This is a genomic window from Clostridium acetobutylicum ATCC 824 (assembly GCF_000008765.1).
GTDB lineage: Bacteria > Bacillota > Clostridia > Clostridiales > Clostridiaceae > Clostridium_S > Clostridium_S acetobutylicum.
This window is the reverse complement of sequence record NC_003030.1, coordinates 2,361,003-2,418,673: the sequence shown is the minus strand read 5'-3', so window position 1 is coordinate 2,418,673 and position 57,671 is coordinate 2,361,003. Positions and strand designations below refer to the sequence as shown.

At 30.6% G+C, this 57,671-nt stretch carries 51 protein-coding genes (2 of these 51 cut by a window edge); 46 read left to right on the top strand and 5 right to left on the bottom strand.

Going from position 1 to position 57,671, the window contains the following annotated elements; translation table 11 throughout:
• The 14 genes from rfbD to CA_RS11810 form a co-directional block, all read left to right on the top strand.
• Positions 1 to 350: the final stretch of a dTDP-4-dehydrorhamnose reductase gene (gene rfbD / locus CA_RS11875; protein ID WP_010965612.1), read on the top strand. The gene continues 493 nt to the left of window position 1, outside the view; 350 of the gene's 843 nt are visible here — the last part of the coding sequence; its start codon lies off the left edge, out of view; the stop codon is at positions 348 to 350.
• 103 nt (positions 351 to 453) lie between these two features.
• The gene (locus tag CA_RS11870; RefSeq protein ID WP_010965611.1) at positions 454 to 1,872 is read left to right on the top strand and encodes a flippase; all 1,419 of its coding nucleotides are present in this window, start codon (positions 454 to 456) and stop codon (positions 1,870 to 1,872) included.
• Positions 1,873 to 1,876: 4 nt separating this feature from the next.
• Positions 1,877 to 3,010: a glycosyltransferase gene (locus CA_RS11865; RefSeq protein WP_010965610.1), complete on the top strand. Its 1,134-nt coding sequence runs from the start codon at positions 1,877 to 1,879 to the stop codon at positions 3,008 to 3,010.
• Complete coding sequence (locus tag CA_RS11860; protein ID WP_010965609.1) at positions 3,003 to 3,914, top strand: glycosyltransferase family 2 protein; 912 nt, start codon at positions 3,003 to 3,005, stop codon at positions 3,912 to 3,914. Before CA_RS11865 ends, CA_RS11860 begins: the two co-directional genes overlap by 8 nt.
• Positions 3,915 to 4,041: 127 nt before the next feature.
• Positions 4,042 to 4,605, top strand: a complete 564-nt coding sequence (locus tag CA_RS11855; protein ID WP_010965608.1) for a nitroreductase family protein — start codon at positions 4,042 to 4,044, stop codon at positions 4,603 to 4,605.
• 161 nt (positions 4,606 to 4,766) lie between these two features.
• Positions 4,767 to 5,402 carry a cyclodeaminase/cyclohydrolase family protein gene (locus CA_RS11850; RefSeq protein ID WP_010965607.1) on the top strand — a complete coding sequence of 212 codons (636 nt, stop codon included), beginning with the start codon at positions 4,767 to 4,769 and terminating at the stop codon, positions 5,400 to 5,402.
• Between the two features lie 29 nt (positions 5,403 to 5,431).
• Positions 5,432 to 7,177, top strand: a complete 1,746-nt coding sequence (locus CA_RS11845; RefSeq protein WP_010965606.1) for a class I SAM-dependent DNA methyltransferase — start codon at positions 5,432 to 5,434, stop codon at positions 7,175 to 7,177.
• A 171-nt stretch (positions 7,178 to 7,348) separates the two neighbouring features.
• On the top strand, positions 7,349 to 7,684 hold the full coding sequence (gene spoIIAA, locus CA_RS11840; protein WP_010965605.1) for an anti-sigma F factor antagonist: 336 nt from the start codon (positions 7,349 to 7,351) through the stop codon (positions 7,682 to 7,684).
• Between the two features lie 13 nt (positions 7,685 to 7,697).
• Entirely contained in the window at positions 7,698 to 8,129 is a 432-nt protein-coding gene (gene spoIIAB, locus CA_RS11835) for an anti-sigma F factor (RefSeq protein ID WP_010965604.1), read from the top strand.
• Positions 8,130 to 8,162: 33 nt separating this feature from the next.
• Positions 8,163 to 8,921 carry an RNA polymerase sporulation sigma factor SigF gene (gene sigF / locus CA_RS11830; RefSeq protein ID WP_010965603.1) on the top strand — a complete coding sequence of 253 codons (759 nt, stop codon included), beginning with the start codon at positions 8,163 to 8,165 and terminating at the stop codon, positions 8,919 to 8,921.
• Positions 8,922 to 9,015: 94 nt separating this feature from the next.
• Entirely contained in the window at positions 9,016 to 9,474 is a 459-nt protein-coding gene (spoVAC, locus tag CA_RS11825) for a stage V sporulation protein AC (RefSeq protein WP_010965602.1), read from the top strand.
• A gap of 10 nt (positions 9,475 to 9,484) precedes the next feature.
• Positions 9,485 to 10,513 carry a stage V sporulation protein AD gene (spoVAD, locus tag CA_RS11820; RefSeq protein ID WP_010965601.1) on the top strand — a complete coding sequence of 343 codons (1,029 nt, stop codon included), beginning with the start codon at positions 9,485 to 9,487 and terminating at the stop codon, positions 10,511 to 10,513.
• A complete protein-coding gene (spoVAE, locus tag CA_RS11815) occupies positions 10,506 to 10,865 on the top strand; it encodes a stage V sporulation protein AE (RefSeq protein ID WP_010965600.1) in 360 nt (119 codons plus the stop codon). The genes spoVAD and spoVAE overlap by 8 nt, the downstream gene beginning before the upstream one ends.
• Before the next feature lies 1 nt (position 10,866).
• Positions 10,867 to 11,436 carry a stage V sporulation protein AE gene (locus CA_RS11810; RefSeq protein WP_010965599.1) on the top strand — a complete coding sequence of 190 codons (570 nt, stop codon included), beginning with the start codon at positions 10,867 to 10,869 and terminating at the stop codon, positions 11,434 to 11,436.
• A gap of 50 nt (positions 11,437 to 11,486) precedes the next feature.
• Here the strand turns inward: CA_RS11810 and CA_RS11805 are convergent, their stop codons facing one another.
• Positions 11,487 to 13,916 carry a penicillin-binding protein 1A gene (locus tag CA_RS11805; RefSeq protein ID WP_010965598.1) on the bottom strand — a complete coding sequence of 810 codons (2,430 nt, stop codon included), beginning with the start codon at positions 13,914 to 13,916 and terminating at the stop codon, positions 11,487 to 11,489.
• A gap of 247 nt (positions 13,917 to 14,163) precedes the next feature.
• Between CA_RS11805 and yunB the strand changes: the two genes are divergently transcribed.
• The 6 genes from yunB to CA_RS11775 all read left to right on the top strand — a co-directional run bounded on the left by yunB (position 14,164) and on the right by CA_RS11775 (position 20,594).
• Entirely contained in the window at positions 14,164 to 14,823 is a 660-nt protein-coding gene (gene yunB / locus CA_RS11800; RefSeq protein WP_010965597.1) for a sporulation protein YunB, read from the top strand.
• A gap of 97 nt (positions 14,824 to 14,920) precedes the next feature.
• Positions 14,921 to 16,702: a GTPase HflX gene (gene hflX / locus CA_RS11795; RefSeq protein ID WP_010965596.1), complete on the top strand. Its 1,782-nt coding sequence runs from the start codon at positions 14,921 to 14,923 to the stop codon at positions 16,700 to 16,702.
• Between the two features lie 23 nt (positions 16,703 to 16,725).
• Entirely contained in the window at positions 16,726 to 17,622 is an 897-nt protein-coding gene (locus CA_RS11790) for a nucleotidyltransferase domain-containing protein (RefSeq protein ID WP_010965595.1), read from the top strand.
• Between the two features lie 12 nt (positions 17,623 to 17,634).
• Entirely contained in the window at positions 17,635 to 19,038 is a 1,404-nt protein-coding gene (locus CA_RS11785; RefSeq protein WP_010965594.1) for a PLP-dependent aminotransferase family protein, read from the top strand.
• A gap of 34 nt (positions 19,039 to 19,072) precedes the next feature.
• Positions 19,073 to 19,717 carry a YigZ family protein gene (locus CA_RS11780; protein WP_010965593.1) on the top strand — a complete coding sequence of 215 codons (645 nt, stop codon included), beginning with the start codon at positions 19,073 to 19,075 and terminating at the stop codon, positions 19,715 to 19,717.
• Between the two features lie 136 nt (positions 19,718 to 19,853).
• Positions 19,854 to 20,594 (top strand): YebC/PmpR family DNA-binding transcriptional regulator, encoded by a 741-nt coding sequence (locus tag CA_RS11775; protein WP_010965592.1) that lies wholly within the window; start codon positions 19,854 to 19,856, stop codon positions 20,592 to 20,594.
• A 937-nt stretch (positions 20,595 to 21,531) separates the two neighbouring features.
• Here the strand turns inward: CA_RS11775 and CA_RS11770 are convergent.
• Positions 21,532 to 22,086 (bottom strand): hypothetical protein, encoded by a 555-nt coding sequence (locus tag CA_RS11770; RefSeq protein WP_010965591.1) that lies wholly within the window; start codon positions 22,084 to 22,086, stop codon positions 21,532 to 21,534.
• Positions 22,087 to 22,458: 372 nt separating this feature from the next.
• On the opposite strand from CA_RS11770, the gene CA_RS11760 reads away from it, so the two are divergent.
• Both CA_RS11760 and CA_RS11755 read left to right on the top strand, forming a co-directional pair.
• Positions 22,459 to 22,635: a hypothetical protein gene (locus CA_RS11760; RefSeq protein ID WP_014518973.1), complete on the top strand. Its 177-nt coding sequence runs from the start codon at positions 22,459 to 22,461 to the stop codon at positions 22,633 to 22,635.
• 280 nt (positions 22,636 to 22,915) lie between these two features.
• Complete coding sequence (locus tag CA_RS11755) at positions 22,916 to 25,426, top strand: M4 family metallopeptidase (RefSeq protein WP_010965588.1); 2,511 nt, start codon at positions 22,916 to 22,918, stop codon at positions 25,424 to 25,426.
• 78 nt (positions 25,427 to 25,504) lie between these two features.
• Here the strand turns inward: CA_RS11755 and CA_RS11750 are convergent, their stop codons facing one another.
• Positions 25,505 to 25,858: an acetyl-CoA carboxylase biotin carboxyl carrier protein subunit gene (locus tag CA_RS11750; RefSeq protein ID WP_241428628.1), complete on the bottom strand. Its 354-nt coding sequence runs from the start codon at positions 25,856 to 25,858 to the stop codon at positions 25,505 to 25,507.
• 407 nt (positions 25,859 to 26,265) lie between these two features.
• Between CA_RS11750 and CA_RS11745 the strand changes: the two genes are divergently transcribed.
• From CA_RS11745 to CA_RS11640, 21 genes are all read left to right on the top strand, one after another.
• Positions 26,266 to 27,411: an acyl-protein synthetase gene (locus CA_RS11745; protein WP_010965586.1), complete on the top strand. Its 1,146-nt coding sequence runs from the start codon at positions 26,266 to 26,268 to the stop codon at positions 27,409 to 27,411.
• On the top strand, positions 27,408 to 28,763 hold the full coding sequence (locus CA_RS11740) for an acyl-CoA reductase (protein ID WP_010965585.1): 1,356 nt from the start codon (positions 27,408 to 27,410) through the stop codon (positions 28,761 to 28,763). Before CA_RS11745 ends, CA_RS11740 begins: the two co-directional genes overlap by 4 nt.
• 204 nt (positions 28,764 to 28,967) lie before the next feature.
• On the top strand, positions 28,968 to 29,615 hold the full coding sequence (locus CA_RS11735) for a hypothetical protein (RefSeq protein ID WP_010965584.1): 648 nt from the start codon (positions 28,968 to 28,970) through the stop codon (positions 29,613 to 29,615).
• 55 nt (positions 29,616 to 29,670) lie between these two features.
• The gene (gene ruvA, locus CA_RS11730; protein ID WP_010965583.1) at positions 29,671 to 30,276 is read left to right on the top strand and encodes a Holliday junction branch migration protein RuvA; all 606 of its coding nucleotides are present in this window, start codon (positions 29,671 to 29,673) and stop codon (positions 30,274 to 30,276) included.
• Between the two features lie 12 nt (positions 30,277 to 30,288).
• A complete protein-coding gene (ruvB, locus tag CA_RS11725) occupies positions 30,289 to 31,338 on the top strand; it encodes a Holliday junction branch migration DNA helicase RuvB (protein WP_010965582.1) in 1,050 nt (349 codons plus the stop codon).
• A 36-nt stretch (positions 31,339 to 31,374) separates the two neighbouring features.
• The gene (gene queA / locus CA_RS11720; protein ID WP_010965581.1) at positions 31,375 to 32,400 is read left to right on the top strand and encodes a tRNA preQ1(34) S-adenosylmethionine ribosyltransferase-isomerase QueA; all 1,026 of its coding nucleotides are present in this window, start codon (positions 31,375 to 31,377) and stop codon (positions 32,398 to 32,400) included.
• A gap of 17 nt (positions 32,401 to 32,417) precedes the next feature.
• Positions 32,418 to 33,548 (top strand): tRNA guanosine(34) transglycosylase Tgt, encoded by a 1,131-nt coding sequence (tgt, locus tag CA_RS11715; RefSeq protein WP_010965580.1) that lies wholly within the window; start codon positions 32,418 to 32,420, stop codon positions 33,546 to 33,548.
• A 32-nt stretch (positions 33,549 to 33,580) separates the two neighbouring features.
• Positions 33,581 to 33,865 (top strand): preprotein translocase subunit YajC, encoded by a 285-nt coding sequence (gene yajC / locus CA_RS11710; protein ID WP_010965579.1) that lies wholly within the window; start codon positions 33,581 to 33,583, stop codon positions 33,863 to 33,865.
• Positions 33,866 to 33,954: 89 nt separating this feature from the next.
• Complete coding sequence (locus tag CA_RS11705) at positions 33,955 to 34,326, top strand: TIGR04086 family membrane protein (protein ID WP_010965578.1); 372 nt, start codon at positions 33,955 to 33,957, stop codon at positions 34,324 to 34,326.
• A gap of 67 nt (positions 34,327 to 34,393) precedes the next feature.
• Positions 34,394 to 34,534, top strand: coding sequence for a six-cysteine ranthipeptide SCIFF (gene scfA, locus CA_RS11700; RefSeq protein WP_013913578.1), 141 nt, complete (start codon positions 34,394 to 34,396; stop codon positions 34,532 to 34,534).
• Positions 34,535 to 34,785: 251 nt separating this feature from the next.
• Positions 34,786 to 36,150: a thioether cross-link-forming SCIFF peptide maturase gene (gene scfB, locus CA_RS11695; protein WP_010965577.1), complete on the top strand. Its 1,365-nt coding sequence runs from the start codon at positions 34,786 to 34,788 to the stop codon at positions 36,148 to 36,150.
• Between the two features lie 254 nt (positions 36,151 to 36,404).
• Positions 36,405 to 37,658: a protein translocase subunit SecD gene (gene secD, locus CA_RS11690; protein ID WP_010965576.1), complete on the top strand. Its 1,254-nt coding sequence runs from the start codon at positions 36,405 to 36,407 to the stop codon at positions 37,656 to 37,658.
• Positions 37,658 to 38,560, top strand: coding sequence for a protein translocase subunit SecF (gene secF / locus CA_RS11685; RefSeq protein WP_010965575.1), 903 nt, complete (start codon positions 37,658 to 37,660; stop codon positions 38,558 to 38,560). The genes secD and secF overlap by 1 nt, the downstream gene beginning before the upstream one ends.
• Positions 38,561 to 38,664: 104 nt before the next feature.
• Positions 38,665 to 39,534 (top strand): DHH family phosphoesterase, encoded by an 870-nt coding sequence (locus CA_RS11680; protein ID WP_010965574.1) that lies wholly within the window; start codon positions 38,665 to 38,667, stop codon positions 39,532 to 39,534.
• A gap of 108 nt (positions 39,535 to 39,642) precedes the next feature.
• Positions 39,643 to 40,161 (top strand): adenine phosphoribosyltransferase, encoded by a 519-nt coding sequence (locus tag CA_RS11675; RefSeq protein WP_010965573.1) that lies wholly within the window; start codon positions 39,643 to 39,645, stop codon positions 40,159 to 40,161.
• A 134-nt stretch (positions 40,162 to 40,295) separates the two neighbouring features.
• The gene (locus CA_RS11670; protein WP_010965572.1) at positions 40,296 to 42,518 is read left to right on the top strand and encodes a RelA/SpoT family protein; all 2,223 of its coding nucleotides are present in this window, start codon (positions 40,296 to 40,298) and stop codon (positions 42,516 to 42,518) included.
• Between the two features lie 10 nt (positions 42,519 to 42,528).
• The gene (gene dtd / locus CA_RS11665) at positions 42,529 to 42,978 is read left to right on the top strand and encodes a D-aminoacyl-tRNA deacylase (RefSeq protein WP_010965571.1); all 450 of its coding nucleotides are present in this window, start codon (positions 42,529 to 42,531) and stop codon (positions 42,976 to 42,978) included.
• A gap of 10 nt (positions 42,979 to 42,988) precedes the next feature.
• Positions 42,989 to 43,588 carry an MBL fold metallo-hydrolase gene (locus CA_RS11660; RefSeq protein ID WP_010965570.1) on the top strand — a complete coding sequence of 200 codons (600 nt, stop codon included), beginning with the start codon at positions 42,989 to 42,991 and terminating at the stop codon, positions 43,586 to 43,588.
• A 20-nt stretch (positions 43,589 to 43,608) separates the two neighbouring features.
• On the top strand, positions 43,609 to 45,039 hold the full coding sequence (locus CA_RS11655) for a coproporphyrinogen III oxidase (RefSeq protein ID WP_010965569.1): 1,431 nt from the start codon (positions 43,609 to 43,611) through the stop codon (positions 45,037 to 45,039).
• Between the two features lie 115 nt (positions 45,040 to 45,154).
• Entirely contained in the window at positions 45,155 to 46,942 is a 1,788-nt protein-coding gene (aspS, locus tag CA_RS11645; protein ID WP_010965567.1) for an aspartate--tRNA ligase, read from the top strand.
• A gap of 217 nt (positions 46,943 to 47,159) precedes the next feature.
• Positions 47,160 to 47,447 carry a metal-sensitive transcriptional regulator gene (locus tag CA_RS11640; protein ID WP_010965566.1) on the top strand — a complete coding sequence of 96 codons (288 nt, stop codon included), beginning with the start codon at positions 47,160 to 47,162 and terminating at the stop codon, positions 47,445 to 47,447.
• A 419-nt stretch (positions 47,448 to 47,866) separates the two neighbouring features.
• Here the strand turns inward: CA_RS11640 and CA_RS11635 are convergent, their stop codons facing one another.
• Together CA_RS11635 and CA_RS11630 are read right to left on the bottom strand one after the other, a co-directional pair.
• Positions 47,867 to 48,325, bottom strand: coding sequence for a threonine/serine exporter family protein (locus CA_RS11635; protein WP_010965564.1), 459 nt, complete (start codon positions 48,323 to 48,325; stop codon positions 47,867 to 47,869).
• Positions 48,322 to 49,095, bottom strand: coding sequence for a threonine/serine exporter family protein (locus CA_RS11630; RefSeq protein WP_010965563.1), 774 nt, complete (start codon positions 49,093 to 49,095; stop codon positions 48,322 to 48,324). The genes CA_RS11635 and CA_RS11630 overlap by 4 nt, the downstream gene beginning before the upstream one ends.
• A 181-nt stretch (positions 49,096 to 49,276) precedes the next feature.
• Between CA_RS11630 and glyA the strand changes: the two genes are divergently transcribed.
• The 3 genes from glyA to addA form a co-directional block, all read left to right on the top strand.
• Complete coding sequence (gene glyA, locus CA_RS11625; protein ID WP_010965562.1) at positions 49,277 to 50,512, top strand: serine hydroxymethyltransferase; 1,236 nt, start codon at positions 49,277 to 49,279, stop codon at positions 50,510 to 50,512.
• Positions 50,513 to 50,693: 181 nt separating this feature from the next.
• Positions 50,694 to 54,155: a helicase-exonuclease AddAB subunit AddB gene (addB, locus tag CA_RS11620; RefSeq protein WP_010965561.1), complete on the top strand. Its 3,462-nt coding sequence runs from the start codon at positions 50,694 to 50,696 to the stop codon at positions 54,153 to 54,155.
• Positions 54,136 to 57,671: the 5' portion of a helicase-exonuclease AddAB subunit AddA gene (gene addA, locus CA_RS11615; RefSeq protein WP_010965560.1), read on the top strand. It continues 223 nt past the right edge of the window; the window shows 3,536 of its 3,759 coding nt (coding positions 1–3,536); the start codon lies at positions 54,136 to 54,138; the stop codon falls past the right edge of the window. The genes addB and addA overlap by 20 nt, the downstream gene beginning before the upstream one ends.

The following is a 57,671-nucleotide window of genomic DNA, read 5'->3' as shown; positions in this document are numbered from 1 at the left end:
TAGGCAAAACTCATGATGAATTAAAAGTTGTGCATGACCAGGTTGGAACACCTACAAGTACAGTTGATTTAGCTAGAGTAGTTCTCAAAGTAATAGACGAAAAAAATTATGGAACATTTCATTGTACATGTAAAGGAATATGTTCTTGGTATGATTTTGCTGTAGAGATATTCAGACTTACAGGAATTGATGTAAAGGTAACTCCATGTACTACTGAAGAATTTCCAAGACCAGCTAAAAGACCAAAATATTCAGTACTTAGAAACTATATGTTAGAACTTACAACAGGTGATATTACAAGAGAGTGGAAAGAGTCTCTAAAAGAATATATAGACTTACTTCAAATGTAGTCTAATAAAATAGTAAAAAGTATATAAAATATAAAACCACTTAACTCCCTTATATATTAAGTGAGAAGGTTAAGTGGTTTCATCATACATAAGGATGGTTTTTATGAATAAAGTAGCAAAAAATTTCTTTTCAATGGGATTTTCTACACTTGTATCACAATTTTTAACCTTTTTTACAGGAACATATGCTGCTCATGTTTTAGGTAAATCTGGTTTCGGAGATATAACAACTGTTCAGGCAATCACATTATATTTTTCTATTGTGGTGCTTTTTGGACTTCAAACCTATGGTACAAGAGAGATTTCTAAAAATAAGGAAAATATTAAAGATATAGTTGGTGAGATAACGCTTTTTAGAATAATTGTTTTTGGCTTTAGTTTCATTGTTATATTAATATTGGCTTTAGTGCTGTCATTTAACTCAAGAAGTATAGCTTGGCTTCTAGTTTTGTATAGCTTAACTTTGCTGACGAATGCATTGTGTATAGACTGGGTGTATAATGGACTTCAGGAGATGAAATATAATGCTTTATACAACATTATTAAAAGTCTAATACCGTTTGTTTTAATAGTATTATTCTTGAAAAATCCATCACAGGTTAACTATTATGCTGTTTTTACAGTTTTAGGACTTGCAGTTGCAACAATTTATCAGTTTTATATATATTTCTTTCGTGAAAAATTAAAAATCAACTTTAAAATAAGCTTTGATGAAATAAAAAAATACTCTTTATACGGGTGGCCATTTTTACTGGCAGGAGTTCTTGCTACAATAAATGTTAATGTTGATAGAATTGTAATAAGATTTTCCTGGGGAAGTTCAATGGCAGGTATATATGCCTCTGCATATTACGTCATATCCTTTTTAACCAATATAGTTACTATAATATTTGGAGTTGTATTTCCTCTTATGATAAGTTACTTTAATGAAAAAAATATGGCTTCTCTGCATGGACTAATTAAAAATGTTTCCAAGGTAATTATAGCTGTAATTGTTCCTATAGTTTTAGGTGGAATTATTCTATCTAAAGAGATAATAATACTCCTATTTGGAAAAGCATATGAAAGTGCATATATGCCTTTTTCAATACTTTTAATATATAGTTTAATATTATTCATTAGAGAGATATATGCATATGGTTTAAATGCATGGAACATGGAAAAAAAATATTTAAGAGCAGTAGTAATTTCTTCCTTGTTTAACTTAATTATAAATTTGCTTCTTACACCCAAGTTTGGTATGAATGTAGCGGCCATTATTACAGTGTTATCTGAAGTTATTACAATTTTGATTATGAAATACTATTCGGACAAAATAATTAAAGTTTCAAAGTATACTCTGTTTTTAAAAATATCAATTCCGTGTATTGGCATGGGAATAATAACGTGTACTTTAAAATATTATAACGTAAATATTATTTTTAATATAGTTCTAAGTGCACTTTGCTATGTAACTTTTGTGATTTTATTTAAATATTTTACTATAGAGGATATAAAAAAATTTGCTGTGAGAAAGAGTTGATTTTATGAAATATTGTGTGCTTTATCCTGAGGCTAAGAATGTACATTTAGTAAAGGATGTGGGTATGATCGCCTACAAACTTAACAGACTTCACAATGTGGATTCATTCATAGCATGCTATAATAATGACAAGTATGATTATCTTGAAAGTGAAGTAAAGGGATTAAAGATAAATTTTATAGAGAAAAAGCATAGTCATTTTGTAAATGTATTTAAATATTTAAAAAAGGAAGCTAAAAATATAGATGTACTTCAAATATTTCATGTTACACTTAAGTCTGTAGTGTATGCCTTCTTATATAAGTTTTTTAATAGAAGAGGTACTATATTTTTAAAGCTAGACTGCTCTAATGCTTTAGTTTTAAAGCTTGAAAATCTAAAGTTAATTGAAAAGATTATTTTGAATTCATATTTGAAAAGGGTAGATATAATAGGAGTAGAACAGGAAGAAATATTTAAAAAGTTAAAAAAAAGTCTTTTTAAATACAAAGATAAGCTTTTAAACGTATCTAATGGACTTGATTTTGATAATCCTATATTTAAGGAAGATATAAACTATAAAGATAAAGAAAATGTAGTTATAACAGTAGGGAGAATAGGAAGTCCTGAAAAGTCAATGAATACTTTAATGGAGGCATTTGAAAACATTGATAAAAACATTAGAGCTAATTGGAAGTTAGTTTTTATAGGACCTATTGAGGAAAGTTTTAAGAATTATATAACTGAATTTTTTTCTAAGTATACTGATGCAAAGAAGTATATAGAATTTAAAGGCCCTATATATGACAGAACATTATTATTTAATGAGTATAAAAAGGCTAAAATATTTTGTTTGACATCTGAGTATGAAAGCTTCGGCTTTTCTTTAATCGAAGCTGGAGCCTTTGGAGATGTTATTGTTTCTACTGATGTGGGAATAGCATCTGAAATAATAAAGAATAGTAATGGAAAAATAATTCCTTTTAAAGATTCAAAGGCCCTTACTGATGTTCTCTGCGGAATAATGCAAGGCAATAATCTTGAGAACAAAGGAAAAGAAACTGAAAAAATTGTTAAAGGGAAATACAGTTGGAATAAAATTACGGAAATTTTGTATACAAAGATAATTGAAATAAGAGGTAAGGAAATAGATGATTAGAAATCCTAAAATATATATAATAATCCTTAATTATAATGCTTATGAGGACACTTTGGAGTGCGTTAAGAGTATTGGAAATATAGATTATGATAATTACGAGTTAGTTTTAGTGGACAATTCTTCTACTGATGATTCATATGTTAAATTAAAAGAAAGCTTGCCTTCATACAATATAATAAAGTCTAAGGAAAATTTAGGTTATGCAAATGGAAATAACATAGGTATAAAGTATGCTCTTGAAAATGGTGCGGATTACATATGTATATTGAATAATGATGTTGTTGTAGAAAAAGATTTTTTAAATAAATTAGTTGATAAGATAATTGAAAAAGAGGATGTCGGAATAGTAGGGTCTTGTATATGTGATTATTATAGAAGAGAAATTATTCAGGGAATGGGAGCACATATAAATTTATACTTTGCAGCTGCAAGAAGATACTTTAAGGGGAAAAATTACAACGAAATTGAAAAAAAAGATATTTTTGTAGATTATCTTGAAGGGGCTTGTTTTTTAGTAAAATCAGAAGTATTTGAGAAAATAGGCTTAATCCCTGAAAATTACTTTCTTTTCTTTGAAGAAACGGAGTTTTGCACTAGAGCTATAAATGCTGGCTATAAAATTATGTGTATATATGAAAGCAAAGTATATCACAAAGGATCAGCCACTATAAATAAATTTGGAAGTCTTTCCTATGCTTACTTAAATAGAAATAGAGTTATATTTGTTAGAAGAAATTCTAAATGGTATCAAAAAATTATTTTTGCAATTTATATATTTATAGAAGCCTTTGGAAGAATTGTTATACGAAAAGAGCCTTTAACTTTATTTAAATATATACTTGGTGGCTTTAAAAGTAATAAGGAATCAATAGATGTTATAGATGTTAAAAGTTATGTAAAGTAAAAATTATTTAGGGATTTCTAAGTTAATAGGAGCTTAGAAATCTTATTTTATATTAAAAATAAATTAAATAAAAAAATACATAAAGATATTTCTTTTACACAAAATATACTGAAAGGAGTGTGATTTTATGGATTTCTATCAAGTAATAAAAACAAGAACAAGTACAAAAAAGTTTAAAAACACACCAATAGCGGCTCCAAAGCTTGATAATATGCTTAATGCTGCTATGATGTCACCATCATGGAAAAACAAAACATCATATAGTTTTGTTATTGTGGATGACGAAAGAAAAAAAGATGCAATTGCGAATTTCATTATAAATAGTGATGAGGATGCTAAAAATTCTGTAAAGGATGCTCCTATGGTAGTTGCTATTGTGGGAGATACAACTGAATCTGGTCATATAAATGGAAAAGAATATTATTTAGTTGATAGTGCAATTGCTATGGAACATTTTGTTTTAGCAGCTGCAAATGAAGGCTATGGAACCTGCTGGATTGCTTCCTTTGATGAGAAACGTATGAAAGATGAGCTTAGAATACCAGATAAATATTCAGTTGTTGCAATAACACCTGTAGGCGAAGTAGGAGAATCTAAAGCACATTATGAACCAAAGGATATTGAAAATCATATATACAGAAATTACTGGAGTATGCCATACTCTGAAAAAAAGCATCTTGTTATGAAATAATTAATATGAGAGCAAGAACTTAGGTTAAATTCTTGCTCTCATACATAATTTATGCTTTTATTATTTAGAAAACATGATAAAATATAAGTTAAAATAAAAATTATAGTTTTCTAATAAGTGCAAAGAATTATAGAAATGCTATAAACTATTGGAGGGAATTTATGTTACAGGATATATCTATAGAGGAATTTATAAAAGAACTTGCATCGGAAAAACCAACTCCTGGCGGCGGTGGAGCGGCAGCACTTTCAGCAGCACTTTCAGCAGCGCTTAATTGTATGGTGTTTAACTTTACCGTAGGAAAAAAAGTTTATGAAAATTATGATAAAGAAACTAAAAAATTAATCAATAGCAGTCTAGAAAAATCAGACAAGCTTAAGGATTATTTCTTATGTGGTATAGATAAAGATGCGGAGGCTTTCTCAAAAATAATAAATAGTTACAAACTTCCCCAAAGTACAGAAGAAGAAAAAGCATATAGGCATAAATGTATACAAGAAGCTTCAAAATTTGCAGCAAAAGTACCAGAAGATGTAGCCAATAATGCACGTGAACTTTTTGAATTGATTTGGATTTCAGCAAAGTTAGGAAATAAAAATCTTATAACAGATGCTGGGGCAGCTGCAATAATGGCTGAAGCAGCTATTGAAACATCAATATTGAATATAAAGATAAACATAGGATCTATAGAGGATAAGGAGTTAAAAGCAAGACTTGAAAAAACTTGCAGAGATTTACTTTTAGATAGTAAAGAATGGAAAGATAAAATATTAAGTGAAGTATATTCGAATATATAGAGCTATTTATAATTAGAATTGGAGAAAATATGTTAGCGGATTTTTTTAAAAAAATAGATGATATATACAATGAAATAAAAAAATCAGGGGATATAGAAACAAAATTAAAATATATAAATAAGTTCAGAAAAGATTTGGATGTGAATTATAGTTTTTCCGAGAAATACTATAATTTTGTATCGATGAAAAAAGAAAGAGGAGTGGTATATACTCCTCTTAAAATATCAAACTACATAATAGATAGTACTATTAGTGAAGAAGATATAATAAAGAATCCATTTTTAAAAATAGTAGATCCTGCATGTGGATGTGGGAATATAATAATACCATGCTTTATTTATTTAAGAAATATATATATAAAAAATTTAGATAAGATAAATAATATAAATAAATTAGAACTTAGAGAAGAAAATATAAACTACCATATAATTAAAAATAACTTATTTGGGTATGATGTGGATTTAAATGCAATAAAAGTGCTTACTATAGATTTGTTTTGTGAATCAAAGTGTTTTTCAAGTAATTTTTTGTGTAAAGATTTCTTACTGGATGAGATAGGAATTAAGTATGATATATTTTTAAGCAATCCACCATATGTTGGACTAAAGTCAATAAATAAGGAATATTCAGCAATACTAAAGACAATGTACCCATCTTACAAGGATAAAGCGGATATATCATATTGCTTTTTTGAAAAATCTATACTTTGTTTAAAGATTGATGGAAAACTTGGATTCATAACTTCAAGATATTTTTTGGAGTCCCAGAGCGGAGAGGAACTTAGAAGAATTTTAGTTGAAAAGTGTTCTTTATATAAAATTGTTGATTTTTATGGTATAAGGCCATTTAAAAAGGCAGGAATAGATACTGTAATGATTTTTCTTGAAAGGGGAATTGGGGATAGGAAAAGTATAGAGATAATAAAACCCAAGATTATGAAAAATAATAGAAAAGATGAGTTCTATTATTCACTTTTTAATGGAACAAATGAAGGAATTGATAAGTTTTACATTAATATAAAAGCTTTAGACAGTAAGCGATGGATATTAAGAAAAGATGAAGAAATAGATATAATTAATAAAATTGAGAAAAATAGCATGGCTACATTGGGAAGCATTTGTAAAAGCTATCAAGGTATTATTACTGGCTGCGATAAAGCATTTATAGTAGACAAAGAAACAGCTTTAAGAAAAAATTTAGAAAAAGAAATACTAAGAACTTGGATTAAGAATAAAAATGTAACAAAGTATAATGTTAATAAAAATGATTTGTACATAATTTATTCGGATTTTATTGATGAACCATCTAAGTATCCTAATGCCATAAATTACATTAATGAATATAAATATAAGCTTCAAATGAGGCGTGAATGTTTAAAGGGAATAAGGAAATGGTATCAGCTTCAATGGGGAAGAAAAAGTCAGGTATTTGAAGGAAAAAAAATTATTTTCCCATATAAAGCCTCCAAAAACAGATTTGCTATAGATAAAGGAAGTTATTTTAGTGCGGATGTTTATTGTATTGTAATTAATGATGAATCAATATTTACTTATGATTATTTAACAGATATTTTAAATAGTAAAACTTATGAATTTTACTTTAAAACCTTTGCCAAGAAGCTTGGAGAGAACATATATGAGTATTATCCTAACACACTTATGAAATTATGTATTCCAGCCCCTTTAAATTATGAACATGAATTTAAGGAAGAGATGCTTTATGAAAAGTTCGGTTTTACAGAAAGAGAAATCAAGATAATAAATAATATAATATAAAAATTTCCGGGAAATTCTAGATAAAATCCCGGTTTTTTTATAATTACATGTATAAAAATATATAAAATGGAAAAAATACAAATATAAAGTATTGTATAAAAAAGGAAATTGGATAAGTTTATAGAATAAATACTTAGTGCATTTGATTTATAATTTCAGGGGGAATTAATTATGAATTTAGATTTTAAGGATATCAATGGTAAGCTTGTGGTTTCTATAATTGGAGAACTTGATCATCATAGTTCAGAAGAGATAAGAAATAAAATAGATGATCATATAAAATTTAAAGGATATAAAAATGTAATCTTAGACTTTTCTAATGTTACATTTATGGACAGCTCAGGAATTGGAGTAGTAATTGGAAGGTATAAAAAACTTAATTCTTCTGGCGGTAGTATATGTGTAGTAGGACCAAAAGAGTCAGTTAGAAGAATTTTTGAGTTGTCTGGAATGCTTAAGATAATAAACATTTATGGCAGTTTAGATAAAGCTGTCACAAGTATTTAATGGGGGGATTTCAATGTTAGAAAATAAAATGGAACTAAAGTTTTTAGCAAAATCTGAAAATGAAAGTTTTGCAAGGGTCACTGTAGCATCTTTTGCGTCAGAGCTTGATCCCACTTTAGAGGAAATTGATGACGTTAAAATGGCAGTATCAGAAGCAGTTACAAATGCTATTATCCATGGATATGAAAATAAAGGAGGAGTAGTTACAATATGTGCAGTGATAGAAGATAGGGAACTGACAATAGAGGTTATGGACGAAGGAATAGGGATAGAGAACATAGAAAAGGCAATGGAACCCCTTTATACATCAAGACCTGATTTAGAAAGATCTGGTATGGGATTCACGGTTATGGAAAGCTTTATGGATAATATAAAAGTTGAATCTGAAAAAGGAAAGGGAACTAAAATAATAATGAAAAAAAAGTTCGCTCTCATTGAAGATTAATATGAGGAGGGAAACAGCGGGGAAGCTAATGTTATGGGAAAAGAAAATACTTTAAAAAAAGAAGAGCCTAATTATAACGATAACGAGAAATTGATAAAAAGTGTTCATGAAGGTAATAAGGAAGCTTTAAACAAAATTATTGAGAATAATCTTCCGCTAGTATCAGCAATAAGTAGAAAATTTTTAAATAGGGGTTATGAATATGACGATATTTTTCAAATAGGTTGTATGGGACTCGTAAAGGCTGTTAATAATTTTAATTCTGACTATAAAGTTAAATTCTCTACCTATGCTGTTCCTATGATTATGGGGGAGATAAAAAGATTTTTGAGAGATGACGGAATAATAAAAGTTAGTAGAAGTGTAAAAAGTACGGCAAGACAACTTCACTATGATAGAGAAAAGTTAGTCAAAGAATTAAATAGAGAGCCTACAATAGATGAGTTATCTAAGTTTTCAGGAATAGATAAAGAGGAAATAATAATGGCTACAGAATCTACTACTAGTATGCAGTACTTATATGACGTTGTTCATCAAGATGATGGGTCTCCTGTTCTTTTAATAGATAAATTAAGTGACCCATATTCTGAAGATTCAGACGTTATAGATAAAATAGTGCTTAAACAAATTATAAAAAGTTTAGATAACAAGTCAAAACAAATAATAATGCTTAGATATTTCAAGGATAAAACTCAAACTCAGGTCGCAAATATGCTGGGAATAAGTCAGGTACAAGTTTCAAGAATAGAGAAAAGAATACTGAAGGCTATAAGGGAAAAACTAACCAAATAGTATGCACAATTAAGTGTATACTATTTTTTTGTTTAAAAAATAGGTTAAATGTAAACACTAATTTTGTAATAAAAATATCTAGGGAGGGAACTACATGGACGTTCCAGAGGAAAAAATAAAAACTGATTTTAATAACCTGGCTAAGGCTGCAAAACCTAAACCCAATACAGTGAAAAATTGTTTGAGCGCATTTATAGTAGGAGGAATAATATGTGATGTGGGTCAGCTCGTTTCAGATATTTTTTCTAGGTATGGTGTTGCAAAATCAGATTTAAGTATGTATACATCTACAATGCTTATATTTATAGGAGCATTTTTAACTGGCATAGGAATATATGACAAAATTGCAAATATTGCAGGTGCAGGAAGTATAGTACCGATAACAGGTTTTGCAAATTCTATAGTTGCTCCTGCAATTGAATTTAAAAAAGAAGGATTTGTTTTTGGTGTAAGTGCCAAGATGTTTACAATAGCAGGTCCTGTATTAGTATACGGTTTGAGCTCTTCAGTAATTGTGGGAGTAATATATTATTTAATTAATCTAATGAAATAGGGTGATTAATTTGAAAAAAAGATTAGGTTCTCAAACGGCGAGAATTGATAGTAAACCAAGAATAGTTTCAGCAGTATCAATGGTTGGTCCAAAAGAAGGTAGAGGACCGCTTAAAGATTACTTCGATATTATATTAAGCGATGATATGAATGGAGAAGAAAGTTTTGAAAAGGCAGAAAGCAATATGCTTTACACAGTGATAACAGAAGTAATAAAAAAATCTAATCTAACTGAAAATGATATAGATTATTTATTTGCAGGTGATCTTTTGAATCAAATTACTTCTTCAAGTTTTGCGGCAAGAGATGCTAAAATACCGTTTTATGGATTATATGGAGCATGTTCTACAATGACTGAGTCTTTAAGTATTGCAGCAATGATTATGGATGGTGGTTTTGCAGACTATACAATAGCAGCTACCTCATCACATTTTTCTGCGGCTGAGAGACAATTTAGATACCCACTTGAATATGGAAGTCAGAGAAAGCCTGATGCACAGTGGACTGTTACGGGAGCAGGTGCGATGCTTCTTGCAAGACAAGGTGATTTTCCCTACATAACGTTTGTAACTGCTGGTAAGGTTAAAGATTATGGAATAACAAGTCCTGATAGTATGGGAGAAGCAATGGCACCTGCAGCGGTAGATACCATAAAACAGCATTTTAAGGATACAGGTAGAACTCCTCAGGATTATGATGTTATAGCTACGGGGGATCTTGGAAGAGTAGGAAAGAAAATAACCGAAGATCTCTTAAAAAAAGAATATGGCTATGACATGAGTAATATTTATATGGATTGCGGAGAGAAAATCTTTAACTGTGATGAACAGGATACAAATTCAGGAGGAAGTGGATGTGGATGTTCGGCAGTTGTGGATTGTGGATATATATATAAGAATATGTTAAGTGGGAAAATTAAGAAAGCATTACTTATTTCTACAGGAGCCCTTATGAGCACAACTTCAAATCTTCAAGGTGAATCAATACCAGGAATTGCACATGCTGTTTCTATAGAGTTTGGAGGAATGAAAAATGAGTAGTTATATAGCATCTTTTTTAGTTGGAGGAGCCATGTGTGTTATTGTGCAAATACTTATGGATAAGTTTTCAATTACACCAGCTATGATACTAGTTTCCCTTGTTACGCTTGGAGTAATTCTCGGTGCGCTTGATATATATGATATTCTTGTTAAGTATGGTAAAGCTGGAGCAACAGTACCACTTCCGGGTTTTGGATATTCACTTGCAAAATCAACCATAGCGGAAGTTGATAAGAAAGGACTTATAGGAGCGTTTACAGGGGGAATAAAGGGAACAGCAGCTGGAATTACCGGGGCAGTTTTCTTTGGATATCTAATGGCTTTATTATTTAATTCTAAGACGAAAAATTAATATGAAATATAGAGTTATAATTATAACTGACGGAGATAAAATTGCTAAAAAAGCGGCGGAGAAGGCTGCAGGTAATATAAATGGGAGATGCATTTCCATTTCTAGTGGAAATCCAAGTAAAATTACAGGAGATGAGGTGCTGAGACTTATTAAATGTGCAAAAAAAGATCCTGTAATTGTAATGGTAGATGATAAAGGGGATATAGGCAGAGGAAAGGGAGAGGAAATAGTACAATATATTGTTAAGTCTCAAGAAATAAAAGTAATTGGCATGATAGCCGTAGCCTCTAACACATTAGGAAGTGGCATAAAGGTTGATTATTCTATAGATAAATGTGGAAATAAGATAGAATGTGCTGTTGATAAATATGGAAATGCAAGACATAATAAAGTAATAATAGGTGACACTGTAAACACAATAAACCCAAATCAAATACCTGTAATTATTGGAATAGGTGATCCTGGAAAAATGGATGGATGTGATGATTTTAATAAAGGGTGTCCTATACTAACTAATGCAATAAAATTACTTATCAATGTTTATAATGAGAGAAGTGTATATAAAAATTAAAATAAAAAACAGTATGTGCAACCTTATCTTTGGTTGCACATACTGTTTTTTTATTTATTAGTATTTGTTGTGTTATTATTTGGTGGATTGTTATTTCCAGAACTTGAGTTATTTGTGTTATTGTTATTAGTATTAGTATTTGTATTCGTGTTATTGTTAGTATTGGTATTAGTGTTTGTATTACCAGGCGTATTATTGGTAGAAGGTGTTGGTGTAGGAGTAGGTTGCTGAGTATTTTGTGCTGGTGTCTCTGTTGAGTTACTGGTATTACTATTAGTTGTATTGTTACTATTTGGATTAGCAACATTATTGTTCGTATTATTTTGAGTGTTAGTAGTTGGTGTTTGAGGTTTACTAGCAGTTGAAGATGAAGAATCATCCCCAGATAAATTAGATGGACTAGTACCATCTATATAATATGAATCTCCAATTTTTGTTACCCCACCAGGAGCATCGATATCTTTAACAGTTAAATTTACATTTGCCATTTTCATAATTTCGCCCCATATTTCAGCAACATCATTACTTCCTAAACTGAGTTTAGTTGGCTGGTCATTTCCGACCCATACTGCAGCAGAATAATATGGAGTCAAACCGCAAAACCACAAATTTTTAGAATCAGATGCAGTACCTGTTTTACCAGCGACCGGCATGTCACCAAATCTAGCATAACTACCAGTACCTCCTGCACTTACAGGACCTTTTAATAAATCATACATTATGTAAGCAGATTGTGGTGAAATAACCTTTCTAGTTGAATAGTTGTTCTCCAGAAGTACCTTACCAGTTTTATCTACTACCTTTCTATATAGCCTAGGTTCTGAATATAATCCGTTATTTCCAAATACACCGTAAGCGGCAGCCATAGTAGTTGTATTTGAACCTCTAATTTCACCAAGAGATAATGCAGCAATACTACTCTTATCATCATTGTTAAGAGTAAGACCAAATTTTTGAGCATAAGCTGCTCCTGTTGAAAGTCCTAATTTATCCTCTAACTTTATTGCTACAAGATTTATTGACTTGGTTAATGCTGTCTTTAAATTTACTGGACCTGAATAACCACCATCATCGTTATGAGGATTATATGGAACCCCATTTGACCCATACTTTTCTGCAACATCCGATGAAAGTGGGGAATCATTAACTATAGTATCTTCTGTCGCAAGTTTAGTATCTATTGCTGGTGCATAAACTGTAAGAGGTTTTATACTAGAACCTACAGAACGTAAATAGTTACTTGAATCCGCTCTATTATACGATGAAGGTGGTTGTTGGCCTCTTCCACCTACAATAGCCTTTATTTCTCCTGTGTGATAATCAAATAAAGTTGCAGCAGCTTCAGGTTGAATAATACCGTTTTTATCTGCATAGCTATAGCTTTTTAATGTGCTGTTGTTGTCTAATATGTTTTGTACATTTGATTCCATTGATGTGTTCATAGTAGTATATATTTTTAGTCCACCATCTCTAAGAAGTGAATCTATTTCTTCATCAGTATAATGATATTGAGATTTTAAATCTTGCTTTACTTGGTTTACAACAGGTATAGAAAACCACTCATAGGTATACTTGTTAGAAATCTTTTGCTGAGAAAAAGCTAATTTATTATTGTTAAGGTCATTTATAGCATTTTGATAAGTTGAAAAATCTATATAGTTATTTTGTCTCATTTTATACAAAACTAGCTTTGTTCTATCTAAATATATATTTGGATTTTTAGCTACATTTTGCGAAAAAGGATAATATGCTGATGGACTTTGTGCAAGGCCTGCAATAAAGGCACATTCAATTAAATTCAAATCCTTAGCACTTTTATTAAAATATTGTCGTGAAGCTGCCTCTACACCGTTAGCTTGAACACCAAGAAAAATTGTATTCATATACGCTTCCAGTATCTGGGATTTGCTGAGTGATTGTTCAAGCTTTATGGATAAATAAGCTTCCTGTATTTTTCTTTTAAATGAAATTCTATTTTCTAATGAATCGTTTAAAAACATTCTATTTTTTATGAGCTGTTGCGTTATGGTTGATGCACCTTGGATACTATTTTGTTTGTGAATTTTTGATTTTATGTCGTTGTAAAATGCACCAAGTATTCTTTTAGTATCTATTCCACTGTGTTTGTAAAAACGTTCATCCTCAATGCTTACAAAAGCGTTTGATAAATTTTTAGGCATATCCTTTATACTGACAACATAACGTCTTTGGTTTGTTACAACTGTATCCATTGGGTTATTGTTATCATCATATAATTGTGAAGGCTGATCTAAATTTAATATTGTACCATTTATATCTAAATTTGGAGATGTTTTTACTATTGCAAATATTACTCCAGAAGCTGCAACAGATAATAAAATAAAAAGGCAAAATAATATAGTAAACAATTTTTTAAAGAAGCCAAACTTCTTTTTCTTCTTCACTTTTTTTGTTCTTTTAACAGATTTATTTCTACTGTTAGTCTTAGTATTATCAGACATAACTTCCTCCTTAAAAGTATTAAACTATGTTGAATAATTATACCACACATTATTATAATAACAAATTGCTGTATTCTAAAATATGAATGCTATTTTAGTTTTAAAATAATATTTTTATGTAGTTAACCATATTATAAACTAAAGTTAAATAATCTTCCATAGAATTATCTGCTATTTTAAATAAAAAATTGATTATTACGGAGTTTTTTTAATTGTTTAAAAAAATATACCGTAAATATGGAAAGAGGTGGGATATATCTTTAGTAAAAAGACAAAAGTAATTATTATAATAATATTAACATTTATGTTAGTATTATTCAATAGTGTTATATACGCATTTGATAAGTTAATAACACCTGTGGCAATTAAAACAGCTGATTCGCAAATCAAGTCGAAAATAACCGAAATAGTTAATGTAAATATGTCAAAAGTATATAATCAAAATTACAGCTATAATAAAATAATAGAAATAGATAAAGATAATGATGGCAATATAGTTATGATGAAGGCAAATACCATAATATTAAATAAGCTAGCTTGTGATGTAGCGCTAGAATCTCAGTATGATATTAACAAGTTGGGAGAAGTAGGCATTAAAATGCCATTAGGATATATCTTTAAGAATAATATATTATCGTATATGGGACCAGAGTTAACTATTAAAGCTCAGCAAATAGGACACGTTGAAACAAAATATTTATCAAAGTTTGAAGGAGCTGGAATTAACCAAACTAGGCATATAATAATGATTTTAGTTAAAACTAAAGTGAGGGTTATGATTCCAATGGCTTATGATGATATAGAGATTAAAAATGAAATTCCTGTAGCAGAAACTATTATAGTTGGTAAGATACCAAATTCAGCATTGGGGCTTAGTCTTAAAAATTCGGGTTTTATAGTTCCGTAAACATAGATAATATAAGATTTGTATAAATTTCATCTCATAAATGGTATAATATAAAATAAGTTTGCTTTAAAGTAGTGCTTAAGGAGGAAATAAAATTATGATATCAGGAAATGTGCAGGGAGTAAAAAATTCTCTACTTAATGAACTTGAAAAATTATATGATATGTATTCAAAAGAAAATATTTTCACTGCTGAACTTATAAAATTAATATGTAGTGTAACAAATATAATCGAGAGAGAAATAAGTGTTGGTATTAATAGAAAAGGTAAAGTTGTAAGTGTTTCTATAGGAGATGCAAGAAGTGTTGAGACACCTGTTTTTGATTTTAAGGAAAAAAGATTATCGGGAATTAGAATAATACATACACACCCTAGTGGCAATCCGGAGCTTTCGGATATAGATATATCATCCCTTTTAAATTCTAGACTGGATTCTATAGTGGCAGTAGGAACAGTTGATGGAAAAGTAACAGGTGTGACTATAGGTTTTTGCGATGTGGAGGATAACAGTATAATTCCTAAAATTGTTAAAACCGCAAGCTTTGAGGAAGCTTTAAATTATAAGTTTATGGATGAAATCAACTATGCAGAAGAGCACATGGATAAATTAGAGCTTGATTATGATGATTCAGAAAGAGCCATAATAGTTGGTGTGGATACATTGGAAAGCTTAGATGAATTAAAGGAACTTGCAGACGCATGCGGGGTTTTAACTGCAGAAAAGGTTATACAAAAAAAAGAAAAGATTGATAATGCATATTTTATAGGAAAAGGAAAAGTAGATGAAATAAGGTTATTGGCTCAGCAGTGTCGCGCCAATATTATAGTTTTTGATGATGAACTTTCGGGAGCTCAAGTTAGAAATCTTGAAGAAGCTATAGGGTTAAAGGTTATTGATAGAACTACTTTGATACTTGAAATATTTGCAAGAAGAGCAGGATCAAAGGAAGCTAAACTTCAAGTTGAATTGGCACAGCTTAAGTATAGATTGCCTAGGCTTATGGGACTTGGTAAGGTACTTTCAAGAACTGGAGCAGGTATAGGAACTAAAGGACCAGGGGAAAAGAAGCTTGAAGTTGATAGAAGACATATAAATGAAAGAGTTTATGAAATTCAAAAGGAATTAAAAAAGATAAAGAAAACAAGACAGGTGCAAAGAGAAAGAAGAGTTTCGGAAAATTTGCCATGTATTTCTCTTGTAGGATACACTAATGCAGGTAAATCTACACTTAGAAATGCAATATGTGAAATAGCAGCTCCACTAGATAATTTAGGGAAAGAAAATGTCCTTGAAAAAGATATGCTTTTTGCGACCTTAGATGTAACAACTAGAGCAATAAAGCTTGAGGATGGAAGAAAAGCAGTACTTACAGATACTGTTGGTTTTGTAAGAAAACTTCCTCATGATCTTGTGGAAGCATTCAAGTCAACGTTAGAAGAGGTAATATATTCTGATTTATTAGTTCACGTGGTTGATGCATCTTCAGATACTTTTTTACAACAAATAGAAGCTGTAAATGGAGTTCTAGAGGAATTGGGTGCAAATGATAAAACTCAGATATTAGTTTTAAATAAAATTGATAAGATATCAGAGGAAGAGCTTCTCAAAATAGAAGAGAGTATTAAGGAAAAGGAGCTTGTTAAAATATCAGCAAAACAAAAGATTAATCTTGATTTATTAATGAATAAAATTGCTGAAAAAATTCCAAGTAGTATTAGAGAAGTTGAGTATTTAGTTCCATATTCTGATCAAAAGGTAGCTGCGTATATTCATGAAACATCTGTTGTAAAAAAAGAAGAGTTTGAAAACGAAGGAACTCATATTGTAGCAATAGTTGATAATGAGGTTTATAATAGATGTAAGGAATATATGATGTAAGTACTGTTGCAGGAGGGTTAATCATGGAAAACGATATATTAAAATATCAAAAAGCATATAACACTATAGTTAAATTGCTAAAGTCAAATGAGAAAGTTCTTGCGACTATGGTATTTGGAAGCATAGTATCTGGAGACTTATGGGAAGAATCTGATATAGATTTATTTGTTATAATAGATGAAGAAATGGCTAATATAAAAAATATTTATATGGAACAAAATGATGTACCTATTCATATAAAGCTTATGGGAAAAAATAAATTTGTACTTTTAAATGAAAATGACATAAAGGGAGGCTTTTTTCACAGGATATTTGCCTCTTCTAAACTTGTATTTTCAAAAGATAAGGATATAACGGAAAAATACGACAGCGGAAGATATTATCCTGATATTGATAGAGAAAAATGGAATATGGTATATATTTCTGATTTGTTAAAGAGTCTTGGATTATGCAAAAAGTATTTAAATAATAAAAGGATATATACAGCATACTATTTTTCTGTAAAATGTGTTGAGGAATTTTCCAAGTTGTATATTAATCACTCGGGATATATGGTAAATAAAGACGATGTTAACATGCTGACTAATATAAACGGCGACTTTAAAAATTATATAGACAACCTGTTTTTTTCAAAGGACAATGTTGAAGAGGCTATAAAAGAAGTTGTTGATAAAATAGAGGAATTCATAAATAAAAATATAAAGTCAATTACCGCTATTTTAATTGATTATATGAGAGATAAGGATAAAAGCTTAAGTGCAGAAGATATTAATACTGATCCTGTATTTAATGATTTTTCTATAAATTTTGAGGAAATATTAAGTAAGCTTTGGGAATTTAATATAATAAAAAAGGGAACTCGTAAGTACAGCATAAAGGATGGAAAGGCTCTTTGTATGGAAAACGTATATTACTTATAAAAGGTGATTTTAATGGAAAAGTACAAGATTTGTTTTGAAGAAGAAATTCCTAAGTATATTCAAATAGCTAAAAATATAAAAAAACTTATCGATAATGGTGAAGTTTGTGATGGAGAAAAGCTGCCATCTATAAGAAAGCTATCGGAGTTTTTAGGTGTTAACAATGATACCATAGTTAATGTATACAAAAAGCTTCAGAGTGAAGGATACGCTTTTTTAAAAATGGGAAGTGGAACCTATGCAAAAAAAAGAGATATAAATAAAAGACTTTTAAGAGACTATTCAAATACATTTAAAAGAATTAGCAAGGAAGACTATGATGACTATGTTGATTTTGCAGAAGAGAACCCTTGCGCAGAGTTTTTTCCAGTAGATAATTTTAAAAAGGTAATAAATGAAGTTCTTGATAGGGATGGAGTGGATGCTTTATCGTATGAGGAAACTTTAGGATATGAAGGGCTTAGGAGTAATATAAGTAAGTATTTTTGGAATGGAGAGATAGATTCTGAGAGAATACTAATAGTTTCTGGAGCGCAGCAGGGTATAGATATAATATCAAAAGCTATTGTAAATGTAAATGACAATATAATAGTAGAAAAGCCAACCTACAGTGGAGCGCTTTCTATATTTAAATGGAGAAGAGCAAACATATTTGAAGTAGATATGGAATGTGGTGGCATTAATATAGATGAGTTTGAAAAAATTTTAAAGAAAAATAATATAAAATGCTTTTATACCATGTCATATTTTCAAAATCCAACAGGTTTATCATATAGCTATGAAAAAAAGAAAAAAATAATAGAGCTTGCTAATAAGTATGATTTCTATATCATAGAAGATGATTATCTTTCTGAAATAAGATATGATGAGCGTATTGATTATACAAGTTTTAAGGCTATAGACGAAGGAGACAGAGTTATATACATAAAGAGTTTTTCCAAAATATTTCTCCCGGGAATTAGAATAGGTTATTTGGTTATGCCAAGTAAAATTAAGGAGCAAATAGAGAACTCAAAAATAAATACTGACATATCTACATCTAGTTTGATGCAGAGAGCTTTAGATTTATATATTAAAAATGGTTATTGGAAAAAGTATATAAATGAAATAAATATTATATATGAAAAAAGATATAATTTCATGATAAATAATTTTTCAAGTGTTCTTAAAGATAAAGTGCAGTTTATAAGTCCTGGAGGAGGGTTTAGTTTTTATTTGAAAATAAATGATTTAATAAAAAAGAGTTGCATTGATTTATTTTATGAATGTAAAAGAAATAAAGTATTAATTACACCAGGAGTATTTTTTTATAAAGATGCAGCTAACGGTCTTAATTATTTTAAAGTTGGTTTTTCAAAGACTAATGAGGACAAAATTCAAAGAGGAATTGATGTTATAAACAGCATATTAAAATAAAAAAAGTAACATTGTTGAATGGAAGTGAAAATTTATGGACTATTTAACGGTTGGAAGAGAAATTAAAGTTGAATTTGAAGAAAAGAAATCTCTTTTTATAGGACATATAAAGAGAGTAGAGTCGGAAGAGGAAGCAAAGGAGTTTGTGGAGAAAATAAAAAATGAACACAAGGATGCTACTCATAATGTACCAGCATATATTGTGGGAGAAAACAGGATGATTCAAAAGTGTAGTGATAATGGTGAGCCACAAGGTACAGCAGGAGTTCCTGTGCTTGAGGTTATTAAGAAAAATGGAATAACAGATACAGCTATTGTTGTAACAAGATATTTTGGAGGAATACTTTTAGGGACAGGTGGGCTCGTTAGGGCTTATTCTAGAAGTGCCTCAGATGCTGTAAAGGAAGCAGGTATAGTTCTAAAGGTAAAGGGAGTACCATTATCTATAGGAATAAACTATGATCTTTTAGGTAAGCTTCAATATCATTTTTCGAATAAGAATTGGCATATTGAAAACATAGATTATACAGATGAGGTTAATATTTTATTTAACTGTGAAAGTGATAAGCTGGAGGAAGTAAGAAAAGATGTAACTGAAATATGTCATGGAAATTTAAAGTTTAATGTTGGTAAAGAAGCATACTACTTTAAGGGTGATAATAGATTATTTCAAGAATAATTGAATTCAAAATGGTCTTTGTGATATAATACAAACGTATGTGTTTATAAAATTAAGTAACTTTTATAGCATAGGGAATTGTATTATAATTATAACCCTATAGGTTTTTTTACATATAGTTAGGAGGAATTAAGATATGTCAGGACATTCAAAGTGGCATAATATTCAAGCTAAAAAAGGCAAGGCGGATGCCAAAAGAGGAAAAGTATTTACTAAAATAGGTAAAGAAATAGCTGTTGCTGTTAAGACAGGGGGAGCTAATCTTGATGCTAATTCAAAGTTAAGAGACTGTGTTGCAAAAGCTAAAGCAGCTAATATGCCTATGGATACTATAAATAGAGCTATAAAAAAAGGTGCAGGTGAACTTGAAGGTGTAAATTATGAAGAAATAATTTATGAAGGATATGGTCCTGCAGGTGTAGCAATGTTGGTTAATGTATTAACTGATAATAAAAATAGAAGTGCAAGTGATGTAAGATACTGTTTTGATAGAAATGGTGGAAACTTGGGTGCAAGTGGATGCGTAGCTTGGATGTTTCAGAGAAAAGGACAAATTGTAATTGAAAAAAATGATTCAATAGATGAGGATGAACTCATGATGAAAGTTTTAGATTTTGGAGCTGAGGATTTCGCTTCAGAGGAAGAAGTTTTCATAATCACAACAGCACAAGAAGAGTTTTCAAATGTACGTGAAGCTCTTGAAAAAGAAAATTTTGAGTTTGTATCTGCTGAATTAACAATGGTTCCAGATAATACTGTTAAATTAAGTCTTGAGGATTCTGAAAGAGTTCAAAAATTAATAGATAAACTCGAAGACAGTGATGACGTTCAAGATGTATATCACAATGCTGAGTTTGACGAGGCCTTTGAAGGATAAAGGGCTGAGAGCGTTTTAATAAAAACATTTTATGGTGACATACATGTTTTTATCGTTTTACGATAACATATAACACTTTTATATGTAGATGTAACAATCACATATGAAGGTGTTATTTTTTATTCAATTAGAAGACTTAAAGTCTATTCATATTAAAAAATATAAGAGCAGTTTGTGTATATTGTGTACAGCAAGAATATATTAAAGAAAATCCAACTTCCAAAGTAAAATGGCAGAGAGAAGACAGAAGTATATCTATTCCAATCTTATATTGCTGAAAAATTACATTATTCAATAAGAACCATTTCAAGAGTCCTAAAAGAAATAAAGGAAAAACAATTTATAAAGACTAGAAAGAGAGGCTCAATTTCATCGGTATATATACTTTTATGTAAAAAGATAGGCAATAACATTAACAAAGCTGTAAATAAGGCTAAAAAAACATATAAGATCTATAAAAATGCTTATAAAGTAGAATACAAGTTCAAATATCGTAATAAATGATAAAATATTAAAAAAGATATTAAGCCATCAAACAATATTAATGGTGATCGAAGGAAAGGCACAAACAAATACATTTATTTGTGGTTAATTCAAATAAGTTAAAATTTAAGGTTAATGTAAGCAATTCTTGATTCAATTAGCTAAGCTTTATCCAAAGGATTTTGCAGAAGAAAAAATAACTGATTTGCTAGATAAATTGGATAATAAATATGGCGATTACTTAACTAGAGCGTAAATAAAAGAGATAGTTGATTTTGTTATCAAGACAGTTGAAGCTGATGTGAATAAGGGAATAGTTAAATAAATAAGTTTTCAAATATGTAATATGTAAAAAAATGAGAATATGTATAATGAAAATAAGAACTTTGGATGTAAATAGAATAAAGAAATTATTAAATCCTAAGCTTAGTTGATTAAGCTTAGGATTTAGCAATTAGTAATACAAAGTTTCCATACCACCTATTGATACTGAATCTAAATTTTGAATTTCCATTGAATATGATGCGTACGGTACTAATTTTACGTTTTGAGGTAATGTTACGTCTAAATTTAAAACACCTTGTGGTTGTCCGCTTTCGTCACGTTTTCCTGCATTTAAAAATGTATGAGATGCTACAATATGTCCACTTGAATCTCTTAAAACTAATTCAAAGTATCGTGCTCTTTGATCGAAATTTATTATATCTTCCAATGAAGAACCCGTTGCAACAAAATGATATGCATATATGCCAGGAATGCTATTATTTACAGGTATAACTTGGAATGGTGTAGATACTCCAGAAGGACTACCAAACATTCTGTTGCTTACTTTATTATTTAGTTTAGTTATAAAATTAGCGTTTTGTGTTTTATATAAATTAGAAGCAATCGCAGTTTTACAAAATGAATTTTTTATATTTTTAGTAGTAGTGGCAGCAAAAGAACTAGAAGAAATTAATAAAGTAGAAATAATTCCTAAAGATAAAGCTTTTAATTTTAAGTTTTTCATTTTAAATCCTCCTTAAGTTTGATTTAATGTATTTTTAATACAAATAAAGTATACAGCTTATTAGAATAAATGTTAAATACTGTATTTTATTGTTTTTTATTGTGATTATCTGAATAAGAGAACCTATGACAATTAAATGAAAAATACTTGGATTACATATATGATATAATGATTGAAATATATTATTGAGTTTATATATTAATATAATGTGGTAAATCTGCTTTGATTTCATATGTAAATAATACAAGTTAACACCTCATTTATATAAATGAGGTGTTTTATTATACAAGTAAGATTAATTATATTTTTTTGATTTTGGGGCAAACTTATGATGTGATTAAATTCAAACTACTTATACAGGAGGGAATTTTTATGTCACATAAGGACAACAAAAATTCAAAAGCAAATAAAAAAGCGGGTAAAAAAACAAAAGCTGAATTAAAAAAAATGAAAGAGGAAACCTCAAATGAAGTAGGATTTTCAAATGAATCAAGAAAACTTGGAAAAGATGGGGATAGAAGTAGGAAAATAAAAGATCCTAGAAGCTAAGTACAATAATAAATTTAAAAAGTATATGTGAAATAATTTTTTTAGGTTTAATTTTATAGATGTCTATATATAAAATCGTTCTTGAATTTCCGTAAAAATTCAAGAACGATTTTATTTTATGTGCACAATAGCTAAAAAATTATTAGATTAAAGTTTATTTGAAAAATAATAGCACGATAATTAAACTACAGAAAAAAATGACGAAAAATAATTCTTTATGTATAATAAATAGCTTGGTACAATATTGCTGCACATTTAAAAAATAAATGAGGTGATTTGAGTGGGTAAAAAGATATTATCCGCTTTTATAGTTTTAACATCAGTTATGTTGTATTCAGCGCCTATATATGCTGAGAAAGCTGCAACAAGTACAGAAACATCACAGTATACACAAATGCTTAACGTTGTAAAAAAAATTGAGAATATAAATGGAGAAAAAATAAAATTTCAACAAAATAACGGACAAGTATTTATTGCAGGAAAGCTTTCTAAAAAGAAAGTACCAAGTGAAAAAGAAGCAACCCAATTTCTAGAAGATAATAAGCAGATATTTGGAATTGATAGTGCTCAAAATGAACTTAAGCCTATAAGCACAAAGAAGGATTCTAACGGAGATACTTTTGTAAGGTTTAATCAAGTAATTAATGGAGTTAGTGTAAAAGATAGAATATTAAATGTGCACTTTGATAAAAATGGAACAGTTGTAAGTGTAAACGGAACTATAGAAAAAAATAAAACTGTAACAAGGCTTGGAAATATAAGTATAAACGAAGAGGATGCTGTTAATATAGCATTAAAACAATTTACTTATAAAACCTTAGAAAATACACCTAAGGCTATAAAAACGATTTTGACAGACAATAATAAAAATTATGAAGTATTTAAGGTGAATATTTACTATACGAATCCAACTATAGGGAATTGGGATGTTTTTGTTGATATTAGTTCAGGAAAAGTAATTAAGACTGAAAACAATATAAAATATGATGGTAAAGTATTGGGCACAGGAATTGATGTATCTGGAACTACTAGAACACTTAATTTGTATCAATCAGGTAGTAGCTATCAAATGAAGGATATATCGAATTCTGCAGCAAGTTATATTAATACTTATTCCTATAACAATACTACATTATTAGGGACTTTAGTTTCTAATAGTACAAGCAATTTTAATCAGGAAAGCCATAAGGCAGCTGTAAGTGCTCACTACAATGCAGGTAAGGTTATTAATTTTTATAAGAATTTATTTAATAGAAATAGCCTAGATAACAATAGTATGGCTATAAAATCCTATACTCACTACGGAAAAAACTATAATAATGCATTTTGGGATGGACAGGAAATGATTTATGGTGATGGTGATGGCTTGAATTTTACTTATCTTAGTGGAGACTTGGATGTTGTTGGACATGAAATGACTCATGGTGTGATAGAGAATACTGCAAATCTTAATTATGATAATGAACAAGGAGCATTAAATGAATCAATTGCAGATACATTTGGTGTTTTAATAGAAACATATACTAAGTATAATGTTGCAGCTGGAGGGACATGGCAAATTAATCCTAGTGATTGGGTTATAGGAGATGATATTTATACTCCTCAAATTAAAGGAGATGCTTTAAGAAGTTTAGTTAATCCTGCATTATATGATCAACCAGATAACATGAGTGGATATGAAAATCTTCCAGATAATGAAGCTGGAGATTTTGGGGGAGTACATACTAATTCAGGTATAACAAATAAGGCAGCGTATCTTATTGCACAAAGTATTGGTATGGAAAAGACAGCAAGAATATATTACAGGGCATTAGTGAATTATATGACTCCCACTACTGATTTTAATGAAGCTCGAAATGTTTTAGTAGAGTCCGCTGTAGATTTGTATGGAGGTGGTTCAGCGGAGGTTGCAGCTGTGAATAATGCTTTTGATACAGTTGGAATTGGTCAGAATTTGGCAGTAGCCACTCCATCAGTTATATATGAAGCACACGTGCAGAATATAGGTTGGCAAAATTATGTCAAAGATGGAGCTCTAGCAGGAACAGAAGGGCAAGGATTAAGAGTGGAGGCTTTTAAAATAAACTTAAATAACGCGCCGGCGGGTTTAAATATAAAATACAAAACTCAAGTACAAAATATAGGTTGGCAGAGTTGGGTATATAATGGAGCTCTAGCAGGAACAGAAGGACAAGGGCTAAGAGTTGAGGCTATTCAAATAATGCTAGAGGGAACGGATGCAGATAAATATAGTGTGGAGTATGAGGTTCATGTACAGAATGAAGGCTGGCAGCCTTGGTTTAGGGATGGTCAGACAGCTGGAACTGTTGGAAAATCAGAAAGAATCGAGGCTATAAAAATTAAAATTACTGAAAAACCACCTATGGTATCTTATCAGAGTCATGTACAAAATGTGGGGTGGCAGAACTATGTTCAAGATGGAGCAGTTTCGGGAACGGAAGGACAAGGGTTAAGAGTAGAGGCACTTAAAATAAACTTAAATAACACACCGGTAGGTTTAAACATAAAATATAAAACTCAAGTGCAAAATATAGGGTGGCAAGACTGGATTTATAATGGAGCTCTAACGGGAACAGAAGGAAAAGGATTAAGAATAGAGTCTCTACAGATAATGCTAGAAGGAACTGGAGCTGATAAATACAGTATTTTGTATCAAGCTGAAGTCCAAAACCAAGGATGGCAAAACTGGGTTAAGGATGGGGAGACAGCAGGGACTGTCGGTAAAAGTTTGAGAATTGAAGCTATGAAGATAATAATTATTGAAAAATAGAATTTAATAAATAAGAATGGCGCTTTTATACAGGTGCCATTCTTATTTATTAAAGTAAAAAAATATAATATGTATAGTCTATTTTTTGGTAACTTCGAAAAGTATTTCACCATATTGAACAATATCTTTATTTTTTACAAGTATATTGGTAAGTATGCCTTTAGTTGGTGAAACAATATTTATAGGTATTTTTAAATGATTAATGGTGCATAAGGTTTGGCCGCACTCAATCTCATTTCCAAGTTCAACATACAGGGAATTTGTTTTATTATTTAGTATATTTACGGTACCAACATACAGAGATTTGATTTGTATAATGTGAGTATCCTCAATAGTACAGCAAATTTCATCATTAAATTGCGTAATAGTATAATTTGCTTTATCAAAGTCTGTTTTTTCGGAATTTATGTATTTATCAGATACTCTTGACATTTGATTAATGAATTCTAATAAGTTATTTCTATTCATATGCTTATTTTAATTTAAAACTTCTCCTTTCTATAATATTAATACAAAGTTTCTATAATAATATAATTATACCATTTATTAGAATTAAATAATATGCCTACATTTTAAATTAATTCTAAATATAGGTATTGATATTGGAACATTAATGCATTAAAATTTTAATGTTATATAATTTTATTTATAGTTTTAAGACTTATTAAAGGAAAATCAATGAATTTTAAGAAAAAACTAGACTGACTGGTCATACTTAAAATTAAGAAGCTATAATGATAAATACAGTATATATCCTAATTTGTAATAGAATTTTTTTGAATTATAATTATAATATAGAAAAAAATATAATAAATGTAAAATATGTGAGGTGACATAATATGGAATATTCGAATTTTTTTGATGACTTAAAAAGTAATATTATTGGTCAATATGAAGAGTGTAAGGCCTATAGGATATTGTGTGAAAGTCAAGGATATAATCCAAGTGAACACTTAAGAAGTGAAAAGGATATAACAAACATTCCTTTTTTGGCAACTACTCTTTTTAAAAAATCTGCAAACTTGTTTTTGAGTCTTCTTAGAGTAGAACCTGATAAATTAGATAAATGGACTTTATCAAGTAGTACAAGTGGGGATCCTAGTATGGTTGGCAGAAGAAACTCTGATTTAATGCAAATAAGGAAATTTGTATTAATGGATGATAAATTCTATGATTCTGCAAGTGAATATAATTGTGTATTTTATCCTGAACCAAAAGTAATGAGAGAATATAAAAGTGTTCGTATAATGGACAAGCCAACAGAGTCTTATATAGGAAACTTATTAGGTATTTTTGATTTTAGTGAAAATACTACTTTCTTGTTAAAGTCTTGCGGTGAAGGCTTCTCAGTTGATATGAATTCCTTTGAAGAATTTCTAAAGTTTAATAACGAGAGAAATAATCATTTATCACTTAGAGGATCAACGCTTCTTTTATATAATGCCGTTTTGGAATTGAAAAAACAAGGAAAAGGTCCGTATAACTTAGGAAGTAGAGCGATAGTACATACTGGCGGTGGAGGCTGGGATGGAAAAAAAGGAAATATATCTATTGGAACTAAAATAGAAAGATATCAATTCGTTGAGGAAATTTCAGAGTTTCTAGGCATACCTCAAAAAAATTTCCGTGATACTTATTCATTTACAGAAAACACATTTCCAATGGACGGACATTATTCAGAAAAGCTTAGAAGTTATTTATTTCATGTTCCAACATGGGGAAGAGTAATAATAAGAGATGTGAAAACTTTAGAGCCACTAAATAAACCTGGTGATAGAGGACTTGTACAGGTTTTGAATGCTTATGGAACATCTTCTTTTGCTGGAGCATCTATACTTGTGGATGATATTGCAGAAATAGTAGCTAATGATTCTTGCCCTGAATGTAAGCATGAAGGAATGACATTTAAGATAGTTGGAAGAGTTAAAGGATCAGAAGCAAAAGGATGCGGAGCTACTTTAGATGTAAGGGGGAAACAAAAATGAAGCTTGAATTTACATGTGGCGAAGAGATAACTATTAAGGAAGTTAATAAATTAAAGCTTGAACTTATGACAAGCGGTAAAGGTGATGTAGAGAAGGAATTAGAAAGGCTTAAAAAGAATAAAAATAAAGTTCATGATATAAAAACCGAGGAAACAATTGACTTGCTTGATAGATGTGCAAAATTATGGCTTGATGACAATTATTCAAAAAAGCATATTGAAACATTAGCACAGATAACAAACCAAAGTTTTGAATTAGTAAATTATGAGTTTAAGAGTATGATGCAAATGCTTCTTCGTGAAAATATACAAAATACTATTAAGAGGGAACTTGGAGAGGTAGATATTTTAGATTCATGGCACAAAACAAATTATGGCTATGAGCATAGACAGCCAAGAGGGATTATATTTCATAATATTTCAGGAAATGCTTTCGTGGTTATACCAATGAGCATATCCATGGGTCTTTTGTCAAAAAACTGTAATTTAGTTAAGGTATCTAAAGATGAACCATATTTTGCGTATGCATTTTATAAAAGTCTATGTGAGTTAGATGAAACTGTGAAAGATAGGCTATCCGTTTTGTACTTTGATAGTAGTAAAACTGAAATCTATGACACAATCGTTAAAAATTCAGATGGTGTTATACACTGGGGTGGAGAGTATTCTTCAAGAATAATAGGTGAAATGTGCGCAAAGTATCAAAAACACATGATAATGCATGGAGCAAAAATAAGTTTTGAAGTAGTTGATAAATGTGATGACTTAAATAAAGTATCAGAGGAGATAGCAAAGGATATAATATGTTGGGAACAGAAGGCTTGTTTATCACCTAGGGTAGTATTTCTAAATGATAAGATAGATGTAGATGAATTTTCACATTGTCTTTCGGCTTCTCTTAGAAAAATCACAGAGGTTATACCTAAGGCATATTTAAGTGAATGGAATTCAGTTAAGACAATACAAGACAGACAATACTGTACTCTTAAATATGGAATGAAAAATGAAAGAAGATTTAAAGTTTATTCTTCCTTCAATGCTGATTATACAGTAATTCTATCAGATGGAATGCCTGAAAAAGAAGATATAAACAAATGTTTTTATAGATTTATATTTGTATGTCCTTATTCAAGTAAAAGCGATGTTGTAAATTACGTCTCTGAAAACTTAAAGGATTATCTTCAGACTATGGGATATAGCGGCAATGACGAAGAATTCATAGAAAAAATGACTTTACTTGGTGTTAGCATAGTAACTAAACCTGGAAAGATGTCTTTACATGAGCCGGGAACTTCTCATGACGGAATACACAATCTTAAGGAGTTTACATTTTTGGTTAGTAGACAAATCTAAAATATAAGTATAGGTCATAATATAAATATTAACTAATTTTTTTATAGGATTTCTTAGCTGTTTAAAGGTTGAGAAATCCTATAATTAATTTGCAATTATATAAATAGTTGATATATAATAGTTGGTAGCATATTTTATATAGTTAATTTTGAATAAAAAATATTAAAAGTGTTAATACTATCCAATATAAATAGGAGGGATAGTATGACACTGAAAAAGAAAGTTATTTTAAGTGTTGTGGCTTTATTAGTAACTTTTATTTTTTCATTTTGCATAGGGTATAGAGGAAACTTAATTAAGATTATGAATGCAGAAAAATATAAAATATCCAAAGGCATTGATGAATTTTTGGGACGAAATGAAAGTGAGAAAGCTAGATACACTTCAAATAATAAAGAGGGAAAAAAGACCTTGGCCCTTTTGATAGTAAAACAAAATTATGATATAACCTTTGATCCAGAAGATGAGACAAAGAATAATGTTTTAACATCAAGTGAAGAAACTAATGCAGAAAAAGAGCATAAAGCAGGAATGACTAAAGAACAAATAACTAGAAGTTATGAGAAACAAGGATATATTGTAATATGGGACAATGATATGAAAGTCGAGGTCATAAAAAATAGATATATAAACAATCATAAAGTTGATGGTGTATTTATCTTAAATAAAGACAAAAATAGTGATAAAATAAATGTATATAAGGTAGATGACAATGGAAGCCTTATAAAAACTAATGAGCAGGCTTATATAAGTGTAAATCAGCTCAAAAATGAAACTAGGGATCTTTTAAGAAAAGGATTTTTGGTTTTTGGATCAAAAGAAGATGCTAAGAAACTTGCAGGTTATGATTAAACGACCTGTAGGTTTTATTTTTAAAATGATAATATTTTACTTGGGGGTAACGATTTTGTATGAATACATAAAGGGAAAGTATATAGGAATAAATAAGGATTACATAATAGTAGATAATAATGGTGTGGGATACAAGATTTTTACATCAGGTAATACTATGGCTAATATGCCTAAGCCGGAAGAAGATGTTCTCATATATTTAACTCAAATAGTAAGACAGGATTTTATAGGTCTTTATGGTTTCTTGACTAAAGATGAACTTGAAATGTTCAATAAACTTCTTACCATAAATGGAGTTGGGGCAAAAGCTTCTTTGTCACTATTGTCCATTTGTACTGTAAATAATTTAAAATATGCTATAATTACAGGTGATGAAAAGACCATAGTAAAGGCTCCTGGAATAGGTAAAAAGACTGCGCAAAGGATAATACTGGAGTTAAAAGATAAATTTAAGTCTACAGATATTTCAAAGGGAAATTCTGAAATTAATAATTTAGATGTGGATTATGATGAACACAGTAAGAAGCTAGAAGAAGTAAGATTTGCATTAAATTCGCTTGGATACTCAGAAAAAGAAACAGATAGGGCTATAAATAATGTGGACAAGAGTGAAGGCATTGAAAATATTATAAAAAGTTGTTTAAGGTTTTTAATGAATTGAGAGTGATTTAATATGGATGATAGAATTTTAACATCAGTAAATTTAGAAGAAGATTCTGCAGAATATAACTTAAGGCCTCAAAAGTTAAATGAATATATAGGTCAAAGTAAAGTAAAAGAAAAAATGGATATATTTATAAGGGCAGCTAAAAAGAGAGGTGAGGCTCTTGATCACGTACTTTTTTATGGGCCTCCAGGTCTTGGAAAAACTACTCTTGCAAATATAATAGCTAAGGAAATGGGTGGAAATTTAAAAGTTACATCTGGACCAGCTATTGAAAGAGCAGGGGATTTAGCCGCTATTTTAACAGGACTTTCTGAGTATGATGTACTATTTATAGATGAAATACATAGGCTTAACAGAAGTGTTGAAGAAATATTATACCCTGCAATGGAAGACTATGCTTTGGATATAATAATAGGTAAAGGAGCTGCCGCAAAATCTATAAGACTTGATTTGCCTAAATTTACTCTTATAGGAGCTACAACTAGGGTAGGATTATTAACTGCACCCTTAAGGGATAGATTTGGTGTTCTTTGCCCTATGGAGTTTTATAATGATGAAGAACTTAAGGAAATAATAGTAAGATCATCATCTATACTTGATATTGATATCGATGAAGATGCAGCTCTCGAAATTGCAATGAGATCAAGAGGTACTCCTAGAATTGCAAATAGGCTTCTTAAGCGGGTTAGGGATTATGCAGATGTAAAGGGGAGAGGTATAGTTAATCTTGATTCTGCTAAAAAGGCCCTTAATTTACTTGAAGTTGATGATGAAGGTTTTGATAGCATAGATAATAAAATAATACAGGCAATAGTTAATAATTTTGCTGGAGGACCTGTAGGCATTGAAACTTTGTCTTATTTTGTTGGAGAAGAGATAGATACTATAGAAGATGTATATGAACCTTATCTTCTTCAAAAGGGATTTATAATGAGGACCCCTAGAGGTAGAATGGCAACTAAAAAAGCATATGAACATTTAAAAGTGCCATTTAATATGAAAAAAAATGGTACTGTAAATAATGATCAATGCTCATTTTTTAAAAAGGAAAAGTAAGATTTTAAGTAGGTAAATGAAAGGAATGTGGATATTTTGCAGTTAGAAGATTTTGATTATTACTTACCAGAAGAACTTATAGCTCAGCATCCTTGTGATAAAAGAGATGAGTGTAGGCTTATGGTAGTAGATAAAAAAAGTGGAGAAGTAGAGCATAGAATTTTTAAAGATGTAATAGATTATTTAAATCCAGGAGATTGCCTTGTACTAAATGATACAAGAGTTTTGCCTGCAAGACTTATTGGAAATAAGGTAGGAACAGGCGGAAAGATGGAGTTTTTACTTCTAAAGAGAATTGATAAAGATACGTGGGAAACTCTTGTTAAACCAGGTAAGCGAGCAAAAGTTGGAGCCGAGTTTGAGTTTGGTGGTGGAGTTTTAAAGGCAGTAATTAAGAGTATAGGAGAAGACGGCAATAGAGTTGTGGAATTTAAGTATGAAGGGATTTTTGAAGAAATACTTGATAAGCTTGGGCAAATGCCACTCCCACCGTATATAACAGAAGAATTAGAAAATAAAGAAGAGTATCAGACTGTATACTCAAAAAATAATGGATCTGCAGCAGCACCTACAGCAGGGTTGCATTTTACAAATGAGCTATTAGATAAAATAAGAGCTAAGGGAATAAAAACTGTATTTTTAACTCTTCATGTTGGTCTTGGTACATTTAGGCCTGTAAAGGTAGAAAATATAGAAAGTCACCATATGCATTCGGAGTATTATATGCTTTCAAAAGAGAGTGCTGATACTATAAATGAAACTAGAAAAAATGGTGGAAGAATTATATCTGTTGGAACAACTTCAACTAGAACCTTGGAGACTATTGCAGATGAAAAAGGAAATGTTAGAGAACAGTCTGGGTGGACTGATATATACATATATCCTGGATATAAATACAAGATAGTAGATGGGCTTATAACAAATTTCCATCTTCCAAAGTCAACATTAGTGATGCTTGTCAGTGCATTATCTTCAAGAGATAATATACTGAATGCGTATAAAATAGCTGTAGAAAATAGATATAGATTCTTTAGCTTTGGGGATGCTATGTTTATAAAATAAACTGAGGAGGAATACATTTGTACACACTTTTAAAGAAAACTGGTAAAGTCAGAAGAGGACGATTTGAGACTGTTCATGGAACAATAGAAACTCCTGTATTTATGAATGTTGGTACGCTTGCAGCTATAAAAGGCGCAGTGTCCTCCATGGATCTTAAGGAAATAAATTGTCAAGTTGAGCTTTCAAATACATATCATCTAAGTCTTCGTCCAGGTGATGACGTAGTAAAAAAATTAGGTGGTCTTCATAAATTTATGAATTGGGATAGGCCTATTTTAACAGATTCTGGTGGATTTCAAGTTTTTTCTTTGGCAGAAATAAGAAAAATCAAAGAGGAAGGAGTTTATTTCAATTCGCATATTGATGGAAGAAAGATATTTATGGGACCAGAAGAAAGTATGAAGATACAAAGTAATCTTGCGTCTACTATTGCTATGGCTTTTGATGAATGTGTTGAGAACCCATCTCCGAGAGAATATGTTGAAAGATCCGTTGAGAGAACTACTAGATGGCTTGTAAGATGTAAGGAAGAGTTAGACAGGTTAAATTCGCTTCCTGATACAATAAATAAAAAGCAAATGCTTTTTGGTATAAATCAGGGAGGAGTTTATGATGACATAAGAATAGAGCATGCAAAAACTATAGCTAAAATGGATTTAGATGGCTATGCAATAGGTGGGCTTGCAGTAGGAGAAACTCATGAAGAGATGTACCGCATAATAGATGCAGTTGTTCCACATTTGCCACAAGATAAGCCTATATACTTAATGGGAGTTGGGACTCCAAGTAATATACTTGAAGCAGTTTCAAGAGGAGTGGACTTTTTTGATTGTGTTCTACCTGCTAGAAATGGAAGGCATGGACATGTATTTACTAAACACGGTAAGATAAATCTAAGAAATGAAAAGTTTGAATTAGATGCTTCTCCGATAGATGAAGGATGTCAATGTCCAACATGTAAGCACTATAGTAGAGCTTATATAAGACATTTATTTAAAGCAAAAGAGATGCTTGCTATGCGCTTATGTGTACTCCATAATCTTTATTTCTATAATACACTTATGGAAGATATACGTAATGCAATAGATGCAGATTGTTTTGAAGAATTTAAAAATGAGAAATTAAAAGCATGGGCTGGAAAAGCTTAAAAATTCAATATTATAGGGAGTGATACTTTATTATGCCAAATACAGTTTTAACGATACTTTATGTTGTATTTTTACTTGGAATGTTTTATGTTGCTATGTATATACCGGATAGAGCTAAAAAGAAGAAGTTTAATAAAATGCTTTCAGAGATGAGAGTAAATGATAAGGTTGTTACAACTGGGGGAATAATGGGACAGATAACTAACATACAAGAACAATTTGTCATTATTCAAACAGGACCTGATAAAGTTAAAATAAAAATAAAAAAAGAAGCAATAGCAACAGTTGAAACGAGAAAAGCAGATAATCAAAAGTAGAGTGTAATAAAACTACTTCTGTCTACATAAATAATAATTGTACGGTTATTGTATGAAATTGTTTTTTGTGTGGATGGGGGTGAGTTTATTTGGAGAAAAGTAGTAAAATTTACGTTTCGGCAGCAGGAGGAGTTTTAAGGGCAATATTTGTTACTCTTATTGTTATTTTGATTTTTTCTTTTGTTTCTACTAAAATCAGTTTTTCAGAAGGTATTACTAATATGGTTATACTAGTAACTACTCTTTTAAGTGTAATGTATGGCAGTATCTATTCCTCAAGAAAATCTGGCAAAAAGGGCTGGCTTAATGGACTTTTAGTTGGATTGTTTTATATCTTGATATTTTATATTGTTTCTCTTGTAGATGGATCAAGTGGAGGTATGCAATTGAGAGATTTTATAAGAGTTACTTTGGCAATTGTAGTTGGTATATTGTCAGGAATGCTTGGAATTAACATTTAAATTCTTTATTTAATTTTTAAATTATGCTATAATTTATTGTAGCTTGTATTAAATGGGAGGAATCATAATGAAACATATAAAAAGTATTAATAAATCAAATATAAAAGAAAGTCTTAAAAAACCTGGATGTAAGGAATGTGCAAATTCATGCCAATCAGCATGTAAGACATCTTGCACAGTTGCAAATTTAGCTTGCGAAAGTAAATAATATAAAAAATCAGGTAACAGTCACCTTTAAGGTGAGAACGGGGACTAGGGGTTTAACTTTGCTTTACTCGTTAAAAACTAAGATTTTTGAGAGGAAAAGTTATGAAAAAATTTTTCACGAAGAAAATCCTTAGTTTTAACGATAGCAAGGTTAAACCCTTCCTTATTAGTTGAATATTTTGGGACAGCCCTAAACTTTTTGTGAAGTTATAATAATAAAAATTAGAAGTTGATTTTAAGGAGGAAAAAATTTTGTCATTAGTGCATAAGTTCATTCAAGATGATCAAAGATATATAATAGACGTTAATTCTGGTTCAATACATGAAGTAGATGAGATGGTTTATGATTTAATTGATGAGGATAAAATAAGAAGTAAGAAAAAACTATTAGATAGATTGAAGAATAAATACAAGGAAGAAGAAATTTCAGAAGCATATGATGAAATAAAGGAACTTATTGATGAGGGAGTTCTTTATTCTAAAGATTTATATGAGGATATAGCTAAAGAAAGTACTAAATCTCCATCATTTATAAAGGCTTTATGTTTAAATATAGCACATGATTGCAATTTAAAGTGCAAGTATTGTTTTGCGGATGAGGGAGAATATAAAGGCTGCAGAGAAATAATGTCTCCTGAAGTTGCTAAAAAGTCAATTGATTTCGTCATAAAACATAGTGGACCTCGTAAAAACATTGAAGTGGATTTATTTGGAGGAGAACCTCTTATGGCATTTGATACAATAAAGCAGGTTGTTGAATATGCCAAGAAAGAAGAAAAAAAATACAATAAAAATATAAGATTTACAATGACTACAAATGCAACACTTTTAAATGATGAAATAATGGATTATTTAGATAAAAATATGGGCAATATAATTCTTAGCTTTGATGGAAGAAAAGAAGTTAATGATAAGGTAAGAGTACGAGCAGATGGAACTGGATCACATGATGCTATACTTAAGAATATAAAGAAAATGGTAGCTAGAAGAGACAAATCAAAACAGTATTATGTAAGAGGAACATTTACAAGAAATAATACTGATTTCTTTGAAGACGTAAAGTATATTGCGGATATGGGCTTTAAAGAGATATCCATTGAACCTGTAGTGTTGCCAGATGATCATAATCTTTCATTAAGGGAAGAAGATATACCACAAATATTTGAGCAATACGACAAATTGTATAAAGATATGATAAAGAGACATAAAGAAGGAAAAGAAATTAAATTCTATCATTTTAATATTGATATAAATGGTGGACCATGCGTATACAAAAGGATTTCGGGATGTGGTGCAGGACATGAATATGTATCTATAACGCCATCAGGTGATGTATACCCATGTCATCAATTTGTTGGAAACGAAGATTTCAAAATGGGAACTATATATGATGATGACAATATTAATAAAGAAATGGGTAATGAATTTAGAGAGGCACATATATACAATAAGCCTAAATGTAGAGAATGTTGGGCTAGATTTTACTGCAGTGGTGGATGTCAGGCTAATAATTATAATTTTAATGGAGATATGCATATTCCGTATGAAATAGGATGTAAAATGCAAAAAAAGAGAATAGAGTGTGCTATTGCATTAAAAGCACAGATGGTAGATTAAATTTAAAATATTAGATTTTGTTGACGAGATTTAAATCCCGTATTTATAATAAAAAAGTATAGTAAAATATGCTTAGAGGAAGAAAGAACTAATATTTACTAAAAAAATAGACGCTAAATTAAACCATATGGTTTACGTTTGGGCTTTTTTGGCATAAAACTTTTAAAATAAGAGAAAATTGTTATTGCAAAATTAAAGAATAAGTTTTACAATATAAATTATATGGCATAATTTGGTGATGAAGGGGGATAAAAATGAAAAAGAAGGGTAGAAGCACCATCTTCTTTATTATAAGCGTTCTTATAATAGCAGGATTAGCCTATTTAGGCAGTACTGGACTTAATGTGGGGGATTACAGAATTAAATCCTTTACAGAATCAATAGATAAAGGTCTTGATCTTCAAGGTGGTGTTTCTGTAGTAGAAGAAATACAAGGTAAGGTAAATAGTGATGCAATGGGTAGGACTATAGAACTTCTAAATTTAAGAGTTAATAAGTTAGGAGTTAGTGAAACAACTGTATCAAGAGTGGGAAACAATAAAATTGAAATTGATGTCCCTGGAATGTACAATAAAGACGAAGTTATAAATAAAATAGGTAAAACTGGTAAACTTAAGTTCGTAGGTCCTGATAAGAAAACAGTTTTAACTGGAAGCGATGTAAAAAAGGCAACAGCAGGTACTGATCCAAATACTAATCAGCCTATTATATCACTTCAATTAAATAGTTCAGGAACAAAGAAATTTGCTGATGCAACACAAAAGTTCTTAGGACAAAAGATATCTATATATATGGATACTGATCTTTTAAGTGATCCAACTGTTGATTCAGTAATAACAGGTGGAAATGCACAGATAACTGGTAATAAATCTATTCAAGAAGCACAGCGTATAGCTAATATAATAAACTCAGGAGCTCTTCCTGTAACACTAAAAGTTGTTCAATCCAAAACTGTAGGTGCCTCACTTGGTGCAAGTGCACTTCCAAACAGTATACTTGCAGGAGCAGTTGCTATATGTATAATATTCTTATTCATGATTTTAGTATATAGAATACCTGGTCTTATGGCAGATATAGCACTAGTTTTATTTACTGTTTTGGTTTTAGGTGCATTTGTAGCTGTAAAAGTTACATTAACACTTTCAGGTATAGCTGGACTTTTACTTACGATAGGTATGGCTGTAGATGCCAATGTTCTTATATTTGAAAGATTTAAAGAAGAACTTAAAATTGGTAAAACAGTTAGATCAGCTTTTGATGCAGGTTTTCATAGGGCTATGTCATCAATAATAGATTCAAATGTTACCACTATTATTTCAGGTGTTATACTTTATGCTCTTGGAAGTGGCGAGGTAAAAGGATTTGCGTTAACACTGGTAATTGGTGTTCTTATAAGTATGGTTACTGCTATTATTGTAACTAGAAGACTTTTGATGTGGGCTATAGACATGGGACTTATAAATAAAGCATCTCATTTCGGAGTTAATCTGGAAGGGAGTGGTAAGTAATGCTTAAGGTTATTAAACATACTAAAGTTTGGTTTGGTATATCTCTTACTATAATATTTTTAGGAATTGCATTCATGATATATAGAGGAGTTACTACAGGAAAACCTTTGGAATTTGGTATAGATTTTGTTGGAGGAAACTCAATGGATATAAAGATAGGGAAGTCCTTTAACAAAACTGATGTTGAAAAGATAGTAGATAAATATATAAAAGATAGTACTATAACCACGGTTAATAATACTGAGGTTGAAATAAAAAGTAGTACCATGACAGATGCTATTGGTAACAAAATATTTAAGGATATGCAAAAAAAATATAATTTAAAATCAAAGGCCTTGGTTTCTCAAGAGAAGATAGGAGGAACTATAGGACAGGAACTTAAAACAAAAGCGTTGATTGCACTTGCAATTGCACTGGTAATTATACTTTTGTACATAGCTTGGAGATTTGAATTTAAATTTGGTGTAGCAGCTATGATATCGTTAGTTCATGATGTACTTGTAACACTTGCGGTATATGGGATTTTTGCAATACCATTAAATTCACCATTTATAGCTGGAATGCTAACAATAGTAGGATATTCTATGAGTGATACTATAGTTGTTTTTGATAGAATAAGAGAAAATAGCAGGAAGCATAGAAGAATGAGTACATCTGAAATTGCTGATTTTAGTATAAATGAAACTTTGACAAGATCAATTTATACGGTTCTAACTGTTTTAATAGCAGTCTCTTCAGTACATGTATTCGTTCCATCTGTAAGAGATTTTACAAAGCCTTTACTTGTTGGTATAGTTTCTGGATGCTATTCTTCAATATTTATAGCTAGTCCATTATGGGTTATATTTAAGGAAAGAGCTAACAAAAAAAAGCTCCAAATTAAAGCAGAAGCTCAAAAATAAAACAGCCTATGGGCTGTTTTATTTTTTTAGCTAAAAAAGTATTTGTAAAATATCTCATAATACATTATAATATATTTGTTTTCTACAAATTCGGAGGAATAAAGATGGAAAGAACGGGAGATAAGTTACAATATTTCGGATTAAAGGGAATGCATAATCCATTCTTAATTGAAGGAATGAATGAAGCACTACAGAGAATAGCAAAGGCTATAAACAATAGAGAGAAAATAGTGTTATATGGTTATTGCGATGTGGACAGTATAATAGGTATGTCCATAATGTTATTGGTTTTGAAATACCTTAATGCTGATGTAGAATACCTTATACCCGATGATTTTTGTGGTAGCTATGAAGTAAATGCTGATTATGTAAATGATAAAATAAAATACTTTGGAGCAAATTTGCTTATAACAATAGGATGTGGAATTAATTCAAAAGAAAGTACCGCATTATTAAAAAAGCTTAAAATAGATACAATAGTAGTTGATTATCATGAAATGTGCAATGAAGAGGATTATGCAATAGTAGTAAATCCTAATAGGAAGGAATCTAAGTATCCGTTTAACGAATTTTGTGTTTCTGGAATAGTATTTAAACTATGTGAAGCTATTTCAATGTATTATCAAATGAAATGCGTTAATAAATATTTAGATCTTGCAGCAATTGGTACTATACATAAATGTGAAGAGTTATCAGGAGAAAATAAAATTATAGTTGATCAGGGTATAAGAAAAATACAAAATACCAATAATTATGGAATAGAAGCTTTGCTAAAATTAAAATCTGTCGAGAAAGTTGATATAGATGAGGTAAGGAAGTTATCTGAAGCTGTTGTACCTACTGTAAATGCCGTGGGTAAGATGGATAATGCGAGAATAATAGTTCAACTTTTTACAACAGAGGACAGTTATAAAGCAGAGCAAATAGCCAAGTATCTAAATAATGAGTTTAGATATAAAGGTGATTTTTTTTAGTGTATTGTAAAATGTAAAATAATTGATATATAATTATTTTATAGGGTTTTCAATATTACATATAAGTTAAGTTAGTATTTTCTAAATATATTTTAGGGGGAAATTTAAATGGATTTAAAAGATAGTATAAGAGTTATAGATGGGTTTCCAAAAGAAGGAATAAGCTTCAAGGATGTTACTACCCTTATTCAAGATAAAGAAGCATATAAATATTCCGTAGATAAGATTGGAGAGTATCTTAAGGATAAGAACGTAGATTTAATAGTTGCACCCGAAGCAAGAGGATTTTTATTCGGAGCTCCTGTAGCTTACAAAATAGGAGCGGGTTTTATACCAGTTAGAAAAAAAGGTAAGCTTCCATGTGAGACAGTTGAGGTTACATACGAGCTTGAGTATGGAGAAGATATTTTGGAAATGCACAAGGATGCAATTAAAAAGGGCCAAAGAGTTGCAATAGTTGATGATCTTCTTGCAACAGGTGGTACGATTAACTCAGTTGCAAAACTTGTAGAAGCTCTTGGTGGAGAGGTTGTAGCGGCATGTTTTGTTGTAGAGCTTACAGATTTGAATGGAAAAGATAAGCTTGGAGATTATGATACAATGTCATTAGTTAAGTACAATGTATAGATAAAAATTATTGTAAAAAGTAAACAAAAGTCTAATCTCTTTACAATTATAAAATTAAAATGTATACTATATAATAAATAATAATAAATTTGGCTGGTTATGTGACCAGCCTTTGATTTTAGGAGAGTACCATAATGGCTGAATTATCAGATTTATTAGAAAAGATAGATGAAAATTGTAATAATGTAGATAAAGATATTGTCATTAAAGCTTACAATTTTGCATATGAGGCTCATAAACATCAAATGAGGGAGTCCGGAGAACCTTACATAAGTCATCCTCTCGATGTAGCGTGTATTTTAGCAGAGATGGGTATGGATATGAGTACTATAGTTGCAGGAATACTCCATGATGTTATAGAGGACACAAGTTATAGCTATGATGATATTACAGAAATGTTTAGCAAAGAAGTTGCTGATTTAGTATCAGGGGTAACAAAGCTAGATAAAATAACTTATAAGACGAAGGAAGAGCAGCAAGCTGATAATGTAAGAAAGATGCTTCTTGCAATGGCTAAGGATATAAGAGTTATTTTAATAAAACTTGCAGATAGACTTCATAATATGCGTACTCTTAAATTTAAACGTGAGCAAAAACAAAAAGAGAAGGCAAAGGAGACTCTGGATATATATGCTCCACTTGCACATAGACTTGGTATGTCTAAGATAAAATGGGAACTTGAAGATTTGTCCTTCAGATATTTGAAACCAAAGGAATACTATGAGCTTGTGGATCTAATAGCTGAAAAAAGAGTTGAAAGAGAAGAATACATAAGCAAGATAGTAGAAGAACTTAAACTTAATTTGGAAGCATCAGGGATAACTCCAGATATTGATGGAAGGCCAAAACATTTTTATAGTATATATAGAAAGATGTTAAATAAGAGTAAAAGCTTAGATCAGATTTTTGATTTAACAGCTGTTAGAATACTAGTAAATAACATAAAAGAGTGTTATGCTGCCCTTGGAATAGTGCATACAATGTATAAACCTATACCAGGCAGATTTAAAGATTATATAGCTATGCCAAAACCTAATATGTATCAATCACTTCATTCTACGGTAATAGGACCTGAGGGAAAGCCTTTTGAGATTCAGATTAGAACTTATGACATGCATAAGACAGCTGAATATGGAATAGCTGCTCATTGGAAATATAAGGAAGGAACAATAGAAAGTACTCAAAATGTTCCTCAAAATAAGAATGCAAATAAAGATGATACTAAGCTTACATGGATAAGAGAGATGCTTGAATGGCAAAGAGAAACGCCAAGTGCTCAAGAGTTCATGGAAAACTTTAAGATAGATTTATTTTCAGATGAAATTTTTGTTTTTACACCTAAAGGTAAGGTAATAAATTTGCCGTATAATGCAACACCAGTAGACTTTGCTTATAAAATACATACAGATATAGGAAATAGGTGTGTGGGTGCAAAGGTTAATGGTAAAATAGTTCCACTTGATTATAAGCTTAAAACAGGAGAAATAGTTGATATACTAACAACATCTTTAGTTAAAGGTCCGAATATTAATTGGCTTAATTCTGTTACTAGCAATCAGGCTAAAAGCAAAATAAGGTCTTGGTTTAAAAAGGCTAAAAGAGATGAAAACATAAGCAAGGGCAAAGAACTCTTAGAAAAAGAATCGAAAAAGCAGGAATTTAATTTTGGAGAGATAGCTAAGGGTGAAAATTTAGAGTTAGTATTAAAACGATATAATATGAACTCAATAGACGATTTATATGCTTCTGTTGGAATAGGTGCAGTAGGGGCATCAGTGATATTAAGTAGATTTAAAGATATTTATGAAAAGAATAAGGATAATGGTTCTCTTACAAATGAAGAAGTACTTGAAAATGTAAATAAGAACATTCATAAAGAACACTCCTCTAAAAAGATTTCTAAGAGTGAGCAGCCTGGAGTAACGGTTAAGGGCGTTTCTGATGTCCTAGTAAGATTTGCGAAATGCTGTACACCAGTTCCTGGTGATCCTATAATAGGTTATATTACAAAAGGCAGAGGAGTTTCAGTTCATAGGACTGATTGCACAAATGTAAATAATTTAATCAAAGAGGATAGTTCAAGAATCATAGAAGTAAAATGGGGAAAAAGTAAAAACGAAAGTTATATGGCTGAAGTTGAAATTAAAGCGGAAGATAGGCAAGCTCTTCTTGCGGATGTGGTAGAAGTTATAAGTTACATGGAAATAGCAATAGAATCGGTTAATGCAAAAACTTCAAAGGGATCAGCATATCTCAATTTGAAGTTAAAGATACAGGATGTTGAGCATTTAGCGCTGCTTATGAAAAAGCTTAGAAGGCTTCCAGGCATTATTGATATATATAGAACTAATAGCTAGGGGGGATTTTATGAGAGCAGTCGTTCAAAAAGTAAAGAAATCTTCAGTAAAGGTTGACGGTAAAGTAGTTGGGCAAATAGGAAAAGGTATAAATGCACTTATTGGAATAACAGAAGGAGATACTCTAGAGGACATAGAGTATTTAAAGAATAAAATACTAAATTTAAGGATATTTGAAGATGAAGAGGGAAAATTAAATAAATCCTTAAAGGATGTTAATGGAGAACTTCTTGTAATTTCACAATTCACATTATATGGAGATTGTAGAAGAGGGAGAAGACCGAGTTTTATAGAGGCTCTTTCTGGAGATAAGTCTGAAAAAATATACAACGATTTTGTTGATTTGTGTAGAAAAGAAGTTCCAAATGTTCAGACTGGAGTATTTGGGGCACATATGGATGTAGATATACAAAATGATGGTCCTGTAACTCTTCTTATTGATAGTAAAAAAGTATTTTAGAGGTGATATTATGAAAATTAGTGTAATTCAGGCTGGAGCATATATGACAAATTGCTATATACTCGTTGATGAAAAATCCAACGAAAGTGTAGTTATAGACCCAGGGGATGCACCACAGGCTATTTTAGAAGCTTTTAAGGATACAGAGACGAACCTTAAATTTGTGCTATTAACTCATGGACATGCAGACCATACAGCTGCTGTGGCAGAGTTAAAAAAGGAATATAATGTGGATGTCTACATGAATAAAGATGATTGCAAGTTAATAGAAAATGGAGAATATATGTTTGGTGATAAAAGCGAAAATGCTACGAAGTATGTGGATGATGGTGATGAACTTCAATTTGGAGAATTAAAAATAAAATGCATCAAAACACCTGGTCATACTCCGGGTGGAATGTGCTATTTAGTGGATAATTACTTGTTTTCTGGAGATACGCTTTTTAACAGTTCTATAGGCAGAACAGACTTTCCAGGAGGGGATTTTTCTACTCTTATAAATTCAATAAAAAGTAAACTTATGAAACTCGATGAAAACATTGTTGTATATCCGGGACATGGTGAAGGAACTACTATAGGATATGAAAAAATTCATAATCCTTTCATTTAAATCAAACTAGAGGAGATTTTATGACTAAAATTAAGATAAGTGATGAAGCGCATTCGTATGCTGTTTATCATATGGCAATTTTGTTCTTCGATGAAGTTAAAATTGTAAAATCTACATTATGGGATTATAGCATAGTATTTAATAATGAGAGTATGGAAATTTGCTCAAAAGAAAGTGAGCCTGAAAATTATAAATTTGATTTGAGGCTTAATATTAATGAGAATGTAAAAATGGCTGTATTCAAATATTTCTCTGGACTTACAGGTAAAAGAAATATACCATGGGGAACACTCATAGGTATAAGACCAAGTAAAATAGCAAGTAAGCTTTTGGAAGAAAATAAAAGTGATAAAGAAATAATTGAATACTTCAAGGTTCATAATAGTACTGATGAAAAGAAGGCTAAGCTTTGTATAGAAGTTAGTAAAAATGAAAAGAAGTTTTTGAAATCTGTAGACAATAGTGTGAGCATTTATCTAGGCATGCCATTTTGTCCTACAAGGTGCAGATATTGTTCATTTATATCAGATACCATTAGTCACTGTAAAAGTTATGTGGATGATTACTTAAAGGCTATGATGTACGATATAGAAAAAACATCAAGTTATATAAGGCAAAGGGGACTAAAAATAGGATGTGTATATTTTGGTGGTGGTACTCCAACTTCTGTGAGCGATGAACAATTTGAAACTATAATGAAATCAGTATATGAAAGCTTTATAGAGGGTAATAATGTTAAGGAATTTACTGTGGAGTGTGGAAGACCAGATAGCATAACACGGAAAAAACTATTGACAATGAAAAAGTATAAAGTTCATAGAATAAGTATAAATCCTCAAACTATGAATGACGAGACCATTAAGTCAATGGGACGAGGACATACATCAAAAGACGTAATTGACGCATTCAATATGGCAAGAGAAATAGGCTTTGACAATATAAACATGGACATTATAATAGGACTTCCTGGAGAGAATTTGGATAAGATTAATAATACTTGCATAGAAATATTGAAGCTTAAACCTGAAAGTTTAACAATACATGGACTATCTTTAAAAAGAGGATCCAAGTTATTTGAGGATATGCTAGAGGATAAAAGGATAGAAGCACCAAATCAAGATGATATAGTGAATATGTTTGAAAAGGCATACAGCTGTGCAAGAGAGCTTAATATGAAGCCCTATTACATGTATAGACAGAAGAACATGGTAGGAAATATGGAGAATGTAGGATACTCTCTAGAGGGTAAAGAATGCATATACAATATACAAATGATAGAGGATAGCCAACCAATAATTGCAATTGGGTGCCATGGGGTTTCAAAGATACTATTTAAAGAGACTAACAGAATAGAAAGATATCCAAATTTAAAGGATGTAAAAGAGTACATAAATAGGATTGAAGAAAAGGTAAATGGCAAAATATATTTTTTAAAAACATTATATGGATAATAAACCTTGATAAAAGTATATTATAGGTTTAAAATTAAATTTGAGACCACTTCAATGGACTATATGAAGTGGTTTATTTATGACATAGGTATTACGTATTTTAGGAGGAATAAAAATGGGAGAATCTTTAAATGGATTGAAGCGAACCATTATGTGTGGAGAAATAAGAGAGAACCATATTGGAAATAGAGTTGTAGTGATGGGATGGGTCCAGAGAAAAAGAAATCTTGGAGGGTTAGTATTCGTAGATTTAAGAGATAGAGAAGGTATACTTCAAGTAGTTTTTGGAGAAGAAATAAATAAGGATGCTTTTATGAAAGCGGATTTAGTTAAATCAGAATATTGTATTTCAGTTTCTGGAACTTTAGTCAAGAGAGAATCGCCAAACCCAAATATGCCAACAGGAATGGTGGAACTAAAGGGCGAAGAAATAAAAATATTGTCAGAAAGTGAGACACCACCTATTTACATAAAAGAAAATCTTGATGCTGCTGAAAATATAAGACTCAGATATAGATATCTTGATCTTAGAAGACCAGATATGCAGAAAATTTTTAAGATAAGACATAAGACTACAAAAATAATAAGGGATTTCATGGATGAAGAGAACTTCCTTGAAATGGAGACACCTATACTTACTAAGAGTACACCAGAAGGTGCAAGGGACTATTTGGTTCCAAGCAGAAATTATAATGGAAAATTTTATGCACTTCCACAGTCACCACAGTTATTTAAGCAGCTTTTAATGGTTTCTGGATACGATAAATATTTTCAAATAGCAAAGTGCTTTAGAGACGAGGATTTAAGGGCTAATAGGCAGCCAGAGTTTACACAAGTAGATATGGAAATGTCATTTGTAGAAGAAGATGATGTAATAGAATTAAATGAAAGACTTATACAGAAGGTATTTAAGGAAATGGCGGGAGTAGAGGTTAAACTTCCAATAGAGAGAATGACTTGGAAAACTGCTATGGAAAAGTACGGTTCGGATAAACCGGATTTAAGATTTGGTATGGAAATCAATGATATAAGTGAGGCTGTAAGTACTTCAGATTTTAAAGTATTTAAGTCAGCCATAGAAGAAGGCGGAAGTGTTAGAGCAATTAAAGCACCAAATTCTGCAGATATGCCTAGAAAGAAGATAGATAAGTTAGGGGAGTTTGTAAAAACTTACAAAGCAAAAGGTTTAGCATGGATAGCATTAAAAGAAGATGGAATAAAATCACCTATTGCAAAGTTTTTAAAAGAGGAAGAATTAAAGGCAATAATCGACAAAGTTCAAGGGAAAACAGGAGATCTTATACTTATAGTAGCAGATAAAAATTCTGTTGTATTCCAGTCATTAGGAGCACTTAGATTAGAGATTGCAAAGGAACTCGAAATTTTAAAGGATAATAAAGAATTTAGATTTGTTTGGATTACCGAATTCCCACTATTATCATACAATGAGGAAGAAGAAAGATTTCAAGCTGAACATCATCCATTTACAATGCCTATGGATGAAGATATAGAATATCTTGAATCTGATCCGGGAAGAGTAAGGGCTAAGGCATATGATATAGTTTTAAATGGAGAAGAGCTTGGAGGAGGAAGTGTTAGAATTCATGATACTGCACTTCAAGAAAGAATGTTCAAGGTTCTTGGTTTTACAAAGGAATCAGCCTGGGAAAGATTTAGTTTTCTACTAGAAGCATTTAAGTTTGGGCCACCACCACATGCTGGTCTTGCTTATGGATTAGATAGACTTATAATGTTCCTTGCAGGTACTGAAAACATCAAGGACGTAATAGCCTTCCCTAAAAATCAAAATGCATTCTGTCCTCTTACAGAGGCTCCTAATGTTGTAGATGAAAATCAGATTGAGGAGCTTGGAATAAAAGTTGAAAGTAAAGAAGAAGAATAAATAATTGTTTTTTTAGGAAACATTAATAGTAAAGCTGTGCAAACTTAGGGATTGAAAAGAAGTTTAAGTTTTGCAGTATTTTGATTATGTTAAATTATAGGGTTTCTATAGTTAAGTTGAATTTATAATATTTTAAATTTAAACTTCTCTATATTAAACCCTATATGATTTTATAAAGGAAATTGATTTTTCCTTATATTATTGGAGAGTGAAGTCAGTGGGCGAAACTAGTGATAAAAATAAAAAGGACTTGATAATCAGGCTTAGAAAAATAGAAGGTCAGGTAAAGGGAATAGAAAAAATGATAGAGTCTGATACATGCTGTAAAAATGTTCTGGTTCAGATTGCTGCAGTCAAAGCTGCTGTTAATAAAATAGGAATACTTATGCTTCAAGATTATGCTAAAAAATGCATGAAGGATGAACTTAAAGAAATGGGTGAGAAGGAATTAAATGATTCAAATATTGATGACATAATTTCAGCCATAACCATGTTCGTAAAGTAAACATATGGGGGTTTGGGCGCGAGCCCATTATATTCAGGAGCTCAAAAAGGAACTGAGCTAGAAAAAAGCTAATACCTAAAGCAGTGGGAATTGCGAGATGGGGGTTTGGGCGCGAGCCCATTATATTCAGGAGCTCAAAAAGGAACTGAGCTAGAAAAAAGCTAATACCTAAAGCAGTGGGAATTGCGAGATGGGGGTTTGGGCGCGAGCCCATTATATTCAGGAGCTCAAAAAGGAACTGAGCTAGAAAAAAGCTAATACCTAAAGCAGTGGGAATTGCGAGATGGGGGTTTGGGCGCGAGCCCATTATATTCAGGAGTTAAAAAAGGAACTAAACTAGAAAAAAGCCAATACACAAATATAAAGAGACTTGGAATAAATCCAAACCTCTTTATTAAATATCAACTAAACACTACATATTACATTTTTTTATTTATAATAGCCTTTACATAGTTATTTGTACCGCTCTTTAAGAGTCTAGCAATTGAAGAAACCAGCATAATAGCAATGGATATAGCTCCAGCATACATAAGGGTTTTAAATCCCCATTCGCCTGCCTTTGTAAGTTTTCCTGATATGGTTTCATACATAGTATAATACATACCGTTTCCAGGAACTAGTGGTATTATTCCTGTTACTGAATAGACAATAGCAGGTGTTTTTGAAATCCTTGCCATTATTTCAGAGTAAATAGAAACTATAATTGAAGCTATAAAAATTGAAGAGGTTACTGAAACCTTAATATCAAGGCAAAACATGTATATAACCCATCCAAGTGCTCCACCAAAAGATGCAATAAGTATTTTTTTGCCCTTAACATTGAATAAGAACGAAAAGGCTATGCAAGCCATAAATGAGTACAAAAAATTTAAGATCATAAACCAGTACCTCCAAAAAAGTTAATCCATATCTTAAATACTAAACCAGTACCTGCAGCTATAGCTACTGCTGTAAAAAAAGCATCTAAGGCCCTAGAGACACCAGATACTAAGTCACCTGCGATTGTATCTCTTACAGCATTGGTAATAGCAAGACCTGGAACCAAAAGCATTATAGAACCTATTATTGTTTTATCAAGGTATACAACAACTCCAAGTTTTTTAAACAATAGAGCTATAAAAGCTGCTATTGCCCCACCTACCATATTCAAGAAAAAGTCATTTATTTCAAGTCTAGAAATAATTATTGAAAATATTTTAATAATTATTCCTATAAAAAATGAAACAGAGAAATCCCTAAAGGTTCCACCAAATATTAAGGTAAAAAAACCAGCAGCTACGGCACTAAAAAATATAAGAAATAAGTCCGAATGTTTTTTTTCGTTGTCAATTTTTTTAAGTTTGTCTGCAACTTCTTCTAAAGAAAAATTTTTGTATTGAAGTGTTCTAGAAAGATCATTTACTTCCGATATTTTTCTAAGGTCAACAGTTCTAACCTGTATCCTTTTTATAGTTGAGGTTATTTTTTCATCTTCTCCTGTAATAGAAATAATTATTCCTGTAGGGGTAACAAAGCTTTCTGCCTCCTTAACATTAAAGGCTGTACAAATTTTATTCATAGTTTCTTCTACTCTGTATATTTCAGCTCCACTTTGAAGTAAAATCTTTCCTGCATAAGCAGCTAAATTTATAATTTTTTCTGTAGACATAGGGTAACAAAACCTTTCAAAAGATATAGTATAGTTTAATTAAAATTCGTCATATATACTGACCAGAAATTATTATAACACAAACTTTTATTTGAATTCTACGCTATTTTGGTATATAATCATACATAAAATTGATAATTTTTTAACTTAGCAAATTAATGTATGAGGGAGTGTATTATATATGGATTTTGAAAATATAAAAGTAAGTGATTCTGAAGTCTATTCTATCATAGAAGAAGAAAATGCGAGACAAGAAAATAATATAGAACTTATTGCATCTGAAAACTTCACAAGCAAAGCTGTAATGGAAGCTATGGGTTCATATTTAACTAATAAGTATGCAGAAGGATATCCAGGAAAAAGATATTATGGTGGATGTTACGTAGTTGATAAAGTTGAAGAGCTTGCACGTGAAAGGGCAAAAAAACTTTTTAAAGCAGAGCATGCTAATGTACAGCCACATTCAGGTTCACAAGCTAATATGGCTGTTTACTTTGCAGTATTGAAGCCGGGAGACACTATAATGGGAATGAACCTAACAGATGGAGGTCATTTAACTCATGGAAGTCCAGTTAATTTTTCAGGAAAACTCTTTAATATAATTGCCTATGGTGTAAGTGATGAAACAGAACAAATAGATTATGAAGCGTTTAGAAAAAAAGCCTTGGAGTGTAAGCCAAAGATGATAGTATCTGGTGCTAGTGCATATTCAAGAATTATTGATTTTAAGAAAATAAGAGAAATATGCGATGAAGTAGGAGCATATATGATGGTAGATATGGCTCATATAGCAGGACTTGTAGCAGCAGGACTTCATCCGTCACCAATTCCATATGCTGATTTTGTAACAACAACTACTCATAAGACTTTAAGGGGACCAAGAGGCGGAGCAATTTTCTGCAAGGAAAAGTATGCAAAGGACATTGATAAATCTGTATTCCCTGGAATGCAGGGGGGACCTTTAATGCACATAATTGCAGGAAAAGCAGTATGCTTTGGAGAAGCTTTAAAGGATGATTTTAAAGATTATGCACAGCAAATAGTAAATAATGCAAAAGTGTTTGCAGATGAACTTACAAAATACGGTTTTAGAATAGTTTCAGGTGGAACTGATAATCACCTTTTATTAGTTGATTTAACGAACAAAAATATAACAGGAAAAGATGCAGAACATCTTCTTGATTCAGTTGGAATAACTGCAAACAAAAATACTATACCATTTGAGAAAAAGAGTCCTTTTATAACAAGTGGAATAAGAATGGGTACACCTTCAGTTACAACTAGAGGATTTAAGGAAGAGGAAATGAAAAAAGTAGCGTATTTCATAAACTATGTTATAGAGCATAGAGATGAAGATTTAAGTGAAATAAGGAAACAAGTTTCAGAATTATGTAGTGGATTTCCTATATATAAGTAATAGAGATGCTATATATATAAGCTCAACTCTGGAAATGTTTTATAGCTTTATAATAATAAAAATATACATTGCAAACTTTGCAATGTATATTTTTATTGTATATAATTTATGATGAAAACAATTATTTTAAGGATATAGGTTGCTATATTTTATAGAATGATGGAAAAAGGGGTGGATAAGTGTGAGTTTGAGGTTTATATATGGAAGAGCAGGAAGTGGAAAAAGTCAATTTTGTATAGAAAGTATAAATACTAGAATAGAAAAAGGCGGAGATAAGCCCCTTATATTAATTGTACCAGAACAATTTTCATTTCAGAGTGAAAAAAATATTTTGGACTTAATTGGTGAAAAGAGTATTAATAGGGTAAAGGTAATAAGCTTTAAAAGATTGGCATATAGAATATTTGATGAGGTTGGAGGAATAGCAAGAGAACACATGAATTCCTCTGGCAAAAGTATGCTTTTTTATCATATAATGAATACTTTAAAGAGTGAATTTAGGGTTTTTGCTCTTTCAGCTAGGCAGAAAGGTTTTGTAAACACCATAGCTGACACCGTAAGTGAGTTTAAAAAATACGAACTTACAACAGAAGTACTTAGAGATACTATAGATGAAATAGAAGATGAAGAGCTTAAGAACAAATTGCATGATTTAAGTTTGATATATGATGAATTTAATAGACTGCTTTATAAGAATTATATAGACCCTGATGATGATTTAACAATACTTAAAGATAAAATAAAGCAGTCTACAGTGCTTCAGGGAGCGGAGATATGGTTAGATGAGTTTTCAAGCTTCATTCCTCAGCAGTATGGAATAATAGAGGAGTTGCTGAAAAAATGTTCTAGAGTAAACATTACGTTAACTATGGATTACGATAACGCTTCAAAAGACAATGATATTTTTTCTGTAACCCAAAATACAGAAAAAAGGCTGCTTAAATTAGCTGAGAATAATAATATAAGCATAGAGAAACCTATCAATTTGAATGGAAGGCCATTCTATAGATTTAAAAATAGTCCTGAATTGAGCTTTTTAGAAAAGAATCTATATAGTTTTCCATATGAAATTTATAAAAAAGGACCTGATAAAATAGAAATTTTCAAGACTTCAAATTTATATACTGAAGTTGAGAAGATAGCAAGAAATATAATTGAATTTGTACGTGAAGATAATGTAAGATTTTCAGATATAGCTGTTGTAACAGGAGATTTAGGAAGCTATGAAAAAACTGTATCGGTGATTTTTAAGGAATATAGAATACCGTTTTTTATAGACAGGAATAAAGATATTGAGGATAATACACTTATAATCTTAATAAAATCCATTATAGATATTTTTGTTAAAAATTGGTCTTATGAAACGGTATTTAGATATCTTAAAACTGGATTTGCAGACATAGAACCGGACGAAATAGATATACTAGAAAATTATGTTCTAGCAGCTGGTATAAAAGGAAAGAAAAAATGGACTGAAGAAGAATGGACATATAATGTATATGGTGATGCGCTGGAAGGTGATATTTCTGAAGAAAGTAAAGAAAAGCTATCTAAGGTAAATGAAATTAAGAATAGATTTTTAAGACCTATTCTTAATTTCAGAGAAAGAGTATTAAGAAGAAATAATGTAGCTGAAATATGCAGAGCTTTATTTGAATTTTTATATGATATAAATGTTCCTGAGGCAGTTGAGAAGATGGTAAATGAATTTAGAGAAAGCGGAAGGCAAATTTTGGCTAATGAATACAGTCAAATATGGAATATAATAATAGAATTAATGGATCAATTAGTTGAAGTAATGGGAAATGAGAAGGTAAACCTAGAGCAGTTTTCAAGAATATTATTTATAGGAATAAAAGAACATAAGATGGGACTCATACCATCATCACTTGATCAAGTATTAGTAGGAAGTATAGATCGTTTAAAAAGTCATGCTATAAAAATTCTTTATATAATAGGAGTTAATGACGGCGTATTTCCATCTGCAGCCATGGAAGAAGGAATATTAAGTGATAGAGATAGAGAAATTTTGAATTCAAAAGGAGTGGAGCTAGCTAAAGATACAAAAACTCAAGCTATGGAACAAAGATTCTTAGTTTATACAGCTATCACCAATTCTAAAGAATATCTATTTTTGAGCTATCCAATAGCAGACTATGAAGGAAAGACTTTAAGACCTTCTCTTATAGTGAATAGGGTTAAGACATTATTTCCTAAGATAGTAGAAAAAAGTGATGTTATTAAAATAGAAAACGATGAAGAAAGTATGAAGCTTATTTCTGCAACAGTACCCACCTTTAATGAGATGATATCATCTTTTAGAAAAGAAATAGATGGAGAAGGTGAGGTTAGCAGCATATGGCATGATGTATATAGATGGTATAGCAAAAGCGATGAATGGACTGGAAAATGTAATAATATGTTTAAAGCCATATCGTATACAAATCAAGTAGATTATATAAGTGAAGAAAAAGCGTTAAAGCTTTATGGTGGAAGTCTTAAGATGAGTGTTTCAAGACTTGAAAAATATATTGAATGTCCATTTTCATATTATGTGCAATATGGTCTTAATATAAAGGATAGAAAAATATTCAGCTTAACACCTCCTGATTTAGGTTCATTTATGCATAAGGTGATAGATAGATTTTGTGAAACTATAAAAGAAGAGAATATAGATTGGAATGAAGTTAATGATCATATATGTGAAGAAAAAATATATAAGATAGTGGACCAGGAAATAGAGGGTAGAGGAGGATCAATACTAAATAGTTCTCCTAGATATAGTTATATAGCTTTAAGGCTTAAAAGAATTTTAAAGAGAACTGTAAGAATTGTAGCAGAGCAGTTCAAAAGAGGAAGTTTTAAGCCAGTAGGATATGAAGTCTCTTTTGAAAATGGTGGGAGTTATCCCCCAATAACTGTTGGACTTAATGACGGAAGTGAAGTTGTACTCACAGGTAGAATTGATAGAATAGATATGATGGAAAAGGACGGAAGTACCTATATTAGAATAGTAGATTATAAATCTGGAAATAAGATATTTAAACTTTCAGATGTTTACTATGGTTTTGATATTCAACTTTTATTGTATCTCAATGCCATACTCGAAAATGAAAATTTGGATGAAGAAGATAAGGTTCTGCCAGGTGCAATATTATATTTTACAATGGATGACCCTATTATTAAGGGAAAAAATAATTTAACAGATGAACAAATAAGAGAAGAAATAATGAAATCCCTTAAGATGAAAGGGCTTTTGCTTTCTGATCCAGATGTTATAAAAGAAATGGATAGAGAAATGGAAGGAAGTTCTATTATAATACCTGCATCAATAAAAAAGGATGGAACACTTGGAAGGTCAAGTGCTGCTACTAAAGAACAGTTTGACATATTAATAGAGCATGTGAGAAATTTAGTTGTTAAAAATTGTGAAAACCTGCTTATGGGTGATATAAGAATAAAGCCATATAAAAAAGGAAAAGAAAAACCTTGTGATTATTGCATGTATTCTTCAATTTGTAGATTTGATACAATGTTTGATGGCAATAATTATAGATATGTAAAGGAAAAATCAGATGAAGAGGTTTGGAAGCTTATAGAAAGAGAAATGAGTGAAGAGGGTGATGAACGTGGGGAAGACTAATTGGACAGAAGAGCAAAAGGAAGCTATAGATACTAGAAACTGTAATCTTCTTGTAGCAGCTGCAGCTGGGTCAGGAAAAACTGCTGTTCTTGTTGAGAGGATAGTAAAAATAATAACAAATGAGGAAAATCCAGTTGATATAGATAGGCTTTTAGTAGTTACATTTACTAATGCAGCAGCATCTGAGATGAGGGAGAGAATAGGGGATGCAATAGTAAATAAGCTTTGTGAAAACCCAAACTCTAGGGTTATTCAAAAACAGCTCGCCTTAATTGGAAAATCTAAAATTACTACAATACATTCATTTTGCTTAGATGTTATAAAAAATAACTTTCACATGCTTGATTTAGATCCGGATTTTAGAGTTGGAGATGAAACGGAAATTATTCTTCTTAAGAACGAGACTTTAGAGGAGCTTTTTGAGGATAAGTACCTTCAGGCGGAATATACATCTAAGGGAATAAATAAAAATAATAACAGTATAGAATTTTTAAAACTTGTAGAAAGTTATTGTGGCAATAAAAATGATCAAGTTCTTTTTAATATGGTAATGAATCTTTATAATTTTTCAATGAGTAATCCTGAGCCGTATAAATGGCTAAAAAAAGCAGCAGAAAGATTTAATGTAGATGATGACTTTGAGTTTGGAGATTCCCTTTGGGCAGAGGTTTTAATGAAAAACATACAAATACAGTTACTTGGAATGAAAGGGCAGCTTATAGAGTCAATAAACATAATAAATTCATGTGCATCCATTGAAAGTTATAGAGAAAACTTAGAAGTAGAGCTTTCAATGCTTGAAAAATTGATTGTAGCTTCTAATAATTACGAAAAGTTATATGAGGAACTTAAAAATGTTCAATTTAAGACTTTAAAAAGATGCCCTAAGGATGCTGATAAGGAAAAGCAGAAGCTTGTACGTGACCTAAGAGATGGTGTTAAAAAAAGTTTATCTAAAATAAGTGAAGATATACTTTCACAAAATAGTGAGGAGATAAAAGAGGAATTTAAAGTTCTTTATCCTCTTATGAAAACTTTAAGTGAACTTGTAATAGAATTTGATATTAGATATAAAGATAAAAAGAAAAAAAGAGGTATAATTGATTTTAATGATTTTGAACATATGTGTCTTTCAATACTCACAAAAAGTGATGAAAGTGGTAATATTGTACCTTCTGAAACTGCATTGAAAATAAGAGAAAAATATGAGGAAATATTAATAGACGAATATCAGGACAGCAATATGGTTCAGGAGGTTATATTAAGTACTATTTCTAGAAAGGATACGGAAAATCCCAATTTATTTATGGTTGGAGACGTAAAGCAAAGTATATATAGGTTTAGGCAGGCTAATCCAGGTATTTTCCTAGAAAAGTACAATAGCTATAAGGAAAATAAAGATGAGAAGAATAGAAAAGTACTTTTATATAAGAATTTTAGAAGTAGAAAAGAAGTTTTGGACTCAGTAAACTTTGTTTTTAAGCAAATAATGTCTGTTAATATTGGAGAACTTGATTATGACGATAACGAGAAATTGAATTTAGGTGCAAATTATGAAGAAATAGAGGAAAATTTAATTTCTCACTCTGCAGAGCTAAACATAATAGAAAAAAGTGAAGATAACACTGAAATAAAAGAGAACAATGAGGATGAGGAAAGCGTAGATAACATTATGCTTGAGGCAAGACTTATTGGCAGAAGAATTATAGAGCTTAAGGAGAATTTCAAGGTACTTGATAAAAATACAAACGTTTATAGAAAAGCAGAGTTTAAGGACATTGTAATATTATTAAGATCCACAAAGGGATGGGCAAATGTTTTTTCTGATGAGCTTAAAAACATGGGGATACCGGTTTTTGCAGATGCCAATTCAGGATATTTTGATGCTCCAGAGGTTAAAACTATGTTATCACTGCTTCAAGTAATTGACAATCCAAGACAGGATATACCTATGGCAGCAGTTTTAAAATCACCTGTAGGGGGATTTTCAGTAGAGGATTTAATAGATATAAAAGTTATTGAAGGAGACACCTTTTATGATAAGCTTAAAGTGGCAGCAGATATTGGAGATGATGAGTTTTCAGTAAGGATAAGGACATTTCTTAATAGACTTTATAGGTGGAGAAAAGAATCTTTATATACGCCTATAGATGAATTTATATGGTATCTTTATACGGATACAGGATATTATGGCTATGTTGGGGCTGTTAGCGGCGGAATTCAGCGTCAAGCAAATTTGAAAATGTTATTTCAAAGGGCTAAGATTTATAGTGAAACTAGCTACAAGGGATTGTTTAATTTTATAAATTTTATAAATAAGCTTAAGCTTACTAGTGGTGATATGGGAAGTGCAAAAATTTTAGGCGAGAATGAAAATGTAGTTAGAATAATGAGTATACACAAAAGTAAGGGACTTGAATTTCCTATAGTTTTTGTAGGAGGATTAGGGAAAAACTTTAATCTCATGGATATGAATAATCCAGTTCTTTTTCACAATTATCTCGGGTTTGGACCAGAATATGTAGATTATAAAAAAAGAATTTCGCACAAAACACTTGCAAAGGAGGCAATAAAAAACAGAATAAGAATTGAAACACTTTCGGAAGAAATGAGAATATTGTATGTTGCTTTTACAAGGGCAAAAGAGAAACTTATAATGGTAGGCTCTGTTAGCGACATAAAGAGGTCGGTTTTTAAATGGGCTGTGAATCTTAGAAGTAATCAAAATAAAATTTCGGAGGATTATGTACTTAAAAGTAAAAGCTTTTTAGATTGGATAGCTAGTGCTGTTATAAGACATAAGGATGCAGAAAATCTAAGAGATATTATGGACACTTCTAAAGAAAATATAGACAATTTAGTTTGTGATCCTTCTAGTTGGCGAGTAAATGTTTTAAGTAGAAATGATGTTTTAAGTTTTAATCAGTTATTATTAGAAGAAGAAAAAAACATTAATGAAAAACTAACGCAATTTTATAAAAGACTAAAAGAAATAAGAAGTTCAAACTATGAAAGTGTTTATATAGAAGAAATAAAAAGTAGGCTTGAATTTAAGTATCGTTATGAAAAAGCTGCAGAACTGCCATCACTGCTTTCAGTAACAGAACTTAAAAGAAATATAAATGAAGATAATGATGAGTATGCTACTAAGATTTTTACGCCTTCTCTTGTAAAAAAGCCTCTTTTTCTTGAGGAAGTTAAAAAGATGTCTCCATCAGAAAGGGGAACTGCAGTACATTCAGTAATGCAGCACTTAGATTTTAGTAGTATAAGTTGTGACATGAGTATAAAAAATATAAGACATCAAATAGACGATATGGTTTTTAGAAGGATTTTAACAGAGAAGCAAGCTGAAAGTGTAAATATAAATAGAATCTTGAAATTTTTTCAAAGTCCAATAGGCAGTAGAGTTATTAAGGCTGAAAAAGTTTATAGAGAATTTCCTTTTCAAATACGTGTTAAGAGTACAGAAATATATAATGATTTACCTAAAATATATGATGATGAAAATATAAT

Bases quoted from the DNA above. Each gene is read 5' to 3' on its own strand.
- CA_RS11870 (WP_010965611.1), top strand. From the start codon at position 454: ATGAATAAAGTAGCAAAAAATTTCTTTTCAATGGGATTTTCTACACTT.
- CA_RS11865 (WP_010965610.1), top strand. From the start codon at position 1,877: ATGAAATATTGTGTGCTTTATCCTGAGGCTAAGAATGTACATTTAGTA.
- CA_RS11860 (WP_010965609.1), top strand. From the start codon at position 3,003: ATGATTAGAAATCCTAAAATATATATAATAATCCTTAATTATAATGCT.
- CA_RS11855 (WP_010965608.1), top strand. From the start codon at position 4,042: ATGGATTTCTATCAAGTAATAAAAACAAGAACAAGTACAAAAAAGTTT.
- CA_RS11850 (WP_010965607.1), top strand. From the start codon at position 4,767: ATGTTACAGGATATATCTATAGAGGAATTTATAAAAGAACTTGCATCG.
- CA_RS11845 (WP_010965606.1), top strand. From the start codon at position 5,432: ATGTTAGCGGATTTTTTTAAAAAAATAGATGATATATACAATGAAATA.
- spoIIAA (WP_010965605.1), top strand. From the start codon at position 7,349: ATGAATTTAGATTTTAAGGATATCAATGGTAAGCTTGTGGTTTCTATA.
- spoIIAB (WP_010965604.1), top strand. From the start codon at position 7,698: ATGTTAGAAAATAAAATGGAACTAAAGTTTTTAGCAAAATCTGAAAAT.
- sigF (WP_010965603.1), top strand. From the start codon at position 8,163: ATGGGAAAAGAAAATACTTTAAAAAAAGAAGAGCCTAATTATAACGAT.
- spoVAC (WP_010965602.1), top strand. From the start codon at position 9,016: ATGGACGTTCCAGAGGAAAAAATAAAAACTGATTTTAATAACCTGGCT.
- spoVAE (WP_010965600.1), top strand. From the start codon at position 10,506: ATGAGTAGTTATATAGCATCTTTTTTAGTTGGAGGAGCCATGTGTGTT.
- CA_RS11810 (WP_010965599.1), top strand. From the start codon at position 10,867: ATGAAATATAGAGTTATAATTATAACTGACGGAGATAAAATTGCTAAA.
- CA_RS11805 (WP_010965598.1), bottom strand. From the start codon at position 13,916: ATGTCTGATAATACTAAGACTAACAGTAGAAATAAATCTGTTAAAAGA.
- hflX (WP_010965596.1), top strand. From the start codon at position 14,921: ATGATATCAGGAAATGTGCAGGGAGTAAAAAATTCTCTACTTAATGAA.
- CA_RS11790 (WP_010965595.1), top strand. From the start codon at position 16,726: ATGGAAAACGATATATTAAAATATCAAAAAGCATATAACACTATAGTT.
- CA_RS11785 (WP_010965594.1), top strand. From the start codon at position 17,635: ATGGAAAAGTACAAGATTTGTTTTGAAGAAGAAATTCCTAAGTATATT.
- CA_RS11780 (WP_010965593.1), top strand. From the start codon at position 19,073: ATGGACTATTTAACGGTTGGAAGAGAAATTAAAGTTGAATTTGAAGAA.
- CA_RS11775 (WP_010965592.1), top strand. From the start codon at position 19,854: ATGTCAGGACATTCAAAGTGGCATAATATTCAAGCTAAAAAAGGCAAG.
- CA_RS11770 (WP_010965591.1), bottom strand. From the start codon at position 22,086: ATGAAAAACTTAAAATTAAAAGCTTTATCTTTAGGAATTATTTCTACT.
- CA_RS11760 (WP_014518973.1), top strand. From the start codon at position 22,459: ATGTCACATAAGGACAACAAAAATTCAAAAGCAAATAAAAAAGCGGGT.
- CA_RS11750 (WP_241428628.1), bottom strand. From the start codon at position 25,858: ATGTCAAGAGTATCTGATAAATACATAAATTCCGAAAAAACAGACTTT.
- CA_RS11745 (WP_010965586.1), top strand. From the start codon at position 26,266: ATGGAATATTCGAATTTTTTTGATGACTTAAAAAGTAATATTATTGGT.
- CA_RS11740 (WP_010965585.1), top strand. From the start codon at position 27,408: ATGAAGCTTGAATTTACATGTGGCGAAGAGATAACTATTAAGGAAGTT.
- CA_RS11735 (WP_010965584.1), top strand. From the start codon at position 28,968: ATGACACTGAAAAAGAAAGTTATTTTAAGTGTTGTGGCTTTATTAGTA.
- ruvB (WP_010965582.1), top strand. From the start codon at position 30,289: ATGGATGATAGAATTTTAACATCAGTAAATTTAGAAGAAGATTCTGCA.
- yajC (WP_010965579.1), top strand. From the start codon at position 33,581: ATGCCAAATACAGTTTTAACGATACTTTATGTTGTATTTTTACTTGGA.
- scfA (WP_013913578.1), top strand. From the start codon at position 34,394: ATGAAACATATAAAAAGTATTAATAAATCAAATATAAAAGAAAGTCTT.
- secD (WP_010965576.1), top strand. From the start codon at position 36,405: ATGAAAAAGAAGGGTAGAAGCACCATCTTCTTTATTATAAGCGTTCTT.
- secF (WP_010965575.1), top strand. From the start codon at position 37,658: ATGCTTAAGGTTATTAAACATACTAAAGTTTGGTTTGGTATATCTCTT.
- CA_RS11680 (WP_010965574.1), top strand. From the start codon at position 38,665: ATGGAAAGAACGGGAGATAAGTTACAATATTTCGGATTAAAGGGAATG.
- CA_RS11675 (WP_010965573.1), top strand. From the start codon at position 39,643: ATGGATTTAAAAGATAGTATAAGAGTTATAGATGGGTTTCCAAAAGAA.
- CA_RS11670 (WP_010965572.1), top strand. From the start codon at position 40,296: ATGGCTGAATTATCAGATTTATTAGAAAAGATAGATGAAAATTGTAAT.
- dtd (WP_010965571.1), top strand. From the start codon at position 42,529: ATGAGAGCAGTCGTTCAAAAAGTAAAGAAATCTTCAGTAAAGGTTGAC.
- CA_RS11660 (WP_010965570.1), top strand. From the start codon at position 42,989: ATGAAAATTAGTGTAATTCAGGCTGGAGCATATATGACAAATTGCTAT.
- CA_RS11655 (WP_010965569.1), top strand. From the start codon at position 43,609: ATGACTAAAATTAAGATAAGTGATGAAGCGCATTCGTATGCTGTTTAT.
- aspS (WP_010965567.1), top strand. From the start codon at position 45,155: ATGGGAGAATCTTTAAATGGATTGAAGCGAACCATTATGTGTGGAGAA.
- CA_RS11635 (WP_010965564.1), bottom strand. From the start codon at position 48,325: ATGATCTTAAATTTTTTGTACTCATTTATGGCTTGCATAGCCTTTTCG.
- CA_RS11630 (WP_010965563.1), bottom strand. From the start codon at position 49,095: ATGTCTACAGAAAAAATTATAAATTTAGCTGCTTATGCAGGAAAGATT.
- glyA (WP_010965562.1), top strand. From the start codon at position 49,277: ATGGATTTTGAAAATATAAAAGTAAGTGATTCTGAAGTCTATTCTATC.